Genomic DNA, 55,035 nt, shown 5'->3' with positions numbered 1-55,035 from the left:
GCAGGGTCCACACCTGTTTCGGGATGCGCAGCTTGCCGGTGTGCAGCGATGCACTCTCGTACCAGGCATAGACCTCTTTCTGCGGGTTGCGCGTCGAGGTCTGAGCCCGCTTGACCGCGCCTGGCTTCTCGCACACCGGATCGACCGCATCGAACTGAAGCACGCTGACGGCGTTGGCAGCTCCGAGCAGCCGCACGAAATGCTGATGGTAGCCGGGCGGGCCAATGAGCCGGCGCACGAACGGATCGATGTTGAGAGGGTGCTGATCGAGCAGGAAGAAATCGTGACCGAACGAACGATGCTCGGCCAGCATCTCGATGTGCTCGGGCCGCTTGCTGCTCTCGGAGACCTTCGGCAGATCTCGATGGACCTCATCGGCCAGGATGATGCAGTTCTTGTGCTGCAGCCAGTCCTTGAACTCGATGGGCTTCCAGCCGAAGTCATCGGTGAGGATGGCGTGGGCCTTGAACCGGTCCTTGACGAAGAGAACGTCGCGGCCATCTTTCAGCTGCAGCTGGCGAACATCCCAGAGGGTGAGAGCGGTCTTAAACGAGCCATTGGCCCCAGTGCGCAGGTACAGCATTACTTGTGCACCCAGCGCTTGAACGTGTCGCCCTGAATGCCGTTGATGACGGCGCGCGCGAGCATCGCGGAGAAGACGATGTTGATGCACACGCCGACCTTAAGCATGCCCATGATGCCGACCACCTCCGGACCGAGGCCGAGCAGCGCGGAGACGGCCTGCGACTTCACCCACCCGGCCGTGGTGCTGATGCCGGTGTACGTGGCCACGCCGATACCGAGCGCGACCAGCACACGGCCGGCCATTGAACCAACGATCTGCAGCAGCAGGGTGCCAATGGCAAGAACGATTGCGGGCATTTCAACCTCTCAAGATGATGGCGCCAGCCACCAGAAAACTCAGCCCGACCAACAGCGCGCCGAGCATAGGAAAACCATCGCAGGCCTTGGACAGCGGCAACACGACAGACACGCCGCCGTAGACCGTGATGACCTTGTCCGCGATGCAGGACGAGCCACCGCCGAGGGCATCACTCGTGTCGATGCTCGACGGGCTGATAGACACCGATGTGTTGTTCGGGTTGTCGCCGGTCTGGTTGCCGGTCTTCACGCGCTCTGCAGCTGCGAGCGTTGTCTCGCTGTCGGCCGGGTTGACCTTGCAGTTTTGACGGAAGGTTTCCTCGGCCATCGCGTTGACCACCGCGTCATCACTCTGAGCCTTAAAGCCAGCCGCACAGGTGCCGCCGAAACTGCTCTGCCCCTTGTCGTTGACGCAGGCGACGTTTTTCTTGTTCTCGGGCTTGCTGCAGAACTCAGTCTGCGGCTGCGTCGTCGTCGTGGTGTTCGTACACGTCGCGCCACCAGCTGGGGCCGATGCTCCGCTCGCTGCAGCCTTCGCGCATTCCTGCGAGCCCGTTCCGGTGCCGCCTGTGCCCGTGCCGCCAGCACCTGTGCCGGTGCCCGCCTGTGCGCTGCCTTGGCTGGTCGTAGTCGTAGTGCACGTGGTTCCGTTGCACGTCGTGATCGTGGTGTCCGACGAATTGCTCGGCCCGCTGGTGCCGATGACCGACGGCCCAGTACCAGACCCATCACCGGGAGCCGTCGTGCCACCCGTACCGCCAGTGGTCGTGGTGCCGCTGGACGACGACGATGTGCCCGACGACCCGGCGACAGACCCGTAAGGCATGCACACCGTCGTGCCGTTGACCGTGCCAGGGCCTTTGCCAGTCGGGCAGGTGGACGGCGCAAGATCGTCCTCACGGCGGTTCATCCATTCCTGCTCGAGCTCGATGTCCTTGTCCGATGGCGAGCACCGGCCACCGGTATAGCGCACCGCGGAGACGTTCAACGTCCATGCGTTGCCAAGGCGCCCCGCGTAGACGCCATTGCCACCGTAGGCCTGATCAGGCGCGAGCGCACAGCCGTTGCCCGCGCATGTAGGCAAGCGGTGACCGATAGCCGCACGGCTTGCAGATGACAACTCATTGAAGTCCTGCGCCATGCCCAGCGGACGCTGAGAGCCTTCGCTGAACAGTTCGCCTTCGTTGCACTCTGGTGGCTTAGGCACACATGAACCGCCCTGTTCGACGTAGCCGGTATCGCACCCACAGCCACCACTGACAGGCACGCTATGCGCTGGACACGACGAGCCGCTATACACAGCACGTTCGACCCAAGGGTTGCCGGGATCGTCAGTTTGCCGAACCTCACACTTAAACTGCCCGCCGCCAAGCGAAGTGACGCGATGGGTGTATGGCTTTCCGGTTGCCGTGGCCCGCGATGCAGCCCACGCAGCGCAGGCCGCGTCGTACGTAGCGAACAATGGCTGCGCCAACGACGGGTACCACGAATACATCGTCGTCTGAGGAACAACGGCTTGTACCCCGAACGACAGCAAGGCCAGAACGGCCACAAAGATCAAGCGGAGAAGATGAGCCATGCGGCACCTAGCAAAGCAACAACGATGTAGATACCCACGATGAAGGCCCTTTACGAAGCACCCGAAGGGATGCTTTGGAAAGGGCGGGCAGGGCGTCCCCTGCACCGCGCCAACGATCAGCGACCGAGCGCCGAACGCACGTACGAGAAGGCCTTGACGCCAACGCGCACGATGAGGTCGGCATTGCCGATCAGGATCACCGACGCCGAAACGGCGGTGATGGCGGTAACAACGTCTGCGACATCCATGCTCTTCTCCTCAGCGGCCGAGGGCCGAACGCACGTACGAGAAGGCCTTGACCCCCACGCGGACGATCAGGTCGGCATTGCCGATCAGGATCACGGAAGCCGACACAGCGGCGATAGCAGCGACAACAGCGGTCACGTCCATGGTTCACTCACTTTCTTGGTGGTTGTGTCCGGAGCTTTGAATGTGGCGAGCGACTACCCGGAACCCGTAGCCAATCGCCCACACGAGGACGATGGCGCCCCCGATAAGTTGCCCTTCCTCGATGGTCAAATCGAGGACGGGAATACGAAGCACGTGCTCGACCGTGACGGTGCAAGCAGATGCACATTGGATGGTGATGGGGTCAGCCACGAAGCCACCCTTCGACAAGCGCCACGGCTGCGACAGCGGCAATGGCGCCGAGCTTCCAGACGAAGCTCCGACTGAAGGTGCGGGCCAACCAGCGCATCACGAGCCTTCGACGGCTTGCCTGATATCAGGCACTGCCGCATGGTCGCGAGCCCGCGCCGCCTCGATGCGCTCACGCCGCTGTGCGCGCAACAGCCAGAGGTCAAGCAACCGATCCAGCACCCGCGAGAAGAGGAATCCGACCATGCAGCCGATGGCAATCGCGGCCAGCGAGAGGTCAACGATGACCTGCACAGCTTCGGGCGGCAACATCAGGAGCCCGTAGCAGCAGGTTGAGCGCCACGCTTCGGGGGCAGAGGCGTGAGGCCCACGAGCTTCGCAACGATGCGGCCTTGGTTCTCGCCGAAGGACGCGGCCTCGAGGGCGAACGAGCCGGTGTACGTGCCGGGCTTCGCGGAATCTTCGAGTTGCTTCGGAATGACGAGCACGCCGACCGCCGCCACGGTGCCGTCATCGTTGATCAACACGCACTGCGCCTCGGGAATCTTGTACGGCTGGCCGGACTTCTTCGAGGTGCCCTCTTTCGTGTTGACGACGAGGATTTGAAGGATGGATTGCATGGTGTATTGCCCTTGAGAAGACACAGCCAAATCGACTGCCGGATGAGCGCTCAGGAAGCGCTCAACGAGCGGGCGACTCAACCAGTTAGGCATCGCGACGCACGGCGTGCAAATCACGGGCACGAAGGGACTTCGCATAGGCGCCAACCCCTGGCCGCTTGCAATCCCGAAGGCAACGAGCGATAGCAGCAAGGGGAGAACGACACACGTAGGTCGCCAGCCACCTATCGCCATGGAAAACCTCAAACACGAGCGGGGTGCCCTCTCCCACCCCGGGCTCAGCAGGAGCCGGCAAGCTCAGCACTGAGCCGTTAGCCGAAGCAGGTGGGAGAGGACAGAGGGGACGTTGCGCGAACGCAGCGAAAGAGATTTGGTGCATGCCGGCTCCTTGATAATTACCAGTGCCGGATAGCACCGATACCAATTTCAGGTAGCGGATATTACCAATCGATACCAAAAAAGGATATCGCCATGTCTCTAGTTTTTTCTATCGATGCCGCAGCCGAGATAGCCGGATCGCAAAACAAGCTGGCGGAGATGCTCGGGATCAAGGGCCCGAATCTGTCGGAAATGCGCAACGGCAAACGCGCCTGCCCCATTGGGATGAGGGCTCGCATAGCCACCATCGCGGGACACGACACCACACGCGCCATCCTTGAAGGACTGGCGGACAAGCTCGACCCAAACGACGAATATGAGAAACAGGCGCTGCTGCAGCTGAGCGCACTGATCAACGCCTTTCCGGAGGAAGGCGAGCATGAAAAAAGCCCCGTCAATCGTGAGATCAACGGGGCCCAATCAAATTGGCGGAACCGGAGGGATTCGAACCCTCGATGAGGCTCTACACCCCATACTCCCTTAGCAGGGGAGCACCTTCGGCCACTCGGTCACAGTTCCTGAAAGCAACCGCAATTATGCCATTACTTAAGCGGTCGGTTGGTCGAGATCGAACGCTTTATGCAGCGCGCGCACGGCCAATTCCATATATTTTTCGTCGATCACGACCGAGGTCTTGATTTCGCTGGTCGAGATCATCTGGATGTTGATGCCCTCCTCGCTCAACACACGGAACATCTTGCTGGCCACACCCACGTGGCTGCGCATGCCGATGCCCACGATGCTGACCTTGCAGATCTTGGTGTCGCCCACGATTTCGGTGGCGCCCAACGAAGGCATCACCTTCGACTCGAGCAGCTCGACCGTGCGCGCAAATTCGTTGCGGTGCACCGTGAAGCTGAAGTCGGTCTTGCCGTCCTTGCTGAGGTTCTGGATGATCACGTCGACTTCGATGTTGGCGTCTGCCACGGCACCGAGGATGTGATACGCGATGCCCGGCTTGTCGGGCACGCCGAGCACCGAGATCTTGGCTTCGTCGCGATTGAATGCGATGCCGGATACGACGGCTTGTTCCATGTTTTCGTCTTCCTCGAAAGTGATCAGCGTGCCGGACTTGGCCTCTTCATTGATGTCGATGTCCCACGGCGTGAAGCTCGAAAGCACGCGCAGCGGCACCTTGTACTTGCCGGCAAATTCCACCGAGCGGATTTGCAGCACCTTGGAGCCGAGGCTGGCCATCTCGAGCATCTCTTCGAAGCTCACGGTGGTCAGGCGGCGCGCATCGGGTTCGACGCGCGGGTCGGTGGTGTAGACGCCGTCGACGTCGGTGAAGATCAAGCACTCGCTGGCCTTCATGGCCGCCGCGATGGCCACGGCCGAGGTGTCGCTGCCGCCACGACCGAGCGTGGTGATGTTGCCCTCGTCGTCCACCCCCTGGAAGCCGGTGATGACCACGACGCGGCCGGCCGCGAGGTCGGCGCGCACCTTGGCGTCGTCGATGCTTTCGATGCGGGCCTTGGTGTACGAGTTGTCGGTGCGCACCGACACCTGCCAGCCCGCGTAGCTCACGGACTCCACGCCCTCGGCCTGCAGCGCCATCGCCAGCAGCGCCGACGAGGCTTGTTCGCCGGTGGAGGCGAGCATGTCGAGTTCGCGGTGATAGGCCACGCCGGGTTTGCCCGGTGAGAGCTCCTTGGCAAGACCGAGCAGGCGGTTGGTTTCGCCGCTCATGGCGCTGGGCACCACGATCATCTGGTGGCCCGCACGCGCCCATTTGGCGACGCGCTTGGCGACGTTGCGGATGCGCTCGGTCGAGCCCATCGACGTGCCGCCATATTTGTGAACGATCAATGCCATGGATGAAATCAGAGAAAGATAAAGGGCCGCTTGGACAGCGGCGCCCTGCAAGCCGTCAGAGCGAAGTCTTCAGCGAGGGCGGGGCATTGTACCAATGCAGCTGGTCGCCCCTGCGCTCGACAAAGCCTGCGCCCACCTTGAGGTGGATGCGGTGGCCGCGCGTGGTGCAGGCACGGACCTGGCCCAGCAGTTGGTCGAGTTGCGCCGCGCTCGGTGCGCAGCCATGCGACCGCATCAGCCAGTGGCGCAGCACGTTGGCCTGCCGCGCGCGGGACAGCGCCTGCAACGGCCGGATCTGCGGCGGCTCGCCCACGATGGCGAGGTCTTGCGCCGCCAGTTCGCCCAGCAGCTGCTGCGCTTGCGCCGCGTGGCCGATGCTGCGCGCGAAAGTGGCACGGAACTGTGGAAAAGCCTCTGCTAATGCGGGAAGCAGCACGGCGCGAATGCGATTGCGGGTGTAGCGCGCATCGGCATTGCTCGGGTCTTCGATCCACGGCAGCTGCTGGTGCGCAAGCCAGCCTCGGATGTCGGCCGCCGGCACTGTGAGCAGCGGTCGGTGGATGTTCAATCCGTCGCGTACGGCATGCACGGGCATGGCAGCCAGGCCCGGCAGGCCGGCGCCGCGGGACAGCGCCAGCAGCAGCGTTTCGATCTGGTCATCGGCATGGTGGCCCAACGCGATGGACGACACGGCAGGCCGCGCCCCATCAGCTTGCGCCATGGCTGCATAGGCTTGGTAGCGGGCGCGTCGCGCCGCATCCTCGGGGCTGTCGCCTGAGACATGCCGCGCATCTACCCGGTGCGTCACCAGCGGCACACCAAGGCGTTCGCAGACCTGCGCGCACTGCCGCTCGAAATCGTCGGCCGCCGTCTGCAGGCCGTGGTGCACGTGAAAGGCAATCACCTGCCCCGGCCAACGCGCCGCGCAGGCTGCGAGCAAGGCGGTCGAATCTGCACCGCCGCTGAAGCCGACGGCCAGCGGCAGGCAGGCCGGTTCGAACGCGGCTATGGCGCGTTCGAAGGCTTCGCTCATGATCGAAAAAGGAAAAGCCGCTCAGCGGCTGATGTCGGCCTTGGTGTCGTTGAACCGGCCATAGCTCTGCAGGCGCTCGTAGCGGCGGTCCAGCAGTTCCTTCGTCTTCAGGTCGCTGACCTGGCGGAAGGCGTCGCTGAGCGCGCGCTTGAGGAACGCGGCCATCTGACGATGGTCGCGGTGCGCGCCGCCGACGGGTTCGTTGACGATCTTGTCGACCAGGCCCAGCGCCTTCAGGCGGTGTGCCGTGATGCCCAATGCATCGGCCGCTTCCTGCGCCTTGTCGCTGGTCTTCCAGAGAATGGACGCACAGCCTTCAGGGCTGATCACGGAGTAGATCGAGTACTGCAACATCACGAGCTGGTCGCCGACCGAAATGGCCAGCGCGCCGCCCGAACCGCCTTCACCGATGATGGTGACGATGATGGGTACCTCGAGTTGCGCCATCTCGAAGATGTTGCGGCCGATGGCTTCCGACTGGCCGCGCTCTTCCGCGTCGATGCCGGGGTAGGCACCGGGCGTGTCCACGAAGGTGAACACCGGCAGCTTGAATTTTTCGGCCGTCTTCATGAGGCGCAGCGCCTTGCGATAGCCCTCGGGCTTGCTCATGCCGAAGTTGCGCGCGGTGCGCTCCTTCGTGTCGCGGCCCTTCTGGTGACCGAGCACCATGCAGGGCACGCCGTTGAAGCGCGCAAGGCCGCCGACGATCGACAGGTCGTCCGAGAAATGACGGTCACCATGCAGCTCGACGAAGTCGGTGAAGATTTCGTTGACGTAGTCGAGCGTGTACGGGCGCTCCGGATGCCGCGCGATCTTGGTGATCTGCCACGGCGTCAGGTCGCTGTAGATGTCCTTGGTGAGCTGCTGGCTTTTCTTGCCGAGCTGATCGATTTCTTCCGAGATGTCGACCGCCGATTCGGTCTGTACATAGCGCAGTTCTTCGATTTTTGTTTCGAGTTCAGCAATGGGCTGCTCGAAGTCGAGGAAGGTTCGTTTCGCCAACGTCTTCTCCTGTTTTGTTCAATATGCGACCGGCACGGGGTCCAGCGATCGCCAAATATACCAAGTCGCCACGCTGCAATACGGCGCCCAGGCCACGGCGACATCGCGGGCATCGCTGCGGCTGACCGGGTCGCCCGAAAAATAATTCACGCTGATGCCATTGAGCAGGCCCTGGTCGTCGACCGGCAGCACGTTCGGGCGCATCAGGTGGAAGATGAGGAACATCTCGGCAGTCCAGCGGCTGATGCCGCGGATGGCCACGAGCTCTTCGATGATGAGCTCGTCCGACATGTCTTGCCAGCGGTCGACATGCACGGTGCCCGAATCGAAATTCAGGGCCAGGTCGACCAGGTATTCGATCTTGCGCGCCGACAGCCCGGCGCCCCGCATGTCGTCGACCTTGAGCTTGAGCACGTTGGCCGGCGTCAGCTTGCGCGGCAGCGTCGCGAACTTGTCCCAGGTGGTCTGCGCGGCCTTCACCGAGATCTGCTGGCCCACGATGCTGCGCGCCAGCGTGGTGAAGGCGTCGCCGCGCGACTCGAGGCAGGCCTCGCCGAACTTCGGAATGAGCCGCTTCATCACGCGGTCTTTCTTGGCCAGGTGCTTGCAGGCTTCCTCCCAATAGTCCGGCGTGTAGATGCGCACGCTGGTCTGCTGGGTTGCGGGTACGGGGTTCGTCGTTCCGTTCACTGTGCAGCCGCCCAGGTCGTTCCCGTGGGCGAATCCTTGAGCACGATGCCCTGCTCGAGGAGTTCCTGGCGAATGCGGTCGGCTTCGGCGAAATTCTTCGCTGCCTTGGCCGCCGCGCGTGCGTCGATCTTCGACTGGATGGTGGCTTCGTCGAGCGTGGTGCCGGCTTGCAGAAACGCTTTCGGATCGCCTTGCAGCAACCCCAGCGTACCGGCCAGCGCCTTGAGCAGGCCCGCGGTGTCTGCAGACTTGGTGCGATTGACTTCGCCGGCCAGTTCGAACAGCACGGCAATGGCTTCGGGCGTGCCGAAGTCTTCGTCCATCGCCGCCTGGAAACGCGCGGCGTGGGGCTGCGTCCAGTCGATGGTCACGGCCGCAGGCGCCACCAGGTCGAGCGCGGTGTACAGGCGCTTGAGCGAGTTGCGCGCGTCGTCGAGGTGGGCGTCGCTGTAGTTGAGCGCGCTGCGGTAATGCGTGCGCACCAGGAAGAAACGCAGGCTTTCGGCGTCGTACTTCTGCAGCACTTCGCGGATCGTGAAGAAGTTGCCCAGGCTCTTGGACATCTTCTCGTTGTCCACGCGCACGAAGCCGTTGTGCACCCAGAAGCGCGAGAGCGGCTTGCCGTTGGCGCCTTCGCTCTGCGCAATTTCGTTCTCGTGATGCGGGAACTGCAGGTCGGCGCCACCGCCGTGGATGTCGAAGGTTTCGCCGAGCGTGGCGCAGCTCATGGCCGAGCACTCGATGTGCCAGCCCGGACGGCCGGTGCCGAAGGGGCTGTCCCACTTGGCGTCGTCGGGCTCGGTCGGCTTGGCGGATTTCCAGAGCACGAAGTCGAGCGGGTCTTGTTTGCCGTCGAGCACCGCGACGCGTTCGCCCGCGTGCAGTTCGTCGAGCGACTTGCCCGAGAGCTTGCCGTAGCCGGGGAACTTGCGTACCGCGTAGTTCACGTCACCGTTGTCCGAACGGTAGGCCAGGCCCTTGCGCTCCAGTGTCTCGATGATGCCGAGCATCTGCGGCACGTATTCCGTGGCGCGCGGCTCGATGGTGGGCGGTTCGATGCGCAGTGCACCGATGTCCTCGTGCATGGCCGCGATCACCTCGTCGGTCAGCGCACGGATGGTGATGCCGCGCTGGACCGCGCGGGCGATGATCTTGTCGTCGATGTCGGTGATGTTGCGCACGTAGGTCACGGCATAACCGCTGGCGCGCAGCCAGCGCTGCACCACATCGAACGCCATCATCATGCGGGCATGGCCGATGTGGCACAGGTCGTAGACCGTCATGCCGCATACGTACATGCGAACCTGCCCAGGTTGCAGGGGGGAGAATTCCTCCAATTCACGCGACAGCGTGTTGTAGATGCGCAGACTCATGGGACTCGGAAAGCGTTGATTCGCGCACGTGCGGTACGGGCGAGCAACGGTGTATTTCAGGGGTGACGGGGAGCGTGGCTACGAGGGGTTCGACGTGGCCCCTCGGCTACAATGCGACGCAGTATAAACGGCTGCCGCCGCGCAGCACCCGGGTGTTCTCCAGGCCCGCTCCCCCCATCCTGCCGAGACTTCATGAAGCACGCCGTGTTCTCCAAACTCCCCCTCGCCTTTGCACTGCTGTTCGGTCTGTGGGGCTTTGCCGCGCACGCCAACGACTACGACGACGTCAACCTGTTGCTGCGCCAAGGCAAGGCCGCCGAAGCGCTCGCCAAGGCCGACACCTACATCGCCGGCAAGCCGCGCGACCCGCAGATGCGTTTCCTGCGCGGCGTGATCCTCACCGAGCAGAACAAGACCGCCGACGCGATCACCGCGTTCACGCAGCTCACGCAAGACTTCCCGGAACTGCCCGAGCCCTACAACAACCTCGCGGCGCTGTACGCCTCGCAGAGCAAGTTCGACCAGGCCCGCGCCGCGCTCGAAACCGCGCTCAAGCTCAGCCCCAACTACGCCACCGCGCACGAGAACCTCGGCGACGTGTACGCACGCCTCGCAGCCCAGGAATACATGCGCGCCCAGCAGTTCGCGACCACCAACGCGAGCGTCGCACCCAAGCTCGCGCTGATCCGCCAGATCTTCACGCCCAAGGCCGCGGCCGACGCGGCCGTGCTGCCGGCGGCGCCGCCCGAGGTGCGCAAGCCTGTGGGCCGTACGACGAAGTAACCACCTCTTGCAATCCGGTGGTGCGCACACAGCTGCCTCCCAACCTGCACCACCGCAGGCCCTCTGCCCTCCCCTCCACCCGCACACGGAGCCTCATTTGACGACCTCTGCACTTTCCCGTTTCAGCCGCCGCGGCGCCCTCGCCCTGGCTGCGGCCCTGGCCTTCGGTGCCGCCGCCGGCGCGCACGCCCAGCAGGCCGCGCCGCGCGTCAAGCTCGCCACCTCGGCGGGCGACATCGTGATCGAGCTCGATGCGGCCAAGGCCCCCAAGACGGTCGAAAACTTCCTGCAGTACGTCAAGGACAAGCACTACGACGGCACGGTGTTCCACCGCGTCATCGACGGCTTCATGATCCAGGGCGGCGGCTTCACGGCCGACCTGCAGCAAAAGCCCACGCGTCCGCCCATCCCGCTTGAGGCCAACAACGGCCTGAAGAACGACAAGTACACGATCGCGATGGCCCGCACCGGCAACCCGAATTCGGCCACCTCGCAGTTCTTCATCAACGTGAAGAACAACGACTCACTCAACGCACCCAACCCCGACGGCTACGGCTACACCGTGTTCGGCAAGGTCGTCGCCGGGACCGACGTGGTCGACAAGATCCGCGCCGTGCAGACCGGCAACAAGGGCGGCATGCAGAACGTGCCCGTCGAAACCCTCACCATCAAGTCCGCCACGCTGGCGAAGTAACCTCGTTTCCGAAGAAGGAGCTATCCCATGAGCAATCCCCAAGTCGAACTGCACATCAAGAACTACGGCGTCATCACGCTCGAACTCGACGCCGAAAAGGCACCGAAGTCGGCCGCCAACTTCATCGAGTACGTGAAGAAGGGCCACTATGACAACACAGTGTTCCACCGCGTGATCCCCGGCTTCATGGTGCAAGGCGGCGGTTTCGAGCCCGGCATGAAGCAAAAGCCCACCGGTGCCGAGATCGAGAACGAAGCCAACAACGGCCTCAAGAACGCCAACTACACCGTGGCCATGGCCCGCACGAGCGCACCGCACTCGGCCACCGCCCAGTTCTTCATCAACGTCGCCGACAACGGCTTCCTGAACCACACGGCACCTTCGGCCCAGGGCTGGGGCTACGCAGTGTTCGGCAAGGTCACGGGCGGCACCGATGTCGTCGACAAGATCAAGGCCGTGAAGACGGGCCGCAAGGGCTTCCATGACGACGTGCCGCTCGAAGACGTCGTGATCGAAAAGGCCGTTGTCACCGCCGAATGACACGCTTCAGGCACGGCGGCGCAGCATGACGCCCATGGCGAACCCGGCTTTCTCCGAGCTGGTGGCGCCGCCCGCGTGGCACACCGTCGACCTGATCTCCGACCTGCATCTGCAGGCGAGCGAGCTGGCCACCTTCGAAGCGTGGCAGGGCTACCTGCAGACCACGCCGGCCGATGCGCTGGTGATCCTCGGCGACCTGTTCGAGGTGTGGGTGGGCGACGATGCCGCCGACCAACCTGGCTTCGAGGTGCAATGCGTCGAGTTGCTGCAGCGCACCGCGCAGCGCATGCCTGTGTTCTTCATGCACGGCAACCGCGACTTCCTCGTCGGCAAGGCCTTTGCGGCGCAATGCGGCGTCACGCTGCTCGACGACCCCACGGTGCTGGTGCTGCACGGCGAACGCTGGCTGCTGAGCCATGGCGACGCCCTCTGCCTCGACGACACCGAATACCTCCAGTTTCGCGCCCAGGTGCGCACGCCCGAATGGCAGGCCGCGTTCCTCGCGCGCCCGCTCGAAGAACGCCGCGCGCTCGCCCGCGCCATCCGCACGCAAAGCGAAGACCGCAAGCGCGACCCTTCGGCCCTCTGGGCCGACGTCGACGCCAACGCCGCGCGCGAATGGCTGCAGCGTGCGGGCGCCAGCGCGCTGATCCACGGCCACACCCACCGCCCCGCCGTGCACGACCTGGGCCACGGCCTGCGTCGCATCGTGCTCAGCGACTGGGACGTCGCAGCCCATCCGCCGCGTGCGCAATTGCTTTGCCTCTCGGCCGCCGGCGCGCAGCGCGTCGACCTGCGCTAGGCGCACCGCCCGCCGATGTTCAAGTGGCTGCGCCGGCTGCGCACCCTGCCCCCGATTCCCGACGCCGCCTGGCGCGCCACGCTCGCGCACTACGCCTTCCTCGGCGAACTGCCGCCCGCAGACCAACTGCAGCTGCGCACGCTGGCGGCCGAGTTCCTGCGCGACAAGGAATTCCACGGCACGCAAGGCTTCGTCATCACCGACGAGGTCGCACTGGCCATCGCGGCGCAAGCTGTGCTGCCGGTGCTGCACCTGAAGGACGGCCTCGACTGGTACGACGATTTCGTCGGCATCGTGGTGCACCCGTCCGAGGTGGTGGCACCGCGCAAGGTCGTCGATGACGCGCTCGTCGTGCACGAGTACGAAGAGGTCGTCGCCGGCGAGGCGATGGACCAGGGCCCCGTGATGCTCAGCTGGCAGGACGTGCTCGCGAGCAGCGTGACCAGCGAGGGCGGCTACAACGTCGTGATCCACGAGTTCGCCCACAAGATCGACATGCGCAGCGGCATCGCCGACGGCTGCCCGCCGCTGCCGACCGGCTTCATGGGCCGACGCAGTGCGCGCGAGGCCCGCACGGCCTGGATGGCCGTGCTGCAACCGGCCTACGACGACTTCCGAGAAAAGACCATCCTCGCCGAGCGCTTCGGCGCCGAGCCGCCCTGGCTCGACGACTACGGTGCGACCTCGATCAGCGAATTCTTCGCGGTGGCCTGCGAGGCCTACTTCGTGAACCGGCCGAACTTCGCACGCGACTTTCCGCAGGTCCTCGCGTTGTTCGACGCATTTTTCCTTCCCGCGAAGTCTTGAACTGACGCGGATCGGACAAAGAAAAAGGCGCCTCGATGAGGCGCCTTTTTCATAGATGCGGCTGCATCGCCGCATTGCTCTGCCTTACTTGCGCAGCAGCGCTTTCAGCGCGTTCTGCAGGCGGCGCGCGGTGGCGGCGTCGTGCGCAGCAGCGAGCACCTTGCCGGCGTCCTGGCCCCAGGTCTGGGCCGGCGTCGGGTCGCCGCGCTTCGTCAGCAGCTTGAGCTGCAGTGCGCGGCGTGCGTCGAGTTGCTCGGCGGGCGTCGGCACTTCGGCTGCCATTTCGAGGCGCAGCAGCGCTTCGGCGGCATCGCTCGCGGCAGCGGTCGGTGCGGCACCCACGGCCTGCGACCACTGGCTGCGCACGGCCGGCGTCACGGCACGGCCCAGTTCCTGCACGCTCGGCAGACGGGCTGCGTCGCGCTGCTCCCAGGCGCCGAGCACTTGCGTGAGCGCTTCGCCGTGGGCCTGCGCGGCCAGCTTGCGCAGCGCAAAGTCGGCGCGCTCGAGCGCTTCGCGCTGCGCACGGAAGGCGGCATCGCCCAGACGCGGGCCACGGTCTTCGCGCGGCGGACGGTCGCCGAAACGGCCGCCACCGCCGGGCGCACCGCGATCGCCACCGCGGCCATCGGGGCGCGGGCCGCCACGGTCGTTCGGGCGACCGGGGCCACCGGCACCGGGACGGCCAGCGTCGCGGCGGTCGCCGAAACGGCCCGTGCCGCGAGCGGCCGGTGCGGCTTCGCCCTTCTTGCTGCTGGGCCGGTCGTCACCACGCATGGCGACCACGGGCTTGGGTGCAGGCTTCGGCGGCGCTGCTGGCGCGGGCGCCGGGCTGTCGACGCTGGCGGCTTCGCCAGCTTCGTGTGCGGTGCTGTCGCTGCGGGCCGAGGCATCGGCACCGTCTGCGGGTGCGACCAGATCGGGCGCGCCGGCCGATGCCGCTGCAGGTTCGGACGGCGTGGCTTCGGCATCGCTCGAACCCGGCGTCTGCTCGGCGCTTTCGCCGAACTCGGCGGCAGCCTGGCCGGGGGCTTCGACACCGGTCGCGCCGACCGCAGGGCCGTCGCTCGGGGTGGCCGGAGCCGGTGCGGGCGCAGGTGCCCGAACAGGCGCTTCACCGCGCAGTGCGGCTTCGAGGCCGGCGATGGCGGCGCGGATCTTCTGTGCGTCGCCGCCGGCATTGGCCGCGTCGAGCGCCTTGGACGCATCGAGCACGTAGCGATCGTGCTCGCTCATGGCCGACGACGCCTTTTCGCGCTCTGCGGTCTTGCGGTTGAAGGCTTCGTCGATGGGCGCGCGGAACGCGTCCCACAGCTTCTGTTCGTGGCGGCGGTCGAGCGGCACGCTCTGCGCCTCGGCCTGCCAGCGCTGCTGCAGCGCCTTGACGGCGTCGATGCGCAGCATCGGCTGGGCGCCCAGCTCGGCGGCCTCGGCAATCATGGCTTGGCGGCGTTCGACGCTGGCCTTCTGTGCCGCTTCGAACGGGGCACGGGCGGCGCCGAAGGCTTCGTTCCACAGCGGTTGCAGCTCGGCGAACACCTTCTCGCCCACGTGGCCGGCATCGCGCCAGCGGTCGGCGAACTGGTGCAGCGCGCGGTTGTGCGCCTTCAGGTCGGTGGCGCCGGCATGTTCGGCGGCCCAGGCCTTGACCTCTTCGATCAGCGCGACACGCAGGCCGCGGTGCTCCGCGGCATCGGCGCGCACCTTCTCGAGCCAGGCTTCGACGACCTTGTGGGCTTCGTTGCAGGCTTCGTCGAAACGCTTCCAGAGCGCGTGGTTCGGCACGCCGCCCTGGTCGGCCTGCTTCCACTGGTCGCGCAGGGCGCGCAGGGTTTCCTGCATCTTGCGGCCGCCGAGGGCCTGGCCTTCGGGGCGCTTGAGCAGGCCTTCGGCCTTGGCGACGAGGTCTTCGCGGACCTTGTCGGCGCTCCAGCGCTGCCAGCCTTCGAGTTCGCCGGCGGCGACCAGTGCGGCATGCACGCGGGCTTCGAGCGGCGCGTCGACCAGCTTGCCGTGCTCCTTGAGCACGGCGCGCAGCGCGGCGGCGGCGCCGGCACTGGCCTTGCCGTGGCCTTCGGCGGTTTCTTGCTCGAGCTTGGCAAGGGCGGCCTGCACGGCGTCTTGCGCCGCAGCGCGCACGGCCGGGTCGACCTTGGGCGCGGCGGGGCGTGCGGGGGCGGCGGCCTTGGGCGCCACCACTTCGCCGCGTGCGGCGCGCAGTTCGTCGGCCCAGACGGGCACGGGCGGCAGCGGCGCAGCGGCATCGGCGGCTGCGGCAATGGCTTGGGCCAGCGCGCCGTGGAACGAGTCGGACACCACGAGCAGCTGCGACTTGGAGGCGTCGAGCTGCGGTGCGAACTTGGCGTCGAGGCTGTTCCAGTTGGCATCGGCCACGATGTCGGCGGCCTGCTGCTGCCAATGGGTCACGTCGGCGCGCAGCGATTCCTCGGCGGCCTGGGCGTCTTTCCAGCCCTTGGTGGACAACACTTCAAAGCGCTGCGCCAGCAAGACGGCGGCTTCGCGGTGGACCTGCGCGCGGTGCTGCAGGTCTTCGATGCCCTTGACGCGCTCGGCCAGCTGGGCCTTGAGGCCAGCCAGCGGTTCGCGCGACAGCGGCGCGCCGGCCTTGGCGGCGTCACGCTGCCAGGCCAGTGCGTCGGCGATGTTGAGCTTGGACTGGGCCAGCAGCGTCTCGGCCTTCTGCGCCCATTCGGCGGCGATGGCCTCCTGACCCTTGGCGCGTTTGATTTCGTCGAGCTTTTCGCGCAGCAGGCGCGCCGCGCCCTTGTCGCGGCCGCTCAACTCCTTGAAGACCTCTTGCATCTGCTCGGACGTGGGGTTGCCCGCGAGCCAATCGCGGATGCGCGCGGAACGCTCGCCCGAGGTTGGCGCGGTGAAGGCGCCACCGGTGAGGGTGTCGAGGGCCTGGAGGTCGTGTGGCTTGGAAGAAGTAGAGGTCACTGCGCGAAATCGTTGTCTTGGTAGAGAAAGCGAAGGCGCCGGCAAAGGCCGGCGCACATCGACATTTTCACCCAGTTGGCGGACGGCCCGCCGAATTCCGTGTCGGAACCGCGGCGCGCACCGTTCGGCGGGCTTGAAAAGGCCCGCAAGATATATAGCAAGGCGAGGCGAAAAGCCAAGCCCCGCCGGCTATTTCATGGTCAGGCTCAGCTCGGCGCCGGGCTTCCAGTCGTTGCCGCTGGCGGTGGTGCGCACGGCACCCAGGAACAGGCGCTCGCTCGGCAGCTTCTGCGCCAGCAGGTAGTCGCGCACCACGGCGCCGCGCTCGACCGCGAGCTGGCGCATCGATTCTTCGTCGACCGGCACGCTGGCCAGCAGCAGGTTTTCCATTTCCTTCACCGGCAGGTCCTTGGCCAGGCCGACCATGTTGCGCGGCTTGGTGATGTCGGAGCGCTTGTACACGGCCGTGAGCAGCGCGGGGTATTCGGCGTCGGTCACCGGCGGCACCTCGGTGCCGGTCTGGCCGCCGCGCACCGCGACCCGGCGCTTCTCGGCCTGGGTCAGCTGGCGCAGGCGCTGGCGCTGGTAGGCGTCGCGTTCCTTTTCGAGGCTGGAGGTGCCCACCACGGTCATCTGCAGCGTTGGCCGCTCGGTCAGAGCCTTCACGACCTTGTCCAGGCTTTCCTTGGCGCCGGTGCTGAGCGTCGAACTGCCGGGCTCGAAGGTGATCGCGCTCGAATCGCCGCTGCCGCCACCGCCCAGCCCGCCGGTCAGCAGGCTGAACGGCGCGGTCACGGCCTTAACGATCAGGTTGACCACGGCCTTCCAGATCAGCGGGCCGATGCTGAACTGCGGGTCGTTGAGCGAGCCGCTGAGCGGCAGGTCGACATCGATCACGCCGTTGCGGTCGGCCAGCAGGGTCACGGCCAGGCGCACAGGCAGGCTGTTGGGTGCGCCTGCCACCTCGTCGCCGAACTGCAGCTGGTTGAGCACCAGCTTGTTGGTGGCGGTGAGCTGGCCGTCGGGCGCGATCTTGTAGTTGACGTCCATGCTCATCTTGCCGCGCTCGATGCCGTGGCCCGCGTAGCGCACCGAGTACGGCGACAGCGGCGCGAGGTCGAGGTCACGCATCTTGGCCGTGATGTCGAGCTCGAGCGGCTTGGCCAGCGGGTTGAGCTTGCCGGTGATTTCGAGCGCTGCGGTCTGCTGCGCCTTGCCGCGCAATTCGAGGTCGGCCAGCGCCGGGCGGCCGCCCTGCCCGTTCGGCGGGTTCGACGAGAACGAGCTGAGCTTGCCGGTCAGCTCGCTGAGGTCGGCCGAGTAGTTGGGCTTGACGAACAGGTCGGTGAAGTCGATCTTGCCGTTGACCAGGCTCATCGGACCGAAGTTGATGACCGGCGCCGGGCCGCTGTCGGCCGCGGGCGCGGCGGCCACGGCCGGCGCGGAGGCGACAGGCGCAGGCTCGGGGGCGCCACCGACCATGGCTTCGGCCGACACCGGCGCACCGCCCGAGGCCCGCTGCGGCGCCGAAGTCGGTGCGCGGGTCGTGGTGGTGGTGCCGCCCGGGCCCTTCTTCGTGCTGGCTTCGGTGGCGGCAGCGGCCTTCGAGGCCTCTTCGCCCTTCTTGGTCAGGCTCAGCAGGTTGAGGCGGCCCGTGGGATCGACGATCACGCGGGCGAAGAAGTCGGTCAGCGTGGTCTCGCGCACGTCGACGGTCGGGGCGGCATTGGGCGCCAGGCTGACCTGCAGGCCGCGCAGGCTCAGGGTCTTCCAGCTCAACAACTGGCTGTTGCCACGGTCGAAGCCCGGCGATTGGGTCAGCGAGACGCTGTTGGCGCGGAAATCGTCCAGCGCGGTATCGCCGGCCAGCTTGACGTTCATGCCGGCCGGCGTGGTCGCGTAGCGCACCGTGCCGCGGTAGCTCGCGAAGGCGCGGCGGATGTCGACATTGAGCGCGTCGGCGTAGTAGGCCTTGAAGGCATGCGCCGGGAACGACGCCACCTCGAGCCGGCCCTCGGCCGCGAGCGGCTTCAGCACGATGTTGCCCTTGTAGTCGAAGCGCCCCGGGTCCGCGCGGCGGCCCGCGCCGATGCGGCCCGACACCTGCAGCGGCGAGACGGTGTGGGTGTCGGGTGCGATCTTCTGGGCGTGGAGCTTGAAGGCCGTGACCTCGATCGCCACCGGCGCCGAACCGGCCTTGTCCGCATACGACAGGCTGCCGTTGTCCACGGCCAGCGTGCCCAGCGTCAGCGCCCAGGGCTTGGTGTTGGCATTGGCGCGCGCCGCACCGGCGTCGGCCGGCTTGGGCGCCGCCGCCTTGGCGTTGCCGGCGGGGGTCTTGAGCCAGCGCTCGAACATCCAGCGCTTCTCGTTGTCGCGCTCGACGCTCACCTTGGGGTTGGTCGCGGTGAACGACGCGATGTTCAAGGTGTGTTTGGTCATGTCGACCTCGGCATCGACCAGCTCGAAGCGGCCGACGCTGGCCAGCGCGGTCTTGGCCTGGGTCAGCGCCAGGCCGTCGGCGGCCAGGCGGCGCGCCTTGAACTTCAGGTCGGGCTGGGCCCAGGACACGTCGATCTGGCCGCTGAGCTTGCCGTCGAGCGTGGGCTCCAGGCTCTGCGCCAGGTACGGCGCGGCCAGCGACAGCGGCAGCGCCTCGACCTCGGTCTGCACGTCGGCGACCTTGTCGGTCGCCGTGCCCTTGAACTTCAGCGTGGCGCCGGAAACGGCGGTGCTGCCGTCGAACTGCGCGGGCTTTTCCATGGGCCAGGTGATGGCCGTGAGGTTGATGCCGAGGTCGGTGAGATCGATGGACGCGCCGGGCTTGACGGTCTCGTCGCGCCAGCCGATGCGTCCGCCGTCGAGCGCGACCTTGTCGACCTGCACCTTGAGCTTGGGCTTCTCGGCCACCGGCTTTCCGTTCGGCGCGCTGGCGGCGGGTGCGGGCAATGGCGCCACCTTTTCGGCCGCGCCGGTCGCAGGGTTCGTGGCCATCAGGTTGAGCTGGCCGGACGCGTCACGTGCCACCACCAGCTGCGGCTTGGCCAGCGCGACCTCGCTCAGGTGGAACACCGACTCCAGCGGGCGCACGTCGGCCAGCGCCAGCTTGAGCGAGTCGAAAGCCAGCAGGTCACGTCCGCGGGCGTCGCCCAGCTTGGCGCCGTGGGCTTCGACGGTGCCGGTGATCTTCAGGCCGACGGTGCCCGTCTGCTGGAAATCGATCTTCAAATCAGCATCGAGACTGCCGGCCTGCAGCTTCACCGGCAGGCCGCCGGGGATGTAGCCCAGGTACGGCACCAGGTCGAGCCCCTTGAACTGCACGTGGGCGTCGGTCTTGCGGCTTTGCGCGAACGGCGTCGTGAAGGCGGCCGAGTCGAACTGGCTGCCGTTGAGCGCAAAGGCCAGCTTGGGCTCGGTCTTGATCTCGCGCTGGGAGGCGAGGTTGCTCAGGAACGGCACATTCAACGTGAAACCGCGCAGTTCGTGCCGGCGCTTGACGGTCTGGTCGTCGAAATCGACCGCACCGTCCTTGATCGAGATGTTGTAGATCGCGAAGCGCGCGGGCTCGGCGTTCGGGTCGGGCGGCGGACCCGAGGCCAGCTTGGCCAGGATGTCGTCGATGTCGTACTTGCCGTCGGCCTGGTGCGTGAGCAGCACCGCCGGCGCCTCGACCGTCACCGCGTCGATCACCGGCGCCAGGCGGAACAGCGATTGCAGTTCGGCATCGGCATAGATGCGCTTGATGGCCACCTGCGGCAGCTTGCCGTCGGCGGTGGCAATGCGCAGGTCATTCAGTGCGAGTTCGAGCGTCCAGGGTTTGAAGTCGATTTTGCCGACGGTGACTTGGCGGCCCAGTTTCTCGCTCGCGATCTTCTGAAGCTGGCTCTTGGCAATCGGCGGCACCGCCAGCCAGGCAATGACCCACAAGGCCAACAACACCAGCAACGCGACAACCCCACGCCGCACCCATTTGTTCTGTTTGATCGAAGCAGCATCCATTCGCAGAAGTGTGCCGCAAACAGATGCCAACAAAGTCTGCTGAAACGTGAATGCGTTCCCATTTGGCGAAGCATTGCGATGCCCGCGCGGCCCTCGACAGGAGCGGTAGGCCGAAAGTGTGAACGCCACAAACAAGAAAGCCCGGTGAGTCGACGAAGTGTCTTGTCACCGGGCTTGATGGCGGGCCCAAAACCCATGCCATCGATTCGCACGACCGGAAGTAATGGTTCCCACCGTGCTGGCAGCAAGAGATTGCCGCCGTGGAGTCCTCCATCGTTCGAGTCCTTGACTTGCACCTCGGACTGCCTGACTTCGGAAAAACGCCTGAAACCTCAGGCCCGTTCAGATTAGGCGTCCCTCCCTTCCTTTGCAAATGTCTTTTTCCAAGGGATTTCCCGTAGGCGCGCCCCCTGGCTCGCCCCTAGGACGAGGGGATTCTTCAATCACTTATTAACATATGAAACCAAATCCTTATGCTTGACCGTGTATTTAGCCACGCTAGAATCCGCCTGCCCTCGCTGCCGGACGCAGCAGGGCCTCCCTGAATCCGCTGCCGAATTCCACCGGCGTGATCAGGCCGCCGCGCTCCCACCCCCACCCCTCCATGCGCGGAGCCTGATTCGTACATACCAATCCAAGCGCCGCTGCCTTCATCCATCGCCCTTCCGGCGCTGCATGCCAGGTGCCGCACAGAAAGGAAAAAAAGCGATGAGCAAGGCGTTTGATGCCACAGCCCGCGGGCTACGGACCTTCGTGTCCGATGTGGCAGACGGCTTTTTTGAAATCACCCACAACGGGTTTGCACTGGTCGGTCTGGCCATCGTGTTCGCGGCCCTCGCCCTCGTGGCGCGTCCCGACCTGCGCAAGACCGGCGAGGAACAACTGATGGGCTGGCTGGAGTCGCGCAAGCCCGCGCCCGAAGCCACCGACCTCGAGCCGACCGCCATCGAGCGCACCACGGCCGCGAGCCCCGACGATCTGCCCAAGCAGCAAGCGGCGGTGGCCTACTGGCTCAGCAAGAAGTACCGCGTCGCGGCCGAGCCGCTGAGCGTGCTGGTCTCCGAGGCTTACCAGATCGGCAAGCGCACCAAGCTCGACCCGACGCTGATCCTGGCCATCATGGCCATCGAGTCCAGCTTCAATCCGTTCGCCCAGAGCCACGTCGGCGCCCAGGGCCTGATGCAGGTCATGACCCGCGTGCACGGCGACAAGTACGAAAGCGCGGGCGGCACGCTCACCGCCTTCGACCCCGTGACCAACATGCGCGTCGGCGTGAAGGTGCTGCAGGAATGCATCGCCCGTGCCGGCTCGCTCGAAGGCGGCCTGCGCTACTACGTGGGCGCCGCCAACCTCGACGACGACGGTGGCTATGCCGCCAAGGTGCTGGCCGAGCACGAGCGCCTGCGCCAGGTCGCCGCCGGCCGTGCGCCGTCGACGATCGCCGTGCCGCCGCCGACCACGGCGCGCGCGCAGCCGATTCCCGTCGTGGCCCCCGCCAAGCCGGCAGGCGAAGAGCCTGCCACCGGCAGCGAGCCGGCCAAGGTCGCCCTGCTCTCCGCTGTTTCCTGAGGCCTTGCCAACCCTACAGGCCCGGAAGCCTCCGGGCCTGCGCTACACTCGGCCTGTACGCGACTGGCGATAGGCGCAGCACCCTGAAAAAGGTGCCACGCGCTGACGTGGAATACCACTGGGAAGCGTGCCGCCTGACCACAACAGGCGTTCAGCCGTTCGCCTGGGCAGCCCTTGTTTGGTTGAACAAGGACCTCGTCTTCAAAGGACTGCCATGTACCACCGCAACATCCTGGTCGAACAGACCGATCCCGAAATCTGGGCCGCGATTCAAGCCGAAAACGCGCGCCAGGAACACCACATCGAGCTGATCGCCAGCGAGAACTACGCCTCGCCGGCCGTCATGCAGGCCCAGGGCTCGCAGCTCACTAACAAGTACGCCGAAGGCTACCCGGGCAAGCGCTACTACGGCGGCTGCGAGCACGTCGACGTGGCCGAGCAACTGGCCATCGACCGCGTCAAGCAGATCTTCGGCGCCGATGCCGCCAACGTGCAGCCGCATTGCGGCGCCTCGGCCAACGAAGCCGTGATGCTCGCCTTCCTGAAGCCCGGCGACACCATCATGGGCATGAGCCTGGCCGAAGGCGGCCACCTGACCCACGGCATGCCGCTCAACATGAGCGGCAAGTGGTTCAACGTGGTGAGCTACGGCCTGGACGCCAACGAAGCCATCGACTACGACGCGATGGAACGCAAGGCGCATGAGCACATGCCCAAGCTGATCATTGCGGGCGCCTCGGCCTACTCGCTGCACATCGACTTCGAACGTTTCGCCAAGGTCGCCAAGGACGTCGGCGCGATCTTCATGGTCGACATCGCCCACTACGCCGGCCTCGTGGCCGCGGGCGTGTACCCCAACCCGGTGCCGCACGCCGACATCGTGACCTCGACCACGCACAAGAGCCTGCGTGGCCCGCGCGGCGGCATCATTTTGATGAAGTCGCAGCACGAAAAAGCCATCAACAGCGCCATCTTCCCCGGCCTGCAAGGCGGCCCGCTGATGCACGTGATCGCCGCCAAGGCCGTCGCGTTCAAGGAAGCCATGACGCCCGAGTTCAAGGCCTACCAGCAACAGGTGGTCAAGAACGCCCAGATCGTGGCCGACACCCTCACCGAGCGCGGCCTGCGCATCGTGAGCGGACGCACCGAGAGCCACGTCATGCTGGTCGACCTGCGCGCCAAGGGCATCACCGGCAAGGAAGCCGAAGCCGTGCTGGGCGCCGCCCACATGACGATCAACAAGAACGCGATCCCCAACGACCCGGAAAAGCCGATGGTCACCAGCGGCGTGCGCATCGGCACTCCCGCCATGACCACGCGCGGCTTCAAGGACGAAGAGGCCCGCATCACGGCGAACCTGGTGGCCGACGTGCTCGAGAACCCGCGCGACGCGGCGAACATCGACGCGGTGCGCGCCAAGGTCCATGCCTTGACGAGCCGCTTCCCTGTCTACCGTTGATTTCGTAAGCAACAGAAGAAGAGAAGCACTGGCCGCATGAAATGCCCTTTTTGCGGTCATCTCGAAACGCAGGTCGTCGAGACCCGCGTTTCGGAAGACGCCGACTTCGTCCGCAGGCGCCGCCAGTGCAGCGCCTGCGACAAGCGCTTCACCACGTATGAGCGCCCGGACGTCAATTTCCCCGTCGTGGTCAAGAAGGACGGCAGCCGCGCCGACTTCGACTCGACCAAGGTCCGCGCCTCGATGATGCTGGCGCTGCGCAAGCGCCCCGTGAGCATCGAGCAGATCGACAACGCCCTGCTGCGCATCGAGCAGAAGCTGCTGGCCAGCGGCCTGCGCGAAATCGATTCGACCAAGGTCGGCGAACTCGTGATGCGCGAACTCAAGAAACTCGACAAGGTCGCCTACGTGCGCTTTGCCTCGGTGTACCGCAGCTTCGAGGACGTGGACGAGTTCCGGCAGTTGCTGCGCGATATCTAAGAAGGTGCGAACGAAGCGCCGCCTCGCGCCGCCCTCGCCTTTTTCCCGCTCCGCTCTCATGCCCCCTTCCGAACACGACGCGTCCCACATCGCGACCGCACTGCGGCTCGCCGCCTCCGCGATCCGCCTGACCGACCCGAACCCACGCGTGGGTTGCGTGCTGTGCGACGCCGATGGCCGCGTGATCGGCCGGGGCCACACCCAACAGGCCGGCGGCCCGCACGCCGAAGTGATGGCGCTGCGTGACGCGCAGGCCCAGGGCCATTCGACCGCGGGCGCCACCGCCTACGTCACGCTCGAACCCTGCTCGCACCACGGCCGCACCGGCCCCTGCTGCGACGCACTCATCGCCGCCGGTGTGTGCCGCGTCGTGGCCTCGCTGGCCGATCCGAATCCGCTCGTGGCGGGACAGGGTTTCGCGCGCCTGCGTGCGGCGGGCATCGAGGTCGAGGTCGGACCGGGTGCAGACGAATCCCGCGAACTCAACATCGGCTTCTTCAGCCGCATGGTCCGCCAGCAACCCTGGGTTCGGATGAAGATTGCCGCCTCGCTCGACGGCCGCACCGGCCTGCAGAACGGCGTGAGCCAGTGGATCACCGGCGAGGCCGCGCGCACCGACGGCCATGCCTGGCGGGCCCGCACGGGCGCGGTGCTGACTGGCGTCGGCACGCTGCTCGAAGACAATCCGCGCCTGGACGTGCGCCTGGTCGACACACCGCGCCAGCCCCACCTCATCGTGGTCGACAGCCACCTCCAGACCTCGCCCGACGCTCACATTTTCATAGCTGGCCGCGCTGTCTGGATCTACGCTGCCAGCCGGCACAACGAAGAAAAGGCGGCCGCGCTCGAAGCCCGCGGCGCCACCATCACCTGCCTGCCCAACCTGCACGGCAAGGTCGACCTGCCCGCGATGCTCAAGGACCTCGCGGCGCGCGGCGTCAACGAGCTGCACGTCGAATCGGGCCACAAGCTCAACGGCTCGCTGCTGCGCGAAGGCTGCGTCGACGAAATGCTGGTGTACCTGGCGCCCAAGCTGATCGGCAGCGGGCTCGACATCGCCAGCCACCTGCATGCCGAGGGTCCGCTCACGTCGCTCGCGGGCGCGCTGCCGCTCGAGTTCAAGTCGGTGGACATGCTCGGGCCCGACCTGCGCATCGTCGCGCGCGTCGCCGGCCGCGACCGCTTCTGAGCCGCCGCCGCTGCGGCGCGGCACATTCGTTGCCGCAAACCGGCCCTTCGGGCCGAAGACCCCTCGATGTCTGCGAAAATGTGCGAATGTTCACCGGAATCATCACCGGCGTGGGGCGCATCGCCGCCATCCACGACCTCGGCACCTCCTCCTCCTACGGCAAGCGACTCAGCATCGAGGTGCCCGACGGCTACCTCGACGACGTCGGGCTCGGCGACAGCATCGCGCTCAACGGCGCCTGCATGACGGTCACCACGCTCGCACCTGAACGCGGGCAATTCACCATCGACATTTCCGCGGAGTCCCTCGACAAGACGGCCGGCCTGACCGACGAAGGCAGCCGCATCAACCTCGAGAAGGCCCTGCGCGCGAGCGACCGCCTCGGCGGCCACATCGTCTCGGGCCACGTGGACGGCATCGGCACCGTCAGCTTCTTCGCGCCGGTCGGCGAAAGCTGGGAGCTGCGCGTGGTCGCACCGCCCGCGCTCGCACGCTTCCTGGCCTACAAGGGATCGATCACCATCAACGGCGTGAGCCTCACGGTCAACAGCGTGAGCGACATCGAAGGCGGCGCCGAGATCAGCATCAACCTGATCCCGCACACCGTGGACAACACCTCCCTCGGCGGCCTGTCGGCCGGCTCGAAGGTCAACCTCGAAATCGACACCGTGGCGCGCTACGTGGAGCGCATGCTCCAGGCCGGCGTCCTGGTGCCCCAGACTTCCACGTATTCCAAGGACACCGCCGAATGAACGCCTCCGTCACGCCGATCGGCGCCTCCCGCGCCGACCGGGCGCCCGCACCGATCTCCCCGGTCGAAGACATCGTGGCCGAGCTGGCCGCCGGCCGCATGGTCATCCTCGTGGACGAGGAAGACCGCGAGAACGAAGGCGACATCGTCATCGCGGCCGACCACATCACCGCCGAATCCATCAACTTCATGGCACGCCATGCGCGCGGCCTGATCTGCCTCACGCTCTCGCGCGAGATGTGCGAGCGGCTGCAGCTGCCGCCGATGGTCCAGCGCAACGGCGCCAAGCATTCGACCGCGTTCACCGTCTCCATCGAAGCGGCCGAAGGCGTGACCACCGGCATTTCGGCCGCCGATCGCGCCCGCACCGTGCAGGCCGCCGTGGCACGCAACGCCGTGGCCGCCGACCTGGTGCAGCCCGGCCACATCTTTCCGCTGCAGGCGGTGGACGGCGGCGTGCTCATGCGCGCCGGCCACACCGAAGCCGGCTGCGACCTCGCCGCCATGGCCGGCTGCTCGCCCGCCTCGGTGATCTGCGAAGTGATGAACGAAGACGGCACGATGGCCCGCCTGCCCGACCTGCAGATCTTCGCGGCCGAGCACGGCCTCAAGATCGGCACCATCGCCGCGCTCATCGAGCACCGCAGCCGCGTCGAATCGCTGGTCGAAAAAGTCGGCTGCCGCGAGATCCAGACCAACTGGGGCGCCTTCACGGCCCACGCCTTCATCGACAAGCCCAGCCGCGGCGTGCACCTGGCACTGGTGCGCGGCCAGTGGGCGCCCGAAGACACGGTGTCGGTGCGCGTGCACGAGCCGCTGTCGGTGCTCGACGCGCTCGAAGTCAACCGCCCGATGCACTCCTGGAGCCTGGACGCCAGCCTTTCGCACATCGCGAACGAAGGCAAGGGCGTGGCCGTGCTGCTGAACTGCGGCGAAAGCGCGGCCGAGCTGCTGTCGCAGTTCGACGGCACCGCGCGCCCTGCGCAGGCGCCCGAGCGCGGCCGCATGGATCTGCGCAACTACGGCATCGGCGCGCAGATCCTGCGCGAATGCGGTGTGCACAAGATGAACCTGCTCGGCGCGCCGCGTCGCATGCCGAGCATGGCCGCCGGCTTCGGCCTCGAAATCGCCGGTTACCTCACGAAAGACTGAACGACCATGCAAGGTTCAAACAAGGGCGCGACCACGCTCAACGGCAAAGGCCTGCGCATCGGCATCGTGCAGGCCCGCTTCAACGCCGACATCACCGACGCGCTGGCCACGGCCTGCCTGTCGGAACTCGAAGCGCTCGGCGTGGCTGCGTCCGACATCCATCACGTGCAGGTGCCTGGCGCGCTCGAAGTGCCGGTGGCGCTGCAAGCGCTCGCCGAGCGCGGCGGCTACCACGCGCTCGTGGCGCTGGGCTGCATCATCCGCGGCGAGACCTACCACTTCGAACTGGTGGCCAACGAATCGGGCGCGAGCGTGAGCCGCGTCGCGCTCGACTACCGCCTGCCCATCGCCAACGCGATCCTCACGACCGAAAACCTCGAACAGGCCGTCGCCCGCCAGACCGACAAGGGCCGCGACGCAGCCCAGGTGGCGGTCGAGATGGCACAACTGCTGGCCACCCTTTCATGACCGAAGACACCTCCAAGTCCGCCAAATCCCGCCAGTCGCGCACCGGCCTCACGAGCACGGGCGTTCGCAAGGCCGCGGCCAAGTCGAACCGCAGCCGCGCGCGCGAGTTCGCGCTGCAGGCGCTTTACCAGCACCTGGTGGGCCGCAACGACCCGACCGACATCGACCACTTCACGCGCGACCTCGCGGGCTTCCACAAGGCCGACGCGGCGCACTACGACGCGTTGCTGCACGGCTCGATCAACGGCGCCGAGCAACTCGACGCGCTGATCCTGCCGCTGCTGGACCGCAAGTTCACGGAAATCTCGCCCATCGAGCACGCCGTGATGTGGATCGGCGTGTACGAGTTCCAGAACTGCCCCGACGTGCCCTGGCGCGTGGTGCTCAACGAGTGCATCGAACTCGCCAAGGAATTCGGCGGCACCGACGGCCACAAGTACGTGAACGCCGTGCTCAACGGCCTGGCGCCGCAGCTGCGTCCGCTCGAAGTCGAAGCCGACCGGGCGTCGGGCAAGGCGCGCCCATGAGGATCTCGACGCGCGCGCAGCGCATCGAACCGTTTTACGTGATGGAGGTCGCCAAGGCCGCTGGTGTGCTGGCCCGCGAAGTGGCACACACCGACCGTCCGATGATCTTCCTGAACATCGGCGAGCCTGACTTCACCGCCCCGCCCCTGGTGCAGGAAGCTGCCGCCCGCGCCGTGCGCGCCGGCGCCACGCAGTACACGCAGGCCACCGGCCTGGACCACCTGCGCGAACGCATCAGTGGCTGGTACAAGCAACGCTTCAACGTCGACGTGCCGGCCCGCCGCATCGTCGTCACGGCCGGCGCCTCGGCCGCGTTGCAGCTGGCCTGCCTCGCGCTGATCGAATCGGGCGACGAGATCCTGATGCCCGACCCGAGCTACCCCTGCAACCGCCACTTCGTGAGCGCTGCAGACGGCAAGGCCGTGCTGGTGCCGACAACGGCCGAAGAGCGCTTTCAGCTCACCGCCGCCAAGGTCGAAGCCGCCTGGACCGACAAGACGCGCGGCGTGCTGCTGGCCTCGCCGTCGAACCCGACCGGCACCTCGATCGCGCCCGAAGAGCTGCGCCGCATCCACGAGGTGGTGTCGCAACGCGGCGGCATCACGCTGATCGACGAGATCTACCTGGGCCTGTCGTACGACGATGCCTTCGGGCAGACGGCACTGGCCATCGACGACAACGTCATCAGCATCAACAGCTTCAGCAAGTACTTCAACATGACCGGCTGGCGCCTCGGCTGGCTGGTGGTGCCCGAGGTGCTGGTGCCGGTGGTCGAGCGCCTGGCGCAGAACCTCTTCATCTGCGCGAGCACGGTGTCGCAGTACGCCGCGCTGGCCTGCTTCGAGGCCGAGAGCATCGCCGAGTACGAACGCCGCCGCGCCGAGTTCAAGGCGCGCCGCGACTGGTTCATTCCGCAACTGAATGCGCTCGGCCTGAATGTGCCCGTGGTGCCCGACGGTGCCTTCTACGCCTGGGCCGACTGCACGAGCGTGGCCGACAAACTCGGCATCTCCGGCAGCTGGGACTTCGCCTTCGAGACCATGAAGCGCGCCCACGTTGCCGTCACGCCCGGCCGCGACTTCGGCACCGCCGAGACCGCGAAGTTCGTGCGCTTCTCCACCGCCAGTTCGATGGCGCACCTGCAGGAATCGGTCGAGCGCCTGCGGGCCATGATCGCGCAATGAGTTTCGAGTTTCCGATCCGCGTTTACTGGGAAGACACCGATGCCGGCGGCATCGTGTTCTACGCCAACTACCTGAAGTTCATGGAGCGCGGTCGCACCGAGTGGCTACGTTCCCTGGGCGTCGAGCAGCGCAAGCTCAAGGAAGCCACCGGCGGCCAGTTCGTGGTGAGCGAAACGCAGCTCAAATACCACCGGCCCTCGCGGCTAGACGACGAACTGCTGGTTACAGCCGAGCTCCGACAATTGGGCACTGCGTCGTTGATAATCGGTCAGCGCGTGCTATCAAAAACAGAGCAGGAGCGCACCGGGGCCGCGGCACCGGTCTTGCTGTGCGAAGGCACGATCCGCATCGGCTGGGTGGACGCCGCCACCTTGCGCCCTGCGCGCATTCCGGCCCAAGTTTCGGGAACCCTCGAGCACTCCAGCGGCTCCATGACTCAACCTTTCAAGCCATGAACCAAGATCTCTCCATCATCAATCTCCTGCTCCACGCCAGCTTCGTGGTGCAACTGGTCGTGCTGCTCCTGGTGATCGTGTCGGTCGCCAGCTGGGCCGCCATCATCCGCAAGTACTTTTCCCTCAAGCGCATCCGTGTGCTCAATGAAGACTTCGAGCGCGAGTTCTGGTCGGGCACCAGCCTGAACGAGCTGTTCGCCTCGGCGGCACAGAACGCCAAGTTCGCCGGCCCCATGGAGCGCATCTTTGCCTCCGGCATGCGCGAGTACCAGAAGCTGCGCGAGCGCCACGTGACCGATGCACCCACGCTGCTCGATGGCGCCCGCCGCGCGATGCGCGCGAGCTTCCAGCGCGAGCTGGATGCGGCCGAGCAGAACCTGTCGTTCCTGGCCACCGTCGGTTCGGTGTCGCCGTATGTGGGCCTCTTTGGCACGGTCTGGGGGATCATGCATGCCTTCACCGGCCTGGCCGCCCTCACGCAGGTGACGCTGGCCACCGTGGCGCCCGGCATTGCCGAAGCACTGGTGGCCACCGCCATCGGCCTGTTCGCCGCCATTCCCGCGGTGGTCGGCTACAACCGCTTCGCGCGCGAGATCGACAAGATCGCCATCGCCCTGGAGACCTACATCGAAGAGTTCTCCAACATCCTGCAGCGCAACCTCTCGGCCAACCCCGGCGCCGTGACGCCCGCCGCCTCGGTCACCGCCGCGAACCGCTAAGCAGCGGCGCGCACAAGACAAAGGACGCGACGACATGCCCGCCGTTTCATCCCGGGGCCGCGGCCGCCGCACGATCAACGAGATCAACATGGTCCCGTTCATCGACGTGATGCTGGTGCTGCTGATCATCTTCATGGTCACCGCGCCGCTCATCACGCCGAGCGTGATCAACCTGCCGACGGTCGATCGTGCCAACAAGCAGCCCGACAAGCCCATCGAGATCGTCATCAAGAGCGACGACGAAGTGCAGATCAAAAAAGATTCGTCCACCGGCACCGGCGGCGCGTCGATTCCCATGACGCAGATCGGCTCGGCGGCCAAGGCCGCGCAAGGCGGCGACGCCCAGCGCCCCGTGGTCATCAGTGCCGACAAGTCGGTGAAGTACGAAACCGTCGTGAAGGCGATGAACCAGCTCAAGCGCAGCGGCATCGAGCGCGTGGGGCTGTCGGTCACGACCACGGGCGGCAAATAAGGCATGTCGCTCGCCCTGGATCGCCCCGAGTTCGCGCCGCCACCGCAACGCGGCACGCCCCGCGCGGTGGTGCTCGCGCTCATTGCCCACGCGCTGCTGATCGCCGCCCTCACCTGGGGTGTGCGCTGGCGCAGCGAAGCCGACGACGGCGCGGTCGATGCCGAGCTGTGGTCGACCACGGTGATGCAGGCCGCCCCGCGCCTGTCGGTGCCGGAGCCGCCGGCCCCCGTGCCCGCACCACCGCCGCCCGCACCCGCGCCGCCCCCACCGCCTCCCCCGGCCGTCAAGCCGCCCGAGCCGGCGCCGGCGCCTGCGCCCGACATCGCGCTGGAGCGCGAGAAGAAGCTCAAGGAACAGAAAGCGCAAAAGGAGCGCGAGCTCGAGCAGCAGCGCCAGCAGCAACAAAAGAAGAAAGAGCTCGAGGCCAAGGAGCGCGCCGAAGACGAAGCCGAGCGCAAGAAAGAGCAGCAGAAGAAACTGGCCGACCAGAAGAAGCAGCAGGAAGCCGAGGCCAAGCAGGCCGAAGCGAAGAAGGCTGAAGCGGCCGCCAAGCAGGCGGCTGCCGACCGCGCCGCGACGCTCAAGCGGATGCAGGGCATGGCCGGTGCCAGCGGCAACGAAGACGCCAAGGGCAATGCCCTGCGCACCACCGGCCCGTCGAGTGGCTACGGCGCGCGCGTTAATGAAGCGGTACGGCCCAACATCACGTTCCGCGACCCCGAACTCGTGAACGGCAACCCGGTGGCCGAGTTCTTGGTGAACATGGCGCCTGACGGCACTATCGTCGGAATCAAGCTGACCAAGTCGAGTGGCCTGCCCGAGTGGGACGAAGCCGCCGAGCGCGGCCTTCGCAAGACCGACAAGCTGCCGCGCGACAACGACGGGCGCATCTTCCCGTCGCTCATCGTCACGCTCAAGCCCAAGCGCTGATCCAAGCGCTGGGGCCGCAATCACCCACATCGTGGGTGATTGCTAGCGACACCACCCGCTCGTTTAGGATCGTCAGCAACTCATTGTTGCTGGCGCTCCTGACATGGTCGACTCTTTCCCTGCCGTTCGCCTCCAAGACCTGACGCCGCTGCCCTACCAGCAGGCGCTGGCCGCTCACCTTCAGGCGAACGAACCCGAGGCCTGGCGCTGGGCCGCCTCCGCAGAAGCGCGCGAAGAACACACGGCCGCCATGCGCGCCGAGTTGCTGCGCAGCGCCTACCGCCTCGATGCGGAGGCGCACCCCGACCTGCATGCCGACGCCACCCTGGCCGCGCAGCGGCTGGGCGTCACCGCGCGCATCACGCTCTACCAGGCCCCGTCCAGCGACGGTGCGGCAATGAACGCCGCCATCTACGTCGTGCCGGGCAAGGCGCACATCGTTCTCTCGGGCCCGCTGCTCGAACGGCTGCAGGGCCCGGAGCGCCAGGCCGTGCTCGGCCACGAACTCGCGCACTATCTGCTGTGGGAGCGCGACGGCGGCAAGCACCACGTCGTCGACCGCCTGCTGCACGCCACGGCGGCCGACCCGCGCGCCGACGCGAGCCACCTGCAGGCCGCGCGGCGCCATGCGCTGTACACCGAGGCCTTTGCCGACCGCGGCGGCTGCGTGGCCTGCGGCGCGCTCGAACCCGCCGTGAGCGCGCTCATCAAGATCGAGACCGGCCTCACGCAGGTCAATGTGGCGAGCTACCTCGCGCAGGCCGAGGAGATCTGCGCCGACCCCCACAACAAGGCACTGCAGACGCGCGGCGTGAGCCACCCCGAGGTGTTCGTGCGCGCCCGCGCGCTGCGCCTGTGGACCGGCCGCGAGCACGATGCCGACGAATGGCTGGCTGCCGCGCTCGAAGGCCCGCTCGACCTGGCCACGCTCGACATGCTCGGTCAGCAGCGCGTGAGCGCCCTCACGCGCGCCACGCTCGCGCAGCTGCTGCAACGGCCCGTGCTGCAGTCGGAATCGCTGCTCGCGCATGCGCGCCGCTTCTTCCCCGATTTCGTGCCGCCCACGTCGGCGATGCCGCCACCCGAGCCCGCGCCCGCCGGCCTGCATGACTACCTGGCCAGCGTGCTGGTCGACTTCGTTGCCGCCGACCCCGAGATGGACGACGTCACCCTCGCCGCCGCGCTGGGCCTGGCCGATGCGCTCGACTGCGCCCAGCCCTTCGAACAGCGCGTGCTGAAAGACCTGGGCCTGTCCAAGCGCAACTTCACCCGCGTCAAACGCGACGCCGCCGCCTTGCTCGACAAGGCCGCCACCTCCCCGTCGTCTTCTTCGCAGGCTGCCGCCGCATGACCCTCGCTCCCGCCCCGCTCCTGCAACTGCTGGCCACCGCCGAGGCCCACGGCGGCCTGCAGACCGACGACGTGCTCAAGCTCGTGCTGCCGCTGCTGCGCGAGGTCTCGGCCCTGCACGAACTCGGCAACGTCGCCGCGCTCGGCAGCGCCTTCGCCTACCGCGTGACCGACGCGCCCGCCGAACCCGCGCTGGCGCTGGCCCAGCCCGACGGCACCGCGCCGCGCCGCCCCCCCGAGGCCATCGCGCCGCTCGAACAACCCGCCGCCTCCGTGCTGCGCGTGGTCGGCGAAACGCGACTGACCGTCGACGCCGAGGCCGGCGTCGCGCTCGAAAACCTCGCGGTCATGGCCGATGCCGGGCCCGACACCGTGCCCACGCGCCCCGTCTACCTGCCCGGCTACGCCGCATGGGAGCTGCGCCTGGGCCACCACGATGCGCTCGGCGACATCCTGTGCCTGGGCCAGGTGCTGGCCAGCCTGTCGTGCGGGCTCGACTTCACCGACAGCGACGACCTCACCCGCTTCGCCACGCACCGCGGCAACCTGTTCGAGCTGAACCGCCGGCTGCACCCCGTGGTGGCCGCCGTGATCTTCGAGATGACCGCGCTCGACCGCCACGAGCGCGCGCGCGACCTGCCCTCGGTCATCCGCCGCCTCGAGACCTACCGCGACCAGCCCGTCGACCTCGGCCTGGACCGCATCGCACCGGCCCGCGACGGCGCAGGCCAGCGCCGCCAGGCGATCCAGCTGCACCTGCGCGACCGCCTGTTCGACCTGTCGCGACGCAACCGCCTGCTGTACTTCAAGCCGACGCAGGCGCATGTGAATCTCACCGTCGCCAGCGTGCCGCTGGTGGTCGACCTGAACAGCATCCGCACCGACCAGCTGTGCGTGTGGGACGGCCGCTTTGCCGCCGACATCGCCAGCTGCGACCCCGTGCCGCTGGCGCGCTGGCTGCGTTTCGAAGACCAGCCCTACCTGCCCGGCGCACTCGACCGCCTCCTGCAGGAGGCGCGGCGCGACCGGGCCGAGTACGGCTTCTCGCAGCTGTCGCTGGTGGTGGCCTTCCTGCGCTGGCACAACCTCAAGGAGGGCGAGGCCGAACGCGCCGAGCGTATCGCCTCGCCGCTGCTGATGCTGCCGGTGGAGCTGACACGCAAGAAAGGCGTGCGCGACCAGTACCTGCTCGAAGCCTCCGCCAGCGAGGCGCAGGTGAACCCCACGCTGCGCCACCACCTGCGCCAGCTCTACGGCATCGCGCTGCCCGAGACGGTGGACCTGCGCGAAACCTCGCTCGAACAGTTCCACGCGCAGCTGTCGGCACAGATCGCGCAGAGCGAGCCCGGCGTGCAGCTGCGGCTCGTGAAGCAGCCCGAGATTGCCGTGATGCACCAGCGCGCGCGCCAGCGGCTCGAACAGTTCAAGCGCCGCACCCGCGTGCGCTCGCCCTCGGCGGTGCCGGTGGCCTCGCAAGACTTCAGCTACGCACAGGACGACTTCCGCCCGCGCGGGCTGCAGCTGTTCCATGCGCGCGTGCGCCCCGTGCCGCTGCCGGTGCGCGAGGCCGTCGGCGGCGCGCCGCAGCCGCGCGCACCGCAGATGGCTGCCACCGTCGCCGATGACACCGAGCGCAAGACCTTCGCACTGCGCGACAGCAGCGGCAACCCCTACCAGTGGGACATCGACCTCACGGCCGTGACGCTGGGCAACTTCAACCATCGCAAGATGTCGCTGGTGCGCGACTACTCGGGGCTGGCCGAATCCGACCTGGCCAGCGAAGCCTTCGACCGCGTGTTCTCGCTGCAGCCGCGCCGTGTCGACGCCGAGACGCCGCCCGCGCTGCCGCTGGCCGACCAGTGGCCCGTGGTGCAGGCCGACGCCACGCAGACCGCCGCGGTGGCGCTGGCGCGCACCGGCACCAGCTACATCATCCAGGGCCCGCCGGGCACGGGGAAGTCGCAGACCATCACCAACCTGATCGCCGACTACGTGGGCCGCGGCCAGCGCGTGCTGTTCGTCTGCGAGAAGCGACGCCGCCATGCACGACGTGCCCGAACACATCGCGGTGACGCTGCGCGAACTGCTCTCGCGGCTCGTGGCGCTCAAGGCCGGCGACCCGTCGCTCACGCCGGTGCAGGCCGAAGCATTGCCCGCCTTCGCGGCCTGGCGCCGGCATGCGGAGCTGGTGTCGCGCCTGCACCTGGCCGTGACCGAAAGCCTGGGCGCGCCCAGCTTCGCGCAGCATGTGTTCGCGCAGCTCGCGCCGTCGCTGCTCGCGCAGGAGAAGCCACTGGCGCGGCTGGTCGAACGCAGCGAACGCGCCATCGACCTCAGTGCCCCCTGCCGCGATGCGCTCGTCGACGCCTGGCCGCCGCTGGCCGAGGCCGGCGTGCTGTGGCGCGATGCGCTGGCCGTCGTGGCCGATGCGCGCAGCGTCGCCTCGCTGGCCGCGCGCGGCCAGCTGGCGCTGCTCGACGCCGCGCACCCGAGCAGCCTCGCGCTCGGCGCCGCGTTGAACGACAAGCGCACGCTGCAGCAGGCGCTCGACGCGCAGCTGCAGCGCACCGCCCACTGGCGCGACAAGCTCTCGCCCGGCGACACCGAAGCCGCGCTCGCGCAGGCCCGCACGCAGCAAGGTTCGCTGCTGCGCTGGCTGCAGCCCTCGTGGTGGCGCCTGTCGGGCGAACTCAAGCGCCGCTACGACTTCGCCGCGCATGCCGTGCGCCCGCAGCCCAGCCAGATCCTCGAAGACCTGCGCGCCGAACAAGCCGCGCATGCTGCGTTGAAACAGCAGATGACACGCATCGAAGCCGACTACGGCTGCACCGACGCCGACGCCTTCGCGCAGCAGCTGCAGACGATGCGAGGCATCGACGGCGGCGCCGGCCTGCGCGCGGCCTTCCAGGCCCACCTGCGCACCGACGCGGCGCGCCGCAGCGTCGAACAGCTCGTCGCCGCCGCACCGCGCGTCGACACGCTCGACGCCCTCTGGCACGACCTGCTGCACGATGCCGGCGCGCAACCGCTGGACGCGCTCGACGCGCTGGCCCGCACGCTGCGCGACCAGGCCGATGCGCTGCCGTCGGTGCTGCAGCCGCTGCAGGAGCTGGCCGACGCCGACCCGGCCGTGGCCGCCGCGCTGCGCACCTTGCCGCTGCCGCCCGAGGCCATCGAGTACGCCGTCGCGCGCGAAGGGCTGGAGCGGGTCTACCGCACCGAGCGCTGGCTGCCGCGCTTCGACGGCGCCACGCTCGCGCGCCATGCGCAGCGCCTGGGCGAAGGCGAACGCAAGCTGCTCGAACGCAACGCACGCACGCTCGCCGCCGCGGTGCGCCAGCGCTTCCGCGACCATGTGCAGAAGAGCGCGCTGCCCGCCAGCCAGCTCGACGCCGACGGCAAGGTCTTCAAGAAGAGCTACAACGCGGGCCGCCGCGAGCTCGAGCACGAGTTCGGCAAGACCATGCGCTACAAGGCGATCCGCGAACTCGCCAGCGGCGACACCGGCCGTGTGGTGCGCGACATGAAACCGATCTGGCTCATGAGCCCGCTGTCGGTGTCCGACACGCTGCCGCTCGCGGCCGACCTGTTCGACGTCGTGATCTTCGACGAGGCCAGCCAGATCCCGGTCGAAGAAGCCGTGCCCGCGCTGTACCGCGCGCCGCAGATCATCGTGGTGGGCGACGAGATGCAGCTGCCGCCGACCAGCTTCTTCTCCTCGGGCCGCGATGCCGAGGAAGACACCGTCACCGTCGAAGGCGACGATGCAGACAACGGCGAAGAAGCCGAACGCATCGCCGTGGTGCTCGACGCCGACAGCCTGCTGAACCAGGGCGCGCGCAACCTGCCGGCCACGCTGCTGGCCTGGCACTACCGCAGCCGCTACGAATCGCTCATCGGCTTTTCGAACGCGGCCTTCTACGCGGGCAACCTGTACACCATTCCCGACCGCAGCCTGCCCGCGCCCGAACGCGGCGAGATCGTGGTGCAGTCGCGCAGCCCGACCGACGAGTCCGTGAAGGCGCAGGTCGACGCCCTGCTCTCGCGCGCCATCAGCTTCCACCGCGTGGCCGACGCCGTGTACGAGAACCGCATCAACGACGGTGAGGCGCGCCACATCGCGCAGCTGGTGCGCGAGCTGCTCCAGCGCGAGACCGGGCGCAGCCTGGGCATCGTTGCGTTCTCCGAAGCGCAACAGGGCGAGATCGAGGAAGAGCTGAACGCGCTCGGCGCGGTCGATGCCGACTTTGCGGCGCGGCTCGAGGCCGAATACGTGCGCGAGGAAGACGACCAGTTCTGCGGCCTCTTCATCAAGAACCTGGAGAACGTGCAGGGCGACGAGCGCGACATCATCATCCTCAGCATCTGCTACGGCCCCAACCCCGAGGGCCGCATGCTGATGAACTTCGGCCCCATCAACCAGCGTGGCGGCGAGAAGCGCCTGAACGTGATCTTCAGCCGCGCCAAGCACCACATGGCGGTGGTCTCGACCATCCGCCACGAGGCGATCACCAACGACCACAACGAAGGCGCGGCGGCGCTGAAGAACTTCCTGCGCTATGCCGAATGCCTGTCACGCGGCGACGAGGACACGGCGCGGCGCGTGCTCGAAGGCATGAACCCGCTCGCGCGCGGCCACGTGACGCGGCAGGCGCGCACGGACGACGTCACGGCGCAGATCGCGCAGGCGCTGCGCGCACGCGGCCATGCGGTGGACGAACAGGTGGGTCAGTCGCGTTTTCGCTGCGACCTCGCGGTGCGCGCATCGGGCCAGGGGCACTATGCGCTGGGCATCTTGGTGGACGGCGCGGCGCAGGACGGCCACCGCCACAACGTGCTGGAGCGCTATGTGTCGCGCCCGCGCATCCTCGATGCTTTCGGCTGGCAGGTGATGCAGGTGCTGGCCAAGGACTGGCTGCACGCCCCCGAGGCCGTGCTCGACCAGGTCGAGCAGGCGCTCGGGAAAAAGGCCGGGGTCAGCGCAGGACGCTGATGACGCGCTTCACGTCGAGCTCGGTCTTGCCGGTGAGCCGGTCCTTGTCGAACTCGCCGCTGAGCTCGACGCGCACCTTGTCGTCGATCTTCACGCCCGGCGGGAAGTACTTGGCGTCGATCTCGACCTTGATGCGGCCCGTGTCGTCGGCGAAGGTGTAGTGCTCGCCGCCATCGTGCGAGACGATGAAGCCGCGCACCGTGGCGTGCTGGTCGTCCTGGCCGGTTTCGAGCAACTGCTTGACCGTCAGGTTCGGCACCGACGTCGGGCCGGCGTACTGGGCCCAGGCCGCGGCGATGGGCAGCGCCACGCCGAAGGTCAATGCGGTGGTCTTGAGGATCTTCTTGAAATGCATGCGGTCGTTTCTCCTGTGAGTGGCCCAAGGCCAGGTTGCTACAACAGATGGACCGCGCACAGGCGCCGGGGTTCCCCAAGCGCGCGCGGTCCGATCAATCGTAGATGACCTGCGCCTTGCCGGCATCGGCCTGCGCGGTCCAGCTCGCAAGCGCCGCATCGGTCGGGAAGAACTTGGCGCGCTCGCCCAGTTGCAGCTCGACCTGCGCCCCGCCCCGCGCCATCGACAGGCGCACGGGCAGGCCGTGCACGAGGTCGCCGACCTCGGTCTGCTCGGTGCGCGCCGGAAAGTCTTTCAGCAGGCGCGCGATCTCGGGCACCTTGCCGTTGACCGCCACGCGCAGGAACTTGCCGAAGCGGCAGCGCGCCGAGGCCAGGTCCCAGACCTGCTGCACCTGGAAGCGCGCCTCGAAGCCACCGCGTGCGGGCTGCAGCTTGCCGCTCACGATGACGAGCTCGTCGTCCTTCAGCGTGTTGCGGTTGGCGTTGATGAGCGCCTCGTCGGCCGTGGCGTCGATCGACTCCGACTTGTCGTCGAGCTTGAAGATCGCCAGCCGGCCGCGCTGGCCGTTGATGACGCGGAAGTCGCTCACGATGCCGGCAATGACCTGCGGGTCGCGGCTGTCGAGCAGGTCGCCGATCTCGCGCTTGCAGAAGCGCCGCACCTCGTGCGCCACCTCGTCGAACAGGTGGCCCGACAGGTAGAAGCCAACGGCGGTTTTCTCGAAGGTCAGGCGCTCTTTCACGCCCCAGGGCGTGGCGTCGACGAGGTCGGGCTCCTGCGTGGCCGAGCCGTGTTCGCAGTCGCCGAAGATGTCGACCTGCGACGCATTGGCCGCCGTGGCGTTGGCGAACTCGAAGGCGCGGTCGACCGAGGCAATGAGCGACGCGCGGTTCTGCTGGATGGCGTCGAACGCGCCGGCCTTGATGAGCGCTTCGACCGTGCGCTTGTTGATGCGCTGGCGGTCGATGCGCACGCAGAAGTCGTACAGGCTCTTGAACGGCCCGCCCTCTTCGCGCGCCCGCACCACGGCCTCGACCGCGAGCTGGCCCGTGCCCTTCACGGCGCCCAGGCCGTAGCGAATGATCTTGTTGGTGACCGGCTCGAAGCGGTAGTTGCCGCGGTTCACGTCCGGCGGCTCGAAGGTGATGTTGAAGTTTTTCTGGGCGTCTTCGAACAAGAGCTTGAGCTTGTCCGTGTCGTCCATTTCCACGGTCATATTGGCGCAGAAGAACTCGGCCGTGTAATGGACCTTGAGCCAGCCCGTGTGGTACGCCAGCAGCGAGTAGGCGGCGGCGTGCGACTTGTTGAAGCCGTAGCCCGCGAACTTCTCCATCAAGTCGAAGATTTCGTCGGCCTTGTCCTGCACGATGCCGTGCGTGGCCAGGGCGCCCGCGCGGAATTTCTCGCGGTGCTCGGCCATTTCCTCGAGCTTCTTCTTGCCCATCGCGCGGCGCAGCAAGTCGGCGCCGCCGAGCGAGTAGCCGCCCAGGATCTGCGCGGTCTGCATCACCTGCTCCTGGTAGACCATGATCCCGTAGGTCTCGGAGAGCATTTCGGCGACGGCCGGGTGCGGGTACTCCACGTCTTCGCGGCCGTGCTTGCGCGCCACGAAGCTGGGAATCAGGTCCATCGGGCCCGGGCGGTACAGCGCGTTCAGCGCGATCAGGTCTTCCAGGCGCGTGGGCCGCGCATCTTTCAGCATGCCCTGCATGCCGCGCGATTCAAACTGGAACACGGCCTCGGTCTTGCCGTCGGAGAACAGGCGGTAGGTCGGCCCGTCGTTCAGCGGGATGTTCTCGAACGCGAAGTTCTCCTGGCCCTTGTGGCGCTTCATGATGAACTCGCGCGCAATCTCCAGGATGGTGAGCGTCGCAAGACCCAGGAAGTCGAACTTCACGAGGCCGATGGCTTCGACGTCGTCCTTGTCGTACTGGCTCACGGCCGATTCGCTGCCGGGCTGCTGGTACAGCGGGCAGAAGTCGGTGAGCTTGCCCGGCGCAATGAGCACGCCGCCGGCGTGCATGCCGATGTTGCGGGTCATGCCTTCGAGCTTCTGCGCGAGCTCGACCAGCATGCGGACTTCTTCTTCCTTCTCGATGCGCTCCGCCAGCTGCGGCTCCATCTCGATGGCGTAGTTGTTCTTGTCGCCCTCGATCTTGGTCGCGGGCGGATATTGCAGCGTGACCGACATGCCCGGCTTGTTCGGAATCAGCTTGCTGATGCCGTCGCAGAACATGTAGCTCATGTCGAGCACGCGGCCCACGTCGCGGATGGCCGCGCGCGCGGCCATGGTGCCGAAGGTGGCGATCTGGCTCACGGCGTTGCGGCCGTACTTGTCCTTCACGTAGTCGATCACGCGGTCCCGGTTGCCCTGGCAGAAGTCGATGTCGAAGTCGGGCATCGAGACGCGTTCGGGGTTCAGGAAACGTTCGAACAGCAGCTTGTATTCGAGCGGGTCGAGGTCGGTGATCTTCAGCGCGTAGGCCACGAGCGAGCCCGCACCCGAGCCCCGGCCCGGGCCCACGGGACAGCCGTTTTCCTTGGCCCACTTGATGAAGTCGCCCACGATCAGGAAGTAGCCGGGGAAGCCCATGTTCAGGATCGTGTTGATCTCGAACTCCAGGCGCTCCACATAACGCGGCCGTTCGGCATCGCGCCTGGCTTCGTCGGGGTACAGGTGCTTCAGCCGCACCTCGAGGCCCTCGAACGATTCCTGGCGGAAGAACTCGTCGATCGGCATGCGCACGCCTTCGGCAATGAAGGGCGTCGGGAAATCGGGCAGCTGCGGTTTGCCGAGCACCAGCGTGAGGTTGCAGCGCTTGGCGATCTCGACCGTGTTGGCCAGCGCGCTGGGCACGTCGGCGAACAGCGCCTGCATCTCGGCGCTCGACTTGAAATACTGCTCTTCGGTGAACTTGCGCACGCGGCGCGGGTTGCCCAGAATTTCGCCTTCGGAAATGCACACGCGCGCCTCGTGCGCTTCGTAGTCCTGGCGTTCGGCGAACTGCACCGGGTGCGTGGCGACCACCGGCAGCTTCAGGCGGGCCGCGAGCTTCACCGCGGCAATCACGTGCGGCTCGTCTTCGGGGCGGCCGGCGCGTTGCAGCTCGATGTAGAAACGGTGAGGGAACATGCCCGCAAGCTGCAGCGCCAGTTCGGCGGCGCGCTCTTCCTGGCCTTGCAGCAGCGGCTGGCCCAGCGGCCCGGCCTGTGCGCCCGACAGCGCGATCAGGCCGCCCTGCAGCTCCTGCAGCCATTCGAGCTTGCAGGCCGCCTGCGACTGGCCGCGGCTCACGTTCTGCGTCCAGGCGCGGGCCAGCAGCTCCGACAGGTTGAGGTAGCCCTCGGTGCTCTGCACCAGCAGGATGAGGCGGGTCAACGCGCCGGGCTCCTTGCCCAGCCCGTCGATGAAGATTTCAGCGCCGATGACGGGCTTGACGCCCTTGCCCCGGCCCTGCTTGTAGAACTTGACCGCCCCGAACAGGTTGTTCAGGTCGGTGATGGCCAATGCGGGCTGCTTGTCGGCAGCGGCGGCCTTGATGACTTCGTCGATTCGATTCGTGCCATCGACGACGGAAAACTCGGTGTGCAGACGCAGGTGAACAAACATCCGTCGATTGTAGGAAGCGCCACCCCACGATGTGGTGCGGTCATCCCTACAATCCCGCCCCGTGCAAGAGATTTTGAATATCGCCGCCTACAAGTTCGTGGGCATCAACGACAGCCCCGTGCTGCGTGAGACCCTGCGCGACCGCGCGCAGGCCCTGGGCCTCATGGGCACCATCCTGCTGGCGCCCGAAGGTATCAACCTGTTTCTGGCGGGGCCGGCGCCGGCCATCCATGCCTTCCTGGCCGACCTGCGCGCCGATGCGCGCTTTGCCGACCTCGAAACCAAGGAAAGCTGGTCGGCCACGCAGCCCTTCCGGCGCATGCTGGTGAAGCTCAAGCGCGAGATCATCCGCATGGATCACCCCGCCATCCAGCCCGCCGCCGGCCGTGCGCCCGGCGTGGACGCGCCCACGCTCAAGCGCTGGCTCGACCAGGGCCACGACGACGAAGGCCGCGAGATCGTGATGCTCGACACGCGCAACGACTTCGAAGTCGACGAAGGCACCTTCGACGGCGCGATCGACTGGCGCATCACCAAGTTCACCGAATTTCCGCCCGCACTGAAGGCGCACCGCGCCGACTTCGAAGGCAAGACCGTGGTGAGCTTCTGCACCGGAGGCATCCGCTGCGAGAAGGCCGCCATCCTCATGCGCGAGGAAGGCGTGGAACACGTGCTGCAGCTCGAAGGCGGCATCCTCAAGTACTTCGAGGACGTCGGCGGCGCGCACTACCACGGCGACTGCTTCGTGTTCGACGGCCGCCGGGCCCTGGCGCCCGACCTCAGCGCGCGCGCCTCCGATGCCAGCGCCCGGGCCTCGGAAGACCCGGACATCGGCATCAAGCAATAGGCAACGCGCGCGGGCTCAGACCGGCGTGGTGCCGACGTCGGGCTCGCGCACGCCGAAGGGCTTGCCCGGCAGCGGAATGAACTCGGTCTCGCCGGGCACCTGGCCCATGCGCTGCGCGGCCCAGTCGCCGCCGGCCTCGAGAATGCGTTCGCGCCGGCTCGAAACGAAATTCCAGGTGATGTAGCGCGGGCCATCGAGCGGCTCGCCGCCGATCACCATGAGGCGCACCGCCGTGTCGGCCGTGAACACCGCGCCCTGCCCGTCGGGCAGCACCGCCATCGTGTGGGCGGGCGCCGGTTCGCCGTTCACCTGCGCGTCGGCATCGACCATGTAAACCGCCAGTTCGGGCGCCAGCGCGGGCAGCTCGAAACGGCCGCCGGCCGGCAGCGCGATGTCCAGGTAGACCGTCTGCGCCAGCGTCTTCACCGGCGAGCGCACGCCGAAGGCTTCGCCCACCAGCACGCGCACCGGCACGCCCTGCACCGTGAGCTCGGGAATCGCCTCTGCCGGCGTGTGCTCGAAGCTGGGCTCGACCTCTTCATGCGCCTGCGGCAGCGCGGCCCACAGCTGCAGGCCGTGGTTCACGTAGGTGTCGGCCAGCAGGCGCTCGGGCTTGCGCTCGGAGTGCACGATGCCGCGCCCCGCGGTCATCCAGTTGATGGCGCCCGGCAGGATTTCCTGCACGCTGCCGAGGCTGTCGCGGTGCATCATCGCGCCGTCGAACAGGTAGGTGACCGTCGACAGGCCGATGTGCGGATGCGGTCGCACGTCGTGCGCGTTGCCGGGCTGCTCGGTGGCCGGACCGAAGTGGTCGAAGAACACGAAGGGCCCGACCGAGCGGCGCTGCGCCGCCGGCAGCACGCGGCGCACGTTGAAGCCACCGCCCAGGTCCTTGTCGTGGGGCCGCAGCAGTTGGATTTGGGGGATGGGTTCGGTCATCGTGGGGTCCTTGGGTCGGGATTCGTGGGGAGCTTTATGCGCGCGATCTTGCCACCGTGCCGATGCGCTCGCCGAAGGCACGTGCCGTCTCGAGATCGCCCTTCGGCATCTCGGCCGGGCTCGCGTCCGAAGGCGATTGCGTGAGCAGGCCGCCGTAGCCGCCGACGTAGTTCATCGCGTCGCGCGTGGCCGCCTTGTTGTTGGTCGGCAGGATGCCCATGCTGACCCAGATGCCGCTGTGCTGCATCGCCAGCGTCCACAGGTAGGTCATGGTCGTGACCTTGTCGCCGTTCATCGTGGCGCTGTTGGTGAAGCCGGCGAAGAGCTTGTCTTTCCAGCCTTGCGTGTACCAGACCTTCGACGACGCATCGGCGAATTTCTTGAACTGCCAGCTCACGCCGCCCATGTAGGTCGGCGAGCCGAAGATGATCGCGTCGGCCGCGGCCAGCGTTTCCCAGCCATCGGCCGGCAGGTTGCCGTCGGCGTCGATGGCGAGCAGTTGCGCGCCCGCGCCATCGGCCACGGCCTGGGCCACGCGCTGGGTGTGGCCGTAGCCGGAATGGAAGACAACGACGATGTTTGCCATAACGAGTTTCCTCAAAGAAGCGATGGAGTCGGAAGGCCGCGCCCACACGGTGTGCGCGGCCTGAGGGGAACGAGCTTACTTTTTATCGATGCTGAAGCGGCCGGCACCGAAGGCGGCGAAAGCCAGCAGGCCGCCTGCAATGGCGATGTTCTTGAAGAACATCAGCTGGTTCACGAAGGCCTTGTCGGCGGGCATGGCCCAGTAGTTGTGGAACATCACGGCCGCGACCACGGTGAAGATCGCCAGCACGATCGCCGACACCCGCGTCTTGAAGCCGGCCAGCAGCAGCAGGCCGAGCCCCAGTTCCACGACGATCGCGATGACCGCCGCCACCTGCGGCAGCGGTGCGCCCACCGAGGAGATGTACCCCACGGTGCCGGCAAAGCCCATGAGCTTGCCGAAGCCGGCGGGGATGAAGAGCGCAGCGAGCAGCACGCGGCCGATGAGTGCCAGCGTGTCCTGGGCGGCGTTGGGGGTGGTGCTTGTGGTGGTAGTGGTGGAAATGGCCATGGTGAAACTCCTCGTTGGTTGTTGAAGCGAAAGAAACAAAGAAAAGAAAAAAGACGCCGTCTCAGGCCGTCAGGTCGAACACCAGCACTTCGGCATCGATGCCGGCGCCGAGCGTGAGTTGCGATTCGCCTTCGAGCATCGCGGCGTCGCCGCCCGAAAGCTTCTGGCCGTTGACTTCGAGTTCGCCGCGCACCAGGTGCACGTAGCTCTTGCGTTGCGGGTCGAGCGCCAGGCTCGCGGTCTCGCTGCCGTCGAACAGGCCGGCGAACAGGCGGGCGTCGGCGTTCACCGTCACCGAGCCGTCGTGGCCGTCGGGCGAAGCGACCAGGCGCAGGGTGCCGCGCTTCTCGGCGTCGCTGAACTGCTTCTGCTCGTAGCCGGGGGCAATGCCGCGCTCCTTGGGCTCGATCCAGATCTGCAGGAAGTGCGTGGTCTCGTCGGCCTTGTGGTTGAACTCGCTGTGCATCACGCCGCGCCCCGCGCTCATGCGCTGCACATCACCCGGCGGAATGGATTCGATGTTGCCCATGCTGTCCTTGTGCGCGAGTTCGCCCGAGAGCACGTAGCTGATGATCTCCATGTCGCGGTGGCCGTGGGTGCCGAAGCCGGCGCCCGCCGCCACGCGGTCTTCGTTGATCACCCGCAGGTTGCCGAAGCCCATGAAGGCCGGATCGTAGTAACCGGCGAAGGAAAAGCTGTGGAACGAGCGCAGCCAGCCATGGTCGGCATAACCGCGTTCCTGAGATTTGCGTACTTTCAACATGTCGAACTCCTTGTTGCCCCACCCGGTTCGGGCACCGGGGCTTTCGTCGTGGGCCGCGCCGGATGCGCAGCGGATGAGAAGAATTTTGGGCTTCCATCCCCCTCTGAAAGACGCCCGGTTTTGATGGCATCATTCAAATTATTTGAATGATGGAGCCCACCCCATGTCCAGCGCCCGAGACGTACTGACCCCCGACGCGCTGGCCATGCTGCAGACGGTGGTGGCCGCCGGCAGCTTTGCCGCCGCCGCGCGCGCACTCGGCGTCGTGCCCAGCGCGCTGAGCTACCGCGTGCGCCAGATCGAAGACGCGCTCGATGTGCTGCTGTTCGATCGCAGCGCGCGCCAGGCCCGCCTCACCGAGGCCGGCGCCGAACTGCTGCGCGAGGCCGCGCGCCTGCTCGGCGAGATCGACGCCGTCGCCAACCGCGTGAAGCGCGTGGCCACCGGCTGGGAGCCGATGCTGACCATCGCGGTCGACAGCGTGATCGCACGCGACCCATTGCTCGACCTGTGCACCGCCTTCTTCGCGCTCGACCCGCCCACGCGCCTGAAGCTGCGCGACGAAACGCTGCTCGGCACCATCGAGGCGCTGACCAGCGGCGAGGCCGACCTGGCGATCGGTGCGGTGCTCGATGCCGCGAGCCTGGCCTTCACCGCCACCGGCATCCGCAGCCGCCTCATCGGCGAGCTGTGCTTCGTGTTCGCCGTGGCGCCGCACCACCCGCTCGCGCGGCTGCCGCAGCCGATCAGCGACGCGGTGCTGCGCCAGCACCGCGCGGTGGCCGCGGCCGACTCGGTGCGCAGCGGGCCGAGCATGACGGTGAACCTCGTCGGCGGACAGGACGTGCTCACCGTGCCCAGCATGCAGGCCAAGATCGCCGCGCAACTGCACGGCCTGGGTGGCGGCTTCTTGCCCGAGCCGATGGCGCGGCCCTACATCGAGGCCGGCCACCTCGTCGAGTTGAAGACCGAGCGCCAGCCGCCGCTGGGCTCCATGCATTGCGCGTGGCGCGTGCGCAGTGCGGGTAAGCCGGGGCGCGCGCTCGAATGGTGGCTCGCGCAGTTCGAACACGAGGGCACGCGCAAGGCGTTGCTCGAACGGCACCGCGGCCGTTGAACGCCACGCGATGAGGGCTGCATAAGGGTCGCCCCCAGCCCGGCGGCGCGCACAGACCGAGGTAGAGTGTGCACGGCCTCCTCCGTCATCACCCTGTCAAAAGAAAAGAGTCCGCCATGCCCAAAGCCAAAGCCCGCGCCACCGCCGACCGCCACCGAACTCCCGCCGCCGCCCGCCACTACGCCGTCATCGGCGCCGGCATTGCCGGCGTGGCCTGCGCCCGCACGCTGATGCAGGCCGGGCACCGTGTGACGGTGTTCGAACGCGAGGCCACGCCGGGCGGGCGGATGGCGAGCATCGACACTGCCTTCGGCCGCTTCGACAGCGGCGCCCAATACTTCACCGTGCGCGATCCGCGCTTTGCAAAGGTGCTGGCCACCACGCCTGCGCTGTGCCGCCCCTGGAGCGCCAACCTCGTGCGCGTGCTCGACGCCCATGGCCGCGTGGCCGAAGCGGCGTTGCCCTCGCTGGAGCCGCACTGGGTCGCCCAGCCCGGCATGGACGCGCTCGTGGCCCACTGGGCCGCGCCGCTCGGCGAGCACCTCGTCACCGGCACCCAGGTCACCCGCATCGAGCCCGACGCGCTCGACGCCACCCGTTGGCAGCTGCGCACCGCCGGCGCCGACGATTCGCAGCACGTGTACTCCGGCTTCGACGCCGTGCTGCTGGCCGTGCCGCCCGCGCGCACCCGCGAACTGCTGGGCGACGGCGAACGCTCGGCCACGCTGAGCCGCAAGATCGACCGCGTGCGCATCGCGCCCTGCTGGGCACTGATGATCGCGTTCCCCCAGGCCAACCAGGCCACCATGTCGCACCTCGGCCCGCAATGGAACGTGGCGCGCAGCACCCACCACCGCGTGGCGTGGCTGGCGCGCGAATCGTCCAAGCCCGGCCGCGAACGCGTCGAACGCTGGACCCTGCAAGCCAGCGCCACCTGGTCGGAAGAACACCTGCGCGACACGCCCGCGCGCATCGAAGCCAAGCTGCTGCGCGCCTTCTCGGAAATCACCGGCATCCACGCCACGCCCAGCCATGCGCAGGCGCGCTGCTGGCCCGAAGCGCAGACGCAGGTGCCGGTCGGCCAGACCCACCTGTGGGACGCCAAGGCGCGCATCGGCATCGCGGGTGACTGGTGCATCGGGCATCGCGTCGAAGACGGCTTTGTTTCGGGCCTCTCGCTGGCCCTCGCCGTTCTCTAAGTCCTCCAGGAAAGGATGCGCGCCACCGGCCGCTTCGCGCCCTCGCCCACCGGCCCGCTGCACGCCGGCTCGCTGGTGGCCGCGCTCGCGAGCTGGCTCGATGTGCGCGCGCGCGGCGACCGGGCGCGCTGGCTGATCCGCATCGAGGACGCCGACACCGAGCGCTGCCTGCCCGGCATGGGCGAGCACATCCTGCGGCAGCTCGCCGACTGCGCCCTGCTCCCCGATGAACCGCCCGAGTGGCAGACGAAGCGCACCGCGCACTACGAGGCGGCGCTGGCCGCGCTGCAGACGCGCGGCCTCGCCTACCCCTGCGGCTGCTCGCGCAAGGACATCGACCTCGCCCTGGCCCGGCTCGGCCATGCGCACGAACGCCATGGTGAGCGCGTCTACCCCGGCACCTGCCGCGACGGCCTGCATGGCAAGCCCGCGCGCGCCTGGCGCTTTGCCGCACACCACATGCCGGCCGGCGATCTGCACTGGAGCGACCGCCGCCTCGGCCCACAGCAGCAGGACGTGCAGCGCGAGGTCGGCGACTTCGTGCTGCGCCGCGCCGACGGCCCCTGGGCGTACCAGCTCGCCGTGGTGGTCGACGACGCCGACCAAGGCGTGACCGACGTGGTGCGCGGCGAAGACCTGGCCGACAACACGGCACGTCAGATCCTGCTGCAGCAGGCGCTCGGCCTGCCCACGCCGAGCTACCTGCACACGCCGCTGGTGCGCGGCGCCGACGGCGACAAGCTCTCCAAGCAGAACGGCGCCACGGCCATCGACACGGCCACGCCGCAAGCCGCGCTGGCCGCGCTCGATACCGCCGCCCGCGCCCTCGGCCTGCGCCCCACGGCAGCCGACCACTGCACCGCCGCACTGGCCGCTTGGGTGCCCGAATGGCGCGATCTCTACAATTCGCGGCCCTCATGAACATTCCCGACACCGTGTCCAACGACCTCCCGCCCGTGCCTCCTGAAGACGATGCCACCGACGGCAAGCCGCATCCGCTGCACCGCCGCCTCAAGAGCTTCGTGAAGCGCGCCGGCCGCACCACCGACGGCCAGGCCCGTGCCTTCGCCGAGCTGGGTCCGCTGTTCCTCATTCCCTACACGCCCGAGCCGCTCGACCTGACGGCGGCCTTCGGCGGCCGCGCCGGCCCGACGGTGCTGGAGATCGGCTTCGGCATGGGCGAGGCCACGGCGCACATCGCCACCGTGCTGCCCGAGACCAATTTCCTGTGCTGCGAAGTGCACGAGCCCGGCGTGGGCGCGCTGCTCAAGCGCATCGGCGAGCAGTCGATCTCGAACATCCGCATCTGCGCGCACGACGCCGTCGACGTGCTCGACCACATGCTGCAGCCCTCCACGCTGGCCGGCGTGCATGTGTTCTTTCCCGACCCGTGGCACAAGAAGCGCCACAACAAGCGCCGGCTGATCCAGCCCGAGTTCGTGACCAAGCTGGCGCAGCACCTGCGCCCCGGTGGCTACATCCACTGCGCCACCGACTGGCAGCCCTACGCCGAGCAGATGCTCGAAGTGCTGGGCGCCGAGCCGTTGCTGCGCAACACCGCGCCGGACACCGGCTATGCGGACAAGCCGGCGTATCGCCCGCTCACCAAGTTCGAGAACCGCGGCCTCAAGCTGGGCCACGGCGTGTGGGACCTGGTGTTCGAAAAACGCGCCTGAGCGCGCGTCATCTCCCCCAGCTCACTCGAGCTGAAAGCGGAACGGCAGCCGCATCGCGCCGCGCACCGCGCGCCCGTCCGCCGTGCGCGCCGGGTCGAAGCGCCACTCCTTGATCGCATCGGTCGCCGCCCGCGACAGCAGCGGGTGCGGCGAGCGTTCGACGCGGATGTCTTCGGGCTTGCCGTCCACGCTGACGAAGAAGGTGGTGACCACCACGCCCTGGATGCCGTCTTCCGCCAGTGCGGACGGGTACTTCGGATAGCGGCGCTGGCGGATCACCGGCTCCTTCACGACCGCGTCCGCCGCAACGCGCGGATCGGCGCGCGGGGCCGCCATGAGGGTCGGCCCCGACGGCAATGCCATCGGCGGCCCCGCCAGTGGCAGCGGTGGCGGCTCGATCATCGATGGCGGCGGCAAAGGCGGCGGGTCGATCATCGGTTGCGGCGGCAGCGGCGCAGCCACGGGCACGACGACCTCCGGCGCGGGCAGCGCCTTTTCCACCACCTCCGATGGGGGCGACACAACGCAACCGGCGAGCACCACGCACACCCCTCCCAAAACCCAGGACATGTTCAAGTTCATAAGGGCAATTCTGGAGCACCCGCGCCTTCCGTCCTGGCCTCGAAATTGCTACACTTTTTTACTATTGTTAGCAAAAGGTAGCCAATGAACGCGTCTCGCAGGACATGGCTGGGCAAGGCCTCCGCAGCGCTGCTTCTGGGAAGCGGCCTCGGCATCACCCGTCCCTTGCTGGCACAGACGACGCCGCGCCCCGCAGCCGGCGCAGCCCGCGTCGTCCTGCTCGGCCAGTCGGTGCCGCTCACCGGCAGCGCCAACGAGATCGGCAACGCCTTCGCGGCCGGCAGCCGCCTTGCCGTGAGCGACTTCAACACGCGCAACGCCGCCACGGGCTTGCAGCTGAAACTGCTGCAGCTGGACGACGGCTACGACGCCGCACGCGCCACCACCAACGCACGCACGCTGCTCGGCGCGAACAAGGCCGACATGCTGTTCGGCTTTGTCGGCACCGCCAGCAGCGAGGCTGGCGCCAAGGTCGCCACGCAGCAGGGCAGCCTGCTCTTTGCGCCCTTCGCCGCGTCCGACGCGCTGCGCGGCCCCGAGCATCCGAACGTGTTCCATGTGCGCCCCGGCATGATCGACGAGGCCCTCAAGATCGTGCGCCAGTGCGCCACCGTGGGGCAAAAGCGCATCGCGCTGGTGGGCGACGACGACGCCATGGGCCGCGCCGGCCTGGCCGCCGTGGAGCAGGCCATTGCCGAGCTCAAGCTCCCGCCGCTGGTCGCGAGCGCACTGGTGCCGGCGGGCGCCGACAAGCTCGACGCCGCACTGAAGACCGTGCAGCAGCAGACGCCCCAGGCCATCGTTCTGGTGTCGCTCTCGGGCACCACGGCCGGCGCCATTCGCAAGCTGCGCAAGAGCGGCTACACGGGCAGCTTCATGGCTTTCTCGATCGTCGGCATCGACCCGCTCTACGCCGAGCTGGGCAAGGACATCGGCGGCATCGTGATTTCGCAGGTCGTGCCCTCGCCGCGGCCCTCGGCCATTCCGATCGTCAAGGAGTACCTCGCGGCGGTCGACAACTCCGACCAGACCGCGTCGTACGAAGGCCTTGAGGGCTTCATCGCCGCCAAGGCCGCAGGCGAAGCGGTACGCCGCGCAGGCCGCGGCTTCAACACCGCGACGCTTCAGCGCACGATGACGGGGATGACCGACTACGACGTCGGCGGCTTCCGCATCAACCTGCGCCCGGGCCTGCGCGACAACGTGCGCAGCATCGACCTCATCAGCATTTCGGCCGACGGGCGCGTGCTGCGCTGAAGACCCTCACCCCGTGCGCACCAGCCCCTGCAGCGCGTCGAGCGACAGCAGTTCGATGCGCCCGTAGCCCAGCGACACCACGCCTTCGGTCGCCAGCGCGTTGAGTTCCTTCGACAGCGTCTGGCGCGTCACGCCGAGCATCATGGCCAGCGCCTCCTGCGACAGCATGAGCTCGTGCCGCAGATGCACCGACTGCGTGGCGTCGCCGCGCGCCAGCACCAGCAGCCGGTGCGCCACGCGCGCCCGCAGGCTGCGCAAGGTGGCGTCTTCCGCCAGGCCGTAGAGCATGCGCACGCGCGCGGCCAGCATCGCGGCGATGGCGTTGGAAAACGCCACGTCGCGCATCTGCCGCGCGAAAGCTTCCGGCGGCACCACCAGCAGGTCGAGCGCTTCGAGCGCGGTGGCGTCGTGCGTGCGCGGCGAGCCGTCGATGAGCGTGATCTCGCCGAACCAGTTGCCCGGCTCCAGCACCGCGAGGATGGCTTCGCGCCCGTCCTGGCGCAGCGACGAAATCTTGATGGTGCCCGCCACCAACCCGTAGAAGCCGCCGCCCGCCGCGTGGATCGGGTCGCCCTGGCGGAACACCATCGTGCCGCGCCGCACGTGCAGCAACTCGGCTGCGCCCACCAGCGCGTCGCGCTGCGCACGCGGCATGCTGGTGAACCACGGGTTGCCGTCGAGCGCGGTGCGGTGTGCAGCCGAAAGGCGCGGCTTGGTCGAGGTGGCCATGAGGGAAAAAGGGAGAGGAAAGGCACCCGGAGGCGGGTTTACCAGAAGCCTGCATTGTCAAATTCTTGACAGTTGAAGGTCAAGCGCAGGTCTACAGTGACCGCCATTCCCCCAAGAACGGAGACCCACACGATGAATGCACGGGCAAGTTTCAAGAGCATGCAAGAGAGCACGCGCGAAGACTGGCAACTGATCGGCGGCGAGTTCATGCAGTTCACGGGCGGCCTGCCCGCGCGCGTGATCAAGCACCTGCAGATCCTCGAAGGCGACTACGGCGGCTTTCCGGTCGACCGCTACACGCACTCGCTGCAGACCGCCACGCGCGCGCTGCGCGATGGCCGCGACGAGGAGTACGTGGTGTGCGCGCTGCTGCACGACATCGGCGACACGCTCGGCACCTTCAACCACCCCGACATTGCCGCCGCCATCCTCAAGCCCTTCGTGAGCGAGGCCAACCACTGGATGGTGCAGAACCACGGCATCTTCCAGGGCCACTACTTCTTCCACCACATCGGGCTGGACCGCGACATGCGCGACAACTTCAAGGACCACCCGCACTACGAGCGCACGGCCGAGTTCTGCGCGCTCTACGACAACCCGGCCTTCGACCCCAAGGCCGAAACCCTGCCCATCAGCGAATTCGAACCCATGCTGCGCCGCCTGATGGCGCAGCCCAAGCAGAGCATCTACAAGACCGTGCTCACCGAGCAGGCCACGGCCTGAGCCCAGACAAAGGACACACGACCATGAACGCAACCTCCGCCTCCGAAATCCAGAAGCTCGTCTCCGCCGAAGAGTGGCAACTGCGCGTCGACCTCGCCGCCTGCTACCGCCTGGTGGCGCTGTACGGTTGGAGCGACCTGGTGTTCACGCACATCAGCGCGCGCGTGCCCGGCCCCGAGCACCACTTCCTGATCAACCCCTACGGCCTGATGTTCGACGAGATCACCGCGTCGAGCCTGGTCAAGGTCGACCAGCAGTGCAACAAGATCATCGACTCGCCCTACCCCGTGAACCCGGCCGGCTTCGTGATCCACAGCGCCGTGCATGCCGCGCGCGAAGACATCCAGTGCGTGCTGCACACCCACACCAAGGCCGGCATTGCCGTGAGCGCGCAGAAGAACGGCGTGCTGCCCATCAGCCAGCAGTCGACCTTCGTGCTGGCCTCGCTCGCGTACCACGACTACGAAGGCGTGGCCTTCCGCGACGACGAGAAGCCGCGCCTGCAGGCCGACATGGGCCACGCCAACTTCCTCATGCTGCGCAACCACGGCCTGCTGACCTGCGGCAAGACCATTGCCGACGCCTTCCTTTCGATGTACACCTTCGAAAACACCTGCCAGATCCAGATCGCCGCGCAGGCCGGTGGCGGCGAACTCACGCACGTGAACCCGAAGATCATCGATGGCGTGGGCCAGGCGATGAAGGTGCAAAGCGGCGGCCTCGGCGGCATGTTCGTCTGGCCTTCGCTGATCCGCAAACTCGACCGCATCGACGACAGCTACAAACAATAAGACCGCGCGTCGACCCGGTTTCCCGGCTGCCAGCGCCCACGCGACGGGTGCCGGCAGCCATTTTTTTAAGTTCGTTCACGAAGAACGACAGAGGAGACAACACCCCATGGACACCACGCTCATCGTGACCCGGTTCCTGTTCGGCGCGCTCGCGCTCGTCATGTTCGGGCTCGGGCTGTCGCTCTCGCTCGACGATTTCCGGCGCCTGTTCAAGCACCCGAAGGCCGTGACCCTCGCGCTCGTGCTGCAGGTCATCGGCCTGCCGCTGGCCTGCTACGCGATCATCGTGGGCTTCGGCCTGTCGCCCGTGTTCGCCATCGGGCTCATGCTGCTGGCGGCCTCGCCGGGCGGCATCTCGGCCAACCTCTTCTCGCACCTGTTCGGCGGCAACGTGGCGATGAACATCTCGCTCACGGCCGTGAACACGCTGCTGTCGATCGTCACGCTGCCGCTCATCGCCAACTGGGCCATCAACCACTTCGCGCCGAGCGGCCAGGTGGTGCCGCTGCAGACGCGCAAGCTGGTCGAGGTGATCGCCATCGTGCTGGTGCCGGTGGCCATCGGCATGTTCGTCGCATCGCGCAAGCCCGGCTTCGCGGCACGCATGGAAAAACCGACCAAGATTTTCAGTGCAGTGGTGCTCGCGGTGGTCACCGTGCTCGCCATCGCCAACGAGTGGAAGACCATCACCTCGACCTTCGCCGAGATCGGCGTGCCGGTGCTGCTGTTCAACCTCGTGAGCCTGCTGGCCGGCTACTACCTGAGCCGCGCCGCCGGCCTCGACAAGCCGCTGGCCACCGCCATCAGCTACGAGATCGGCATCCACAACTCGACGCTGGCCATCTTCATCGCGGTGAGCGTGCTCGGGAGTTTTCCGCTCGCGCTGCCGGCCGCGATCTACTCGGTGGTGATGTACATCACGGCCCCGCTGTTCGGATGGTTGCTGCTGCGGCGCGGCCAACCCACCCCTGTGCCTGCGCCATGATGCGCGCATGGAACTGAGACAACTGCGCTACTTCGTCAAGGTCTGCGAGCTGCGCAGCATGGGCCGCGCGGCCGTGGAGTTGGGGGTGGTCACCTCGGCGTTGAGCCAGC

At 67.3% G+C, this 55,035-nt stretch carries 55 protein-coding genes, 1 tRNA gene, 1 pseudogene and 1 riboswitch (2 of these 58 cut by a window edge); of the genes and pseudogenes, 32 read left to right on the top strand and 25 right to left on the bottom strand.

Features of this window, described 5'->3' with window-relative positions:
- From RZE79_RS13470 to RZE79_RS13435, 8 genes are all read right to left on the bottom strand, one after another.
- Nucleotides 1-583 carry the 5' portion of a zonular occludens toxin domain-containing protein gene (locus tag RZE79_RS13470; protein ID WP_319360815.1) on the bottom strand. The gene continues 599 nt to the left of window position 1, outside the view, so only the first 583 of its 1,182 coding nucleotides appear in the window; the start codon lies at nt 581-583; the stop codon falls past the left edge of the window.
- Nucleotides 583-882, bottom strand: coding sequence for a DUF2523 domain-containing protein (locus tag RZE79_RS13465; RefSeq protein ID WP_319360814.1), 300 nt, complete (start codon nt 880-882; stop codon nt 583-585). Before RZE79_RS13465 ends, RZE79_RS13470 begins: the two co-directional genes overlap by 1 nt.
- A gap of 1 nt (nt 883) precedes the next feature.
- Nucleotides 884-2,461, bottom strand: coding sequence for a hypothetical protein (locus RZE79_RS13460; protein WP_319360813.1), 1,578 nt, complete (start codon nt 2,459-2,461; stop codon nt 884-886).
- 116 nt (nt 2,462-2,577) lie between these two features.
- A complete protein-coding gene (locus RZE79_RS13455; protein WP_319360812.1) occupies nt 2,578-2,709 on the bottom strand; it encodes a major capsid protein in 132 nt (43 codons plus the stop codon).
- Nucleotides 2,710-2,719: 10 nt separating this feature from the next.
- Nucleotides 2,720-2,851, bottom strand: a complete 132-nt coding sequence (locus tag RZE79_RS13450) for a major capsid protein (protein ID WP_319360811.1) — start codon at nt 2,849-2,851, stop codon at nt 2,720-2,722.
- A gap of 3 nt (nt 2,852-2,854) precedes the next feature.
- The gene (locus RZE79_RS13445; RefSeq protein WP_319360810.1) at nt 2,855-3,061 is read right to left on the bottom strand and encodes a hypothetical protein; all 207 of its coding nucleotides are present in this window, start codon (nt 3,059-3,061) and stop codon (nt 2,855-2,857) included.
- 96 nt (nt 3,062-3,157) lie between these two features.
- On the bottom strand, nt 3,158-3,370 hold the full coding sequence (locus RZE79_RS13440; RefSeq protein ID WP_319360809.1) for a hypothetical protein: 213 nt from the start codon (nt 3,368-3,370) through the stop codon (nt 3,158-3,160).
- Nucleotides 3,370-3,678: a cellulose synthase gene (locus RZE79_RS13435; protein ID WP_319360808.1), complete on the bottom strand. Its 309-nt coding sequence runs from the start codon at nt 3,676-3,678 to the stop codon at nt 3,370-3,372. The genes RZE79_RS13440 and RZE79_RS13435 overlap by 1 nt, the downstream gene beginning before the upstream one ends.
- A gap of 471 nt (nt 3,679-4,149) precedes the next feature.
- On the opposite strand from RZE79_RS13435, the gene RZE79_RS13430 reads away from it, so the two are divergent.
- Entirely contained in the window at nt 4,150-4,515 is a 366-nt protein-coding gene (locus tag RZE79_RS13430) for a hypothetical protein (RefSeq protein ID WP_319360807.1), read from the top strand.
- On the opposite strand, the gene RZE79_RS13425 is transcribed toward RZE79_RS13430, so the two are convergent.
- The 6 genes from RZE79_RS13425 to cysS form a co-directional block, all read right to left on the bottom strand.
- Nucleotides 4,483-4,575, bottom strand: a tRNA-Ser gene (locus tag RZE79_RS13425). The genes RZE79_RS13430 and RZE79_RS13425 overlap by 33 nt on opposite strands.
- A 27-nt stretch (nt 4,576-4,602) precedes the next feature.
- Nucleotides 4,603-5,871: an aspartate kinase gene (locus RZE79_RS13420; RefSeq protein ID WP_319360806.1), complete on the bottom strand. Its 1,269-nt coding sequence runs from the start codon at nt 5,869-5,871 to the stop codon at nt 4,603-4,605.
- Nucleotides 5,872-5,926: 55 nt separating this feature from the next.
- Nucleotides 5,927-6,904, bottom strand: coding sequence for a tRNA lysidine(34) synthetase TilS (gene tilS / locus RZE79_RS13415; RefSeq protein ID WP_319360805.1), 978 nt, complete (start codon nt 6,902-6,904; stop codon nt 5,927-5,929).
- 21 nt (nt 6,905-6,925) lie between these two features.
- Entirely contained in the window at nt 6,926-7,906 is a 981-nt protein-coding gene (locus RZE79_RS13410; protein ID WP_319360804.1) for an acetyl-CoA carboxylase carboxyltransferase subunit alpha, read from the bottom strand.
- Between the two features lie 18 nt (nt 7,907-7,924).
- Nucleotides 7,925-8,596: a DNA-3-methyladenine glycosylase gene (locus RZE79_RS13405; protein ID WP_153284554.1), complete on the bottom strand. Its 672-nt coding sequence runs from the start codon at nt 8,594-8,596 to the stop codon at nt 7,925-7,927.
- Nucleotides 8,593-9,969: a cysteine--tRNA ligase gene (gene cysS, locus RZE79_RS13400; protein ID WP_319360803.1), complete on the bottom strand. Its 1,377-nt coding sequence runs from the start codon at nt 9,967-9,969 to the stop codon at nt 8,593-8,595. Before cysS ends, RZE79_RS13405 begins: the two co-directional genes overlap by 4 nt.
- A gap of 192 nt (nt 9,970-10,161) precedes the next feature.
- Between cysS and RZE79_RS13395 the strand changes: the two genes are divergently transcribed.
- From RZE79_RS13395 to RZE79_RS13375, 5 genes are all read left to right on the top strand, one after another.
- Nucleotides 10,162-10,752 carry a tetratricopeptide repeat protein gene (locus RZE79_RS13395; RefSeq protein WP_319360802.1) on the top strand — a complete coding sequence of 197 codons (591 nt, stop codon included), beginning with the start codon at nt 10,162-10,164 and terminating at the stop codon, nt 10,750-10,752.
- A gap of 97 nt (nt 10,753-10,849) precedes the next feature.
- Nucleotides 10,850-11,446, top strand: coding sequence for a peptidylprolyl isomerase (locus RZE79_RS13390; RefSeq protein ID WP_319360801.1), 597 nt, complete (start codon nt 10,850-10,852; stop codon nt 11,444-11,446).
- Between the two features lie 27 nt (nt 11,447-11,473).
- Nucleotides 11,474-11,986 carry a peptidylprolyl isomerase gene (locus RZE79_RS13385; RefSeq protein ID WP_056582045.1) on the top strand — a complete coding sequence of 171 codons (513 nt, stop codon included), beginning with the start codon at nt 11,474-11,476 and terminating at the stop codon, nt 11,984-11,986.
- A gap of 25 nt (nt 11,987-12,011) precedes the next feature.
- Nucleotides 12,012-12,788, top strand: coding sequence for a UDP-2,3-diacylglucosamine diphosphatase (locus RZE79_RS13380; protein ID WP_373696554.1), 777 nt, complete (start codon nt 12,012-12,014; stop codon nt 12,786-12,788).
- A gap of 15 nt (nt 12,789-12,803) precedes the next feature.
- Nucleotides 12,804-13,595 carry a zinc-dependent peptidase gene (locus RZE79_RS13375; protein WP_319360800.1) on the top strand — a complete coding sequence of 264 codons (792 nt, stop codon included), beginning with the start codon at nt 12,804-12,806 and terminating at the stop codon, nt 13,593-13,595.
- An 84-nt stretch (nt 13,596-13,679) separates the two neighbouring features.
- Here RZE79_RS13375 and RZE79_RS13370 read toward each other — a convergent pair whose 3' ends face one another.
- Complete coding sequence (locus RZE79_RS13370) at nt 13,680-16,556, bottom strand: DUF349 domain-containing protein (protein WP_319360799.1); 2,877 nt, start codon at nt 16,554-16,556, stop codon at nt 13,680-13,682.
- A gap of 189 nt (nt 16,557-16,745) precedes the next feature.
- The gene (locus RZE79_RS13365; RefSeq protein WP_319360798.1) at nt 16,746-20,555 is read right to left on the bottom strand and encodes a DUF748 domain-containing protein; all 3,810 of its coding nucleotides are present in this window, start codon (nt 20,553-20,555) and stop codon (nt 16,746-16,748) included.
- Nucleotides 20,556-21,263: 708 nt separating this feature from the next.
- Between RZE79_RS13365 and RZE79_RS13360 the strand changes: the two genes are divergently transcribed.
- From RZE79_RS13360 to RZE79_RS13290, 15 genes and pseudogenes are all read left to right on the top strand, one after another.
- Nucleotides 21,264-22,124: a lytic transglycosylase domain-containing protein gene (locus RZE79_RS13360; RefSeq protein ID WP_153284562.1), complete on the top strand. Its 861-nt coding sequence runs from the start codon at nt 21,264-21,266 to the stop codon at nt 22,122-22,124.
- 49 nt (nt 22,125-22,173) lie between these two features.
- A riboswitch (ZMP/ZTP riboswitch) is annotated at nt 22,174-22,300 on the top strand.
- 38 nt (nt 22,301-22,338) lie between these two features.
- Nucleotides 22,339-23,583, top strand: coding sequence for a serine hydroxymethyltransferase (glyA, locus tag RZE79_RS13355; protein ID WP_319360797.1), 1,245 nt, complete (start codon nt 22,339-22,341; stop codon nt 23,581-23,583).
- Nucleotides 23,584-23,619: 36 nt separating this feature from the next.
- Nucleotides 23,620-24,063 (top strand): transcriptional regulator NrdR, encoded by a 444-nt coding sequence (nrdR, locus tag RZE79_RS13350; protein ID WP_007836918.1) that lies wholly within the window; start codon nt 23,620-23,622, stop codon nt 24,061-24,063.
- Between the two features lie 58 nt (nt 24,064-24,121).
- Nucleotides 24,122-25,252: a bifunctional diaminohydroxyphosphoribosylaminopyrimidine deaminase/5-amino-6-(5-phosphoribosylamino)uracil reductase RibD gene (gene ribD / locus RZE79_RS13345; protein WP_319360796.1), complete on the top strand. Its 1,131-nt coding sequence runs from the start codon at nt 24,122-24,124 to the stop codon at nt 25,250-25,252.
- An 86-nt stretch (nt 25,253-25,338) separates the two neighbouring features.
- Entirely contained in the window at nt 25,339-26,004 is a 666-nt protein-coding gene (locus tag RZE79_RS13340) for a riboflavin synthase (protein WP_319360795.1), read from the top strand.
- Nucleotides 26,001-27,155, top strand: a complete 1,155-nt coding sequence (gene ribBA, locus RZE79_RS13335) for a bifunctional 3,4-dihydroxy-2-butanone-4-phosphate synthase/GTP cyclohydrolase II (protein ID WP_319360794.1) — start codon at nt 26,001-26,003, stop codon at nt 27,153-27,155. The genes RZE79_RS13340 and ribBA overlap by 4 nt, the downstream gene beginning before the upstream one ends.
- Before the next feature lie 6 nt (nt 27,156-27,161).
- The gene (gene ribH / locus RZE79_RS13330; protein ID WP_101492866.1) at nt 27,162-27,623 is read left to right on the top strand and encodes a 6,7-dimethyl-8-ribityllumazine synthase; all 462 of its coding nucleotides are present in this window, start codon (nt 27,162-27,164) and stop codon (nt 27,621-27,623) included.
- Nucleotides 27,620-28,150: a transcription antitermination factor NusB gene (gene nusB / locus RZE79_RS13325; protein ID WP_099796645.1), complete on the top strand. Its 531-nt coding sequence runs from the start codon at nt 27,620-27,622 to the stop codon at nt 28,148-28,150. Before ribH ends, nusB begins: the two co-directional genes overlap by 4 nt.
- Complete coding sequence (locus RZE79_RS13320) at nt 28,147-29,334, top strand: pyridoxal phosphate-dependent aminotransferase (protein WP_319360793.1); 1,188 nt, start codon at nt 28,147-28,149, stop codon at nt 29,332-29,334. Before nusB ends, RZE79_RS13320 begins: the two co-directional genes overlap by 4 nt.
- Nucleotides 29,331-29,789 carry a tol-pal system-associated acyl-CoA thioesterase gene (gene ybgC, locus RZE79_RS13315; protein WP_070060388.1) on the top strand — a complete coding sequence of 153 codons (459 nt, stop codon included), beginning with the start codon at nt 29,331-29,333 and terminating at the stop codon, nt 29,787-29,789. Before RZE79_RS13320 ends, ybgC begins: the two co-directional genes overlap by 4 nt.
- Nucleotides 29,786-30,508: a protein TolQ gene (gene tolQ, locus RZE79_RS13310; RefSeq protein ID WP_099796642.1), complete on the top strand. Its 723-nt coding sequence runs from the start codon at nt 29,786-29,788 to the stop codon at nt 30,506-30,508. Before ybgC ends, tolQ begins: the two co-directional genes overlap by 4 nt.
- 34 nt (nt 30,509-30,542) lie before the next feature.
- Nucleotides 30,543-30,980 carry a biopolymer transporter ExbD gene (locus RZE79_RS13305; RefSeq protein ID WP_319360792.1) on the top strand — a complete coding sequence of 146 codons (438 nt, stop codon included), beginning with the start codon at nt 30,543-30,545 and terminating at the stop codon, nt 30,978-30,980.
- Between the two features lie 3 nt (nt 30,981-30,983).
- Nucleotides 30,984-31,910: a cell envelope integrity protein TolA gene (gene tolA, locus RZE79_RS13300; RefSeq protein ID WP_319360791.1), complete on the top strand. Its 927-nt coding sequence runs from the start codon at nt 30,984-30,986 to the stop codon at nt 31,908-31,910.
- A 103-nt stretch (nt 31,911-32,013) separates the two neighbouring features.
- Nucleotides 32,014-33,261, top strand: coding sequence for a M48 family metalloprotease (locus RZE79_RS13295; protein WP_319360790.1), 1,248 nt, complete (start codon nt 32,014-32,016; stop codon nt 33,259-33,261).
- A pseudogene (locus tag RZE79_RS13290) lies at nt 33,258-34,442 on the top strand (DUF4011 domain-containing protein); the annotation flags it as partial. The gene RZE79_RS13295 and the pseudogene RZE79_RS13290, both read left to right, overlap by 4 nt.
- Before the next feature lie 563 nt (nt 34,443-35,005).
- Here the strand turns inward: RZE79_RS13290 and RZE79_RS13285 are convergent.
- Nucleotides 35,006-35,182, bottom strand: a complete 177-nt coding sequence (locus RZE79_RS13285) for a hypothetical protein (protein WP_319360789.1) — start codon at nt 35,180-35,182, stop codon at nt 35,006-35,008.
- Between the two features lie 119 nt (nt 35,183-35,301).
- On the opposite strand from RZE79_RS13285, the gene RZE79_RS13280 reads away from it, so the two are divergent.
- Entirely contained in the window at nt 35,302-38,253 is a 2,952-nt protein-coding gene (locus tag RZE79_RS13280) for an AAA domain-containing protein (protein WP_319360788.1), read from the top strand.
- Here the strand turns inward: RZE79_RS13280 and RZE79_RS13275 are convergent.
- Both RZE79_RS13275 and dnaE read right to left on the bottom strand, forming a co-directional pair.
- Nucleotides 38,237-38,608 (bottom strand): YgiW/YdeI family stress tolerance OB fold protein, encoded by a 372-nt coding sequence (locus RZE79_RS13275; protein ID WP_153284571.1) that lies wholly within the window; start codon nt 38,606-38,608, stop codon nt 38,237-38,239. The two genes, RZE79_RS13280 and RZE79_RS13275, sit on opposite strands and share 17 nt — an antisense overlap.
- 94 nt (nt 38,609-38,702) lie before the next feature.
- Nucleotides 38,703-42,221: a DNA polymerase III subunit alpha gene (dnaE, locus tag RZE79_RS13270; RefSeq protein WP_319360787.1), complete on the bottom strand. Its 3,519-nt coding sequence runs from the start codon at nt 42,219-42,221 to the stop codon at nt 38,703-38,705.
- A 61-nt stretch (nt 42,222-42,282) separates the two neighbouring features.
- On the opposite strand from dnaE, the gene RZE79_RS13265 reads away from it, so the two are divergent.
- Entirely contained in the window at nt 42,283-43,068 is a 786-nt protein-coding gene (locus RZE79_RS13265; RefSeq protein WP_319360786.1) for a sulfurtransferase, read from the top strand.
- Nucleotides 43,069-43,083: 15 nt separating this feature from the next.
- On the opposite strand, the gene RZE79_RS13260 is transcribed toward RZE79_RS13265, so the two are convergent.
- The 4 genes from RZE79_RS13260 to RZE79_RS13245 form a co-directional block, all read right to left on the bottom strand.
- Nucleotides 43,084-44,007 carry a pirin family protein gene (locus RZE79_RS13260; protein ID WP_319360785.1) on the bottom strand — a complete coding sequence of 308 codons (924 nt, stop codon included), beginning with the start codon at nt 44,005-44,007 and terminating at the stop codon, nt 43,084-43,086.
- A gap of 34 nt (nt 44,008-44,041) precedes the next feature.
- Nucleotides 44,042-44,593, bottom strand: a complete 552-nt coding sequence (locus tag RZE79_RS13255; protein WP_153284575.1) for a flavodoxin family protein — start codon at nt 44,591-44,593, stop codon at nt 44,042-44,044.
- Between the two features lie 75 nt (nt 44,594-44,668).
- The gene (locus tag RZE79_RS13250; RefSeq protein ID WP_319360784.1) at nt 44,669-45,103 is read right to left on the bottom strand and encodes a DoxX family protein; all 435 of its coding nucleotides are present in this window, start codon (nt 45,101-45,103) and stop codon (nt 44,669-44,671) included.
- Between the two features lie 61 nt (nt 45,104-45,164).
- Nucleotides 45,165-45,866: a pirin family protein gene (locus RZE79_RS13245; RefSeq protein ID WP_319360783.1), complete on the bottom strand. Its 702-nt coding sequence runs from the start codon at nt 45,864-45,866 to the stop codon at nt 45,165-45,167.
- Nucleotides 45,867-46,029: 163 nt separating this feature from the next.
- On the opposite strand from RZE79_RS13245, the gene RZE79_RS13240 reads away from it, so the two are divergent.
- The 4 genes from RZE79_RS13240 (at nt 46,030) to trmB (ending at nt 49,858) form a co-directional block, all read left to right on the top strand.
- Nucleotides 46,030-46,983: a LysR substrate-binding domain-containing protein gene (locus tag RZE79_RS13240; RefSeq protein ID WP_153284577.1), complete on the top strand. Its 954-nt coding sequence runs from the start codon at nt 46,030-46,032 to the stop codon at nt 46,981-46,983.
- A 116-nt stretch (nt 46,984-47,099) separates the two neighbouring features.
- Nucleotides 47,100-48,182 (top strand): FAD-dependent oxidoreductase, encoded by a 1,083-nt coding sequence (locus RZE79_RS13235; RefSeq protein ID WP_319360782.1) that lies wholly within the window; start codon nt 47,100-47,102, stop codon nt 48,180-48,182.
- Between the two features lie 15 nt (nt 48,183-48,197).
- Nucleotides 48,198-49,103, top strand: a complete 906-nt coding sequence (gluQRS, locus tag RZE79_RS13230) for a tRNA glutamyl-Q(34) synthetase GluQRS (RefSeq protein WP_319360781.1) — start codon at nt 48,198-48,200, stop codon at nt 49,101-49,103.
- On the top strand, nt 49,100-49,858 hold the full coding sequence (gene trmB, locus RZE79_RS13225) for a tRNA (guanosine(46)-N7)-methyltransferase TrmB (RefSeq protein ID WP_319360780.1): 759 nt from the start codon (nt 49,100-49,102) through the stop codon (nt 49,856-49,858). Before gluQRS ends, trmB begins: the two co-directional genes overlap by 4 nt.
- A gap of 21 nt (nt 49,859-49,879) precedes the next feature.
- Here the strand turns inward: trmB and RZE79_RS13220 are convergent, their stop codons facing one another.
- Nucleotides 49,880-50,428 carry an energy transducer TonB gene (locus tag RZE79_RS13220; protein WP_319360779.1) on the bottom strand — a complete coding sequence of 183 codons (549 nt, stop codon included), beginning with the start codon at nt 50,426-50,428 and terminating at the stop codon, nt 49,880-49,882.
- Nucleotides 50,429-50,524: 96 nt separating this feature from the next.
- Between RZE79_RS13220 and RZE79_RS13215 the strand changes: the two genes are divergently transcribed.
- Nucleotides 50,525-51,697, top strand: coding sequence for an ABC transporter substrate-binding protein (locus tag RZE79_RS13215; protein WP_319360778.1), 1,173 nt, complete (start codon nt 50,525-50,527; stop codon nt 51,695-51,697).
- A gap of 6 nt (nt 51,698-51,703) precedes the next feature.
- Here RZE79_RS13215 and RZE79_RS13210 read toward each other — a convergent pair whose 3' ends face one another.
- A complete protein-coding gene (locus RZE79_RS13210; RefSeq protein WP_319360777.1) occupies nt 51,704-52,426 on the bottom strand; it encodes a Crp/Fnr family transcriptional regulator in 723 nt (240 codons plus the stop codon).
- Nucleotides 52,427-52,558: 132 nt separating this feature from the next.
- Here RZE79_RS13210 and RZE79_RS13205 point away from each other — a divergent pair, with 132 nt between their 5' ends.
- The 4 genes from RZE79_RS13205 to RZE79_RS13190 form a co-directional block, all read left to right on the top strand.
- Nucleotides 52,559-53,149, top strand: a complete 591-nt coding sequence (locus RZE79_RS13205) for an HD domain-containing protein (protein ID WP_319360776.1) — start codon at nt 52,559-52,561, stop codon at nt 53,147-53,149.
- 23 nt (nt 53,150-53,172) lie between these two features.
- The gene (locus RZE79_RS13200; protein WP_319360775.1) at nt 53,173-53,940 is read left to right on the top strand and encodes a class II aldolase/adducin family protein; all 768 of its coding nucleotides are present in this window, start codon (nt 53,173-53,175) and stop codon (nt 53,938-53,940) included.
- A gap of 106 nt (nt 53,941-54,046) precedes the next feature.
- Nucleotides 54,047-54,925 carry a bile acid:sodium symporter family protein gene (locus RZE79_RS13195; RefSeq protein WP_319360774.1) on the top strand — a complete coding sequence of 293 codons (879 nt, stop codon included), beginning with the start codon at nt 54,047-54,049 and terminating at the stop codon, nt 54,923-54,925.
- 7 nt (nt 54,926-54,932) lie between these two features.
- On the top strand, nt 54,933-55,035 hold the 5' portion of the coding sequence (locus RZE79_RS13190; RefSeq protein ID WP_153284593.1) for a LysR substrate-binding domain-containing protein. Its footprint extends 824 nt past the window's final position; the window shows 103 of its 927 coding nt (coding positions 1-103); its start codon is at nt 54,933-54,935; its stop codon lies off the right edge, out of view.

The sequence above is a fragment of the Variovorax sp. EBFNA2 genome, assembly GCF_033802765.1.
GTDB classification, from domain to species: Bacteria; Pseudomonadota; Gammaproteobacteria; order Burkholderiales; family Burkholderiaceae_C; genus Variovorax; species Variovorax paradoxus_H.
The sequence above is the reverse complement of the archived record's forward strand: the minus strand, read 5'-3'. Positions and strand labels throughout refer to the sequence as shown.

Excerpts from the sequence above, each read along its gene's own strand:
- nrdR (WP_007836918.1), top strand. The coding sequence starts at position 23,620 with ATGAAATGCCCTTTTTGCGGTCATCTCGAAACGCAGGTCGTCGAGACC.
- RZE79_RS13250 (WP_319360784.1), bottom strand. The coding sequence starts at position 45,103 with ATGGCCATTTCCACCACTACCACCACAAGCACCACCCCCAACGCCGCC.
- RZE79_RS13420 (WP_319360806.1), bottom strand. The coding sequence starts at position 5,871 with ATGGCATTGATCGTTCACAAATATGGCGGCACGTCGATGGGCTCGACC.
- RZE79_RS13465 (WP_319360814.1), bottom strand. The coding sequence starts at position 882 with ATGCCCGCAATCGTTCTTGCCATTGGCACCCTGCTGCTGCAGATCGTT.
- ribD (WP_319360796.1), top strand. The coding sequence starts at position 24,122 with ATGCCCCCTTCCGAACACGACGCGTCCCACATCGCGACCGCACTGCGG.
- RZE79_RS13460 (WP_319360813.1), bottom strand. The coding sequence starts at position 2,461 with ATGGCTCATCTTCTCCGCTTGATCTTTGTGGCCGTTCTGGCCTTGCTG.
- RZE79_RS13305 (WP_319360792.1), top strand. The coding sequence starts at position 30,543 with ATGCCCGCCGTTTCATCCCGGGGCCGCGGCCGCCGCACGATCAACGAG.
- RZE79_RS13220 (WP_319360779.1), bottom strand. The coding sequence starts at position 50,428 with ATGTCCTGGGTTTTGGGAGGGGTGTGCGTGGTGCTCGCCGGTTGCGTT.
- RZE79_RS13320 (WP_319360793.1), top strand. The coding sequence starts at position 28,147 with ATGAGGATCTCGACGCGCGCGCAGCGCATCGAACCGTTTTACGTGATG.
- tolQ (WP_099796642.1), top strand. The coding sequence starts at position 29,786 with ATGAACCAAGATCTCTCCATCATCAATCTCCTGCTCCACGCCAGCTTC.
- RZE79_RS13215 (WP_319360778.1), top strand. The coding sequence starts at position 50,525 with ATGAACGCGTCTCGCAGGACATGGCTGGGCAAGGCCTCCGCAGCGCTG.
- RZE79_RS13195 (WP_319360774.1), top strand. The coding sequence starts at position 54,047 with ATGGACACCACGCTCATCGTGACCCGGTTCCTGTTCGGCGCGCTCGCG.
- RZE79_RS13260 (WP_319360785.1), bottom strand. The coding sequence starts at position 44,007 with ATGACCGAACCCATCCCCCAAATCCAACTGCTGCGGCCCCACGACAAG.
- ybgC (WP_070060388.1), top strand. The coding sequence starts at position 29,331 with ATGAGTTTCGAGTTTCCGATCCGCGTTTACTGGGAAGACACCGATGCC.
- cysS (WP_319360803.1), bottom strand. The coding sequence starts at position 9,969 with ATGAGTCTGCGCATCTACAACACGCTGTCGCGTGAATTGGAGGAATTC.
- RZE79_RS13380 (WP_373696554.1), top strand. The coding sequence starts at position 12,012 with ATGACGCCCATGGCGAACCCGGCTTTCTCCGAGCTGGTGGCGCCGCCC.
- tilS (WP_319360805.1), bottom strand. The coding sequence starts at position 6,904 with ATGAGCGAAGCCTTCGAACGCGCCATAGCCGCGTTCGAACCGGCCTGC.
- ribH (WP_101492866.1), top strand. The coding sequence starts at position 27,162 with ATGCAAGGTTCAAACAAGGGCGCGACCACGCTCAACGGCAAAGGCCTG.
- RZE79_RS13245 (WP_319360783.1), bottom strand. The coding sequence starts at position 45,866 with ATGTTGAAAGTACGCAAATCTCAGGAACGCGGTTATGCCGACCATGGC.
- RZE79_RS13275 (WP_153284571.1), bottom strand. The coding sequence starts at position 38,608 with ATGCATTTCAAGAAGATCCTCAAGACCACCGCATTGACCTTCGGCGTG.
- ribBA (WP_319360794.1), top strand. The coding sequence starts at position 26,001 with ATGAACGCCTCCGTCACGCCGATCGGCGCCTCCCGCGCCGACCGGGCG.
- RZE79_RS13280 (WP_319360788.1), top strand. The coding sequence starts at position 35,302 with ATGCACGACGTGCCCGAACACATCGCGGTGACGCTGCGCGAACTGCTC.
- dnaE (WP_319360787.1), bottom strand. The coding sequence starts at position 42,221 with ATGTTTGTTCACCTGCGTCTGCACACCGAGTTTTCCGTCGTCGATGGC.
- tolA (WP_319360791.1), top strand. The coding sequence starts at position 30,984 with ATGTCGCTCGCCCTGGATCGCCCCGAGTTCGCGCCGCCACCGCAACGC.
- RZE79_RS13205 (WP_319360776.1), top strand. The coding sequence starts at position 52,559 with ATGAATGCACGGGCAAGTTTCAAGAGCATGCAAGAGAGCACGCGCGAA.
- RZE79_RS13435 (WP_319360808.1), bottom strand. The coding sequence starts at position 3,678 with ATGCAATCCATCCTTCAAATCCTCGTCGTCAACACGAAAGAGGGCACC.
- RZE79_RS13375 (WP_319360800.1), top strand. The coding sequence starts at position 12,804 with ATGTTCAAGTGGCTGCGCCGGCTGCGCACCCTGCCCCCGATTCCCGAC.
- RZE79_RS13210 (WP_319360777.1), bottom strand. The coding sequence starts at position 52,426 with ATGGCCACCTCGACCAAGCCGCGCCTTTCGGCTGCACACCGCACCGCG.
- RZE79_RS13455 (WP_319360812.1), bottom strand. The coding sequence starts at position 2,709 with ATGGATGTCGCAGACGTTGTTACCGCCATCACCGCCGTTTCGGCGTCG.
- RZE79_RS13240 (WP_153284577.1), top strand. The coding sequence starts at position 46,030 with ATGTCCAGCGCCCGAGACGTACTGACCCCCGACGCGCTGGCCATGCTG.
- RZE79_RS13395 (WP_319360802.1), top strand. The coding sequence starts at position 10,162 with ATGAAGCACGCCGTGTTCTCCAAACTCCCCCTCGCCTTTGCACTGCTG.
- RZE79_RS13295 (WP_319360790.1), top strand. The coding sequence starts at position 32,014 with ATGGTCGACTCTTTCCCTGCCGTTCGCCTCCAAGACCTGACGCCGCTG.
- RZE79_RS13340 (WP_319360795.1), top strand. The coding sequence starts at position 25,339 with ATGTTCACCGGAATCATCACCGGCGTGGGGCGCATCGCCGCCATCCAC.
- glyA (WP_319360797.1), top strand. The coding sequence starts at position 22,339 with ATGTACCACCGCAACATCCTGGTCGAACAGACCGATCCCGAAATCTGG.
- RZE79_RS13360 (WP_153284562.1), top strand. The coding sequence starts at position 21,264 with ATGAGCAAGGCGTTTGATGCCACAGCCCGCGGGCTACGGACCTTCGTG.
- RZE79_RS13365 (WP_319360798.1), bottom strand. The coding sequence starts at position 20,555 with ATGGATGCTGCTTCGATCAAACAGAACAAATGGGTGCGGCGTGGGGTT.
- trmB (WP_319360780.1), top strand. The coding sequence starts at position 49,100 with ATGAACATTCCCGACACCGTGTCCAACGACCTCCCGCCCGTGCCTCCT.
- RZE79_RS13385 (WP_056582045.1), top strand. The coding sequence starts at position 11,474 with ATGAGCAATCCCCAAGTCGAACTGCACATCAAGAACTACGGCGTCATC.
- RZE79_RS13235 (WP_319360782.1), top strand. The coding sequence starts at position 47,100 with ATGCCCAAAGCCAAAGCCCGCGCCACCGCCGACCGCCACCGAACTCCC.
- nusB (WP_099796645.1), top strand. The coding sequence starts at position 27,620 with ATGACCGAAGACACCTCCAAGTCCGCCAAATCCCGCCAGTCGCGCACC.
- RZE79_RS13450 (WP_319360811.1), bottom strand. The coding sequence starts at position 2,851 with ATGGACGTGACCGCTGTTGTCGCTGCTATCGCCGCTGTGTCGGCTTCC.
- gluQRS (WP_319360781.1), top strand. The coding sequence starts at position 48,198 with ATGCGCGCCACCGGCCGCTTCGCGCCCTCGCCCACCGGCCCGCTGCAC.
- RZE79_RS13440 (WP_319360809.1), bottom strand. The coding sequence starts at position 3,370 with ATGTTGCCGCCCGAAGCTGTGCAGGTCATCGTTGACCTCTCGCTGGCC.
- RZE79_RS13430 (WP_319360807.1), top strand. The coding sequence starts at position 4,150 with ATGTCTCTAGTTTTTTCTATCGATGCCGCAGCCGAGATAGCCGGATCG.
- RZE79_RS13200 (WP_319360775.1), top strand. The coding sequence starts at position 53,173 with ATGAACGCAACCTCCGCCTCCGAAATCCAGAAGCTCGTCTCCGCCGAA.
- RZE79_RS13255 (WP_153284575.1), bottom strand. The coding sequence starts at position 44,593 with ATGGCAAACATCGTCGTTGTCTTCCATTCCGGCTACGGCCACACCCAG.